The organism is Salipiger sp. 1_MG-2023 (genome assembly GCF_030547555.1).
Classification (GTDB): Bacteria; Pseudomonadota; Alphaproteobacteria; order Rhodobacterales; family Rhodobacteraceae; genus Salipiger.
This window is the reverse complement of the sequence record NZ_JAUOQN010000021.1, coordinates 1-56320: the sequence shown is the minus strand read 5'-3', so window position 1 is coordinate 56320 and position 56320 is coordinate 1. Positions and strand designations below refer to the sequence as shown.

The 56320-nt window shown below is 62.8% G+C and carries 50 protein-coding genes, 5 tRNA genes, 3 rRNA genes and 2 pseudogenes (1 of these 60 cut by a window edge); 38 read left to right on the top strand and 22 right to left on the bottom strand.

All coding sequences use genetic code 11. The annotated features are described in order from the left end of the window. From gyrB to Q4543_RS12020, 6 genes are all read left to right on the top strand, one after another. Positions 1-1083, top strand: the final stretch of a protein-coding gene (gyrB, locus tag Q4543_RS12045) for a DNA topoisomerase (ATP-hydrolyzing) subunit B (protein WP_303438590.1). 1335 nt of this gene lie to the left of the window's left edge; only the last 1083 of its 2418 coding nucleotides appear in the window; its start codon lies off the left edge, out of view; it ends in the stop codon at positions 1081-1083. Between the two features lie 317 nt (positions 1084-1400). After that, positions 1401-1742, top strand: coding sequence for a YqjD family protein (locus Q4543_RS12040; RefSeq protein ID WP_303438588.1), 342 nt, complete (start codon positions 1401-1403; stop codon positions 1740-1742). 8 nt (positions 1743-1750) lie between these two features. Next, on the top strand, positions 1751-2077 hold the full coding sequence (locus tag Q4543_RS12035) for a hypothetical protein (protein ID WP_303438587.1): 327 nt from the start codon (positions 1751-1753) through the stop codon (positions 2075-2077). A gap of 124 nt (positions 2078-2201) precedes the next feature. Beyond that, positions 2202-2852 carry a protein-L-isoaspartate O-methyltransferase gene (locus tag Q4543_RS12030; protein WP_216002116.1) on the top strand — a complete coding sequence of 217 codons (651 nt, stop codon included), beginning with the start codon at positions 2202-2204 and terminating at the stop codon, positions 2850-2852. A gap of 82 nt (positions 2853-2934) precedes the next feature. Continuing rightward, on the top strand, positions 2935-4347 hold the full coding sequence (locus tag Q4543_RS12025; protein ID WP_303438585.1) for a TolC family outer membrane protein: 1413 nt from the start codon (positions 2935-2937) through the stop codon (positions 4345-4347). A 70-nt stretch (positions 4348-4417) separates the two neighbouring features. After that, on the top strand, positions 4418-5326 hold the full coding sequence (locus Q4543_RS12020) for a hypothetical protein (protein ID WP_303438583.1): 909 nt from the start codon (positions 4418-4420) through the stop codon (positions 5324-5326). An 84-nt stretch (positions 5327-5410) separates the two neighbouring features. On the opposite strand, the gene Q4543_RS12015 is transcribed toward Q4543_RS12020, so the two are convergent. Continuing rightward, on the bottom strand, positions 5411-5740 hold the full coding sequence (locus Q4543_RS12015; RefSeq protein WP_216002119.1) for a DUF6280 family protein: 330 nt from the start codon (positions 5738-5740) through the stop codon (positions 5411-5413). A gap of 215 nt (positions 5741-5955) precedes the next feature. Between Q4543_RS12015 and efp the strand changes: the two genes are divergently transcribed. Beyond that, positions 5956-6519, top strand: coding sequence for an elongation factor P (efp, locus tag Q4543_RS12010; RefSeq protein WP_216002120.1), 564 nt, complete (start codon positions 5956-5958; stop codon positions 6517-6519). Positions 6520-6613: 94 nt separating this feature from the next. Then, complete coding sequence (locus Q4543_RS12005) at positions 6614-7108, top strand: GNAT family N-acetyltransferase (RefSeq protein WP_303438580.1); 495 nt, start codon at positions 6614-6616, stop codon at positions 7106-7108. Here Q4543_RS12005 and Q4543_RS12000 read toward each other — a convergent pair. From Q4543_RS12000 to Q4543_RS11985, 4 genes are all read right to left on the bottom strand, one after another. Beyond that, the gene (locus Q4543_RS12000; protein WP_303438579.1) at positions 7079-7876 is read right to left on the bottom strand and encodes a fructosamine kinase family protein; all 798 of its coding nucleotides are present in this window, start codon (positions 7874-7876) and stop codon (positions 7079-7081) included. The genes Q4543_RS12005 and Q4543_RS12000 overlap by 30 nt on opposite strands. Then, entirely contained in the window at positions 7873-8604 is a 732-nt protein-coding gene (locus tag Q4543_RS11995) for a folate-binding protein YgfZ (protein ID WP_303438577.1), read from the bottom strand. Before Q4543_RS11995 ends, Q4543_RS12000 begins: the two co-directional genes overlap by 4 nt. A gap of 66 nt (positions 8605-8670) precedes the next feature. Further along, positions 8671-10431, bottom strand: coding sequence for an ABC transporter ATP-binding protein (locus tag Q4543_RS11990; protein WP_303438575.1), 1761 nt, complete (start codon positions 10429-10431; stop codon positions 8671-8673). After that, positions 10428-11135 carry a tyrosine-protein phosphatase gene (locus Q4543_RS11985; RefSeq protein ID WP_216002125.1) on the bottom strand — a complete coding sequence of 236 codons (708 nt, stop codon included), beginning with the start codon at positions 11133-11135 and terminating at the stop codon, positions 10428-10430. The genes Q4543_RS11990 and Q4543_RS11985 overlap by 4 nt, the downstream gene beginning before the upstream one ends. 157 nt (positions 11136-11292) lie before the next feature. Here Q4543_RS11985 and Q4543_RS11980 point away from each other — a divergent pair, with 157 nt between their 5' ends. Further along, positions 11293-12489: an alanine--glyoxylate aminotransferase family protein gene (locus tag Q4543_RS11980; RefSeq protein ID WP_303438573.1), complete on the top strand. Its 1197-nt coding sequence runs from the start codon at positions 11293-11295 to the stop codon at positions 12487-12489. A 26-nt stretch (positions 12490-12515) separates the two neighbouring features. Here Q4543_RS11980 and Q4543_RS11975 read toward each other — a convergent pair whose 3' ends face one another. Both Q4543_RS11975 and Q4543_RS11970 read right to left on the bottom strand, forming a co-directional pair. Next, on the bottom strand, positions 12516-12707 hold the full coding sequence (locus Q4543_RS11975) for a histidinol phosphate aminotransferase (protein WP_303438572.1): 192 nt from the start codon (positions 12705-12707) through the stop codon (positions 12516-12518). A 115-nt stretch (positions 12708-12822) separates the two neighbouring features. After that, a complete protein-coding gene (locus tag Q4543_RS11970; protein ID WP_303438571.1) occupies positions 12823-13944 on the bottom strand; it encodes a pyridoxal phosphate-dependent aminotransferase in 1122 nt (373 codons plus the stop codon). A 276-nt stretch (positions 13945-14220) separates the two neighbouring features. On the opposite strand from Q4543_RS11970, the gene Q4543_RS11965 reads away from it, so the two are divergent. After that, positions 14221-15627, top strand: coding sequence for an ABC transporter permease (locus tag Q4543_RS11965; RefSeq protein WP_303438569.1), 1407 nt, complete (start codon positions 14221-14223; stop codon positions 15625-15627). Then, complete coding sequence (locus Q4543_RS11960) at positions 15620-16303, top strand: ABC transporter ATP-binding protein (protein WP_303438567.1); 684 nt, start codon at positions 15620-15622, stop codon at positions 16301-16303. The genes Q4543_RS11965 and Q4543_RS11960 overlap by 8 nt, the downstream gene beginning before the upstream one ends. Here Q4543_RS11960 and Q4543_RS11955 read toward each other — a convergent pair. After that, the gene (locus tag Q4543_RS11955; RefSeq protein ID WP_303438565.1) at positions 16300-16731 is read right to left on the bottom strand and encodes a DMT family transporter; all 432 of its coding nucleotides are present in this window, start codon (positions 16729-16731) and stop codon (positions 16300-16302) included. The genes Q4543_RS11960 and Q4543_RS11955 overlap by 4 nt on opposite strands. Positions 16732-16810: 79 nt before the next feature. Between Q4543_RS11955 and Q4543_RS11950 the strand changes: the two genes are divergently transcribed. Next, complete coding sequence (locus tag Q4543_RS11950) at positions 16811-17227, top strand: cytochrome c (protein WP_303438563.1); 417 nt, start codon at positions 16811-16813, stop codon at positions 17225-17227. A 2-nt stretch (positions 17228-17229) separates the two neighbouring features. On the opposite strand, the gene Q4543_RS11945 is transcribed toward Q4543_RS11950, so the two are convergent. Next, positions 17230-17820, bottom strand: a complete 591-nt coding sequence (locus Q4543_RS11945; protein ID WP_303438561.1) for a TetR/AcrR family transcriptional regulator — start codon at positions 17818-17820, stop codon at positions 17230-17232. Between the two features lie 100 nt (positions 17821-17920). Here Q4543_RS11945 and Q4543_RS11940 point away from each other — a divergent pair, with 100 nt between their 5' ends. The 6 genes from Q4543_RS11940 (at position 17921) to Q4543_RS11915 (ending at position 22884) form a co-directional block, all read left to right on the top strand. Further along, positions 17921-18211: a hypothetical protein gene (locus Q4543_RS11940; protein WP_303438559.1), complete on the top strand. Its 291-nt coding sequence runs from the start codon at positions 17921-17923 to the stop codon at positions 18209-18211. Positions 18212-18312: 101 nt separating this feature from the next. Beyond that, entirely contained in the window at positions 18313-19611 is a 1299-nt protein-coding gene (locus tag Q4543_RS11935; protein WP_303438558.1) for a homoserine dehydrogenase, read from the top strand. Positions 19612-19755: 144 nt separating this feature from the next. Next, complete coding sequence (gene glpX / locus Q4543_RS11930; RefSeq protein WP_216002136.1) at positions 19756-20721, top strand: class II fructose-bisphosphatase; 966 nt, start codon at positions 19756-19758, stop codon at positions 20719-20721. Positions 20722-20818: 97 nt separating this feature from the next. Continuing rightward, positions 20819-22558 (top strand): single-stranded-DNA-specific exonuclease RecJ, encoded by a 1740-nt coding sequence (recJ, locus tag Q4543_RS11925; protein ID WP_303438556.1) that lies wholly within the window; start codon positions 20819-20821, stop codon positions 22556-22558. Positions 22559-22698: 140 nt separating this feature from the next. Then, a tRNA-Glu gene (locus Q4543_RS11920) sits at positions 22699-22773 on the top strand. 36 nt (positions 22774-22809) lie between these two features. Further along, positions 22810-22884 (top strand) — tRNA-Glu (locus Q4543_RS11915). A 269-nt stretch (positions 22885-23153) separates the two neighbouring features. Here Q4543_RS11915 and Q4543_RS11910 read toward each other — a convergent pair. The 7 genes and pseudogenes from Q4543_RS11910 to Q4543_RS11880 all read right to left on the bottom strand — a co-directional run bounded on the left by Q4543_RS11910 (position 23154) and on the right by Q4543_RS11880 (position 30647). After that, positions 23154-23288 (bottom strand): hypothetical protein, encoded by a 135-nt coding sequence (locus Q4543_RS11910; protein ID WP_303438554.1) that lies wholly within the window; start codon positions 23286-23288, stop codon positions 23154-23156. 125 nt (positions 23289-23413) lie between these two features. Next, positions 23414-24160, bottom strand: a pseudogene (locus Q4543_RS11905) (IS3 family transposase). Positions 24161-25060: 900 nt separating this feature from the next. Further along, positions 25061-26380, bottom strand: coding sequence for an FAD-binding oxidoreductase (locus Q4543_RS11900; RefSeq protein ID WP_303438552.1), 1320 nt, complete (start codon positions 26378-26380; stop codon positions 25061-25063). Next, on the bottom strand, positions 26377-27195 hold the full coding sequence (locus Q4543_RS11895) for an ABC transporter permease (protein WP_303438550.1): 819 nt from the start codon (positions 27193-27195) through the stop codon (positions 26377-26379). Before Q4543_RS11895 ends, Q4543_RS11900 begins: the two co-directional genes overlap by 4 nt. Continuing rightward, the gene (locus Q4543_RS11890) at positions 27192-28082 is read right to left on the bottom strand and encodes an ABC transporter permease subunit (RefSeq protein WP_216002141.1); all 891 of its coding nucleotides are present in this window, start codon (positions 28080-28082) and stop codon (positions 27192-27194) included. The genes Q4543_RS11895 and Q4543_RS11890 overlap by 4 nt, the downstream gene beginning before the upstream one ends. 3 nt (positions 28083-28085) lie before the next feature. After that, the gene (locus Q4543_RS11885) at positions 28086-29498 is read right to left on the bottom strand and encodes an ABC transporter ATP-binding protein (protein WP_303438547.1); all 1413 of its coding nucleotides are present in this window, start codon (positions 29496-29498) and stop codon (positions 28086-28088) included. Between the two features lie 63 nt (positions 29499-29561). Further along, positions 29562-30647, bottom strand: a complete 1086-nt coding sequence (locus Q4543_RS11880) for a polyamine ABC transporter substrate-binding protein (protein WP_303438546.1) — start codon at positions 30645-30647, stop codon at positions 29562-29564. A gap of 171 nt (positions 30648-30818) precedes the next feature. Here Q4543_RS11880 and Q4543_RS11875 point away from each other — a divergent pair, with 171 nt between their 5' ends. Together Q4543_RS11875 and Q4543_RS11870 are read left to right on the top strand one after the other, a co-directional pair. Next, the gene (locus Q4543_RS11875) at positions 30819-31472 is read left to right on the top strand and encodes a GntR family transcriptional regulator (RefSeq protein WP_303438544.1); all 654 of its coding nucleotides are present in this window, start codon (positions 30819-30821) and stop codon (positions 31470-31472) included. 81 nt (positions 31473-31553) lie between these two features. Beyond that, positions 31554-32954, top strand: coding sequence for an aspartate aminotransferase family protein (locus Q4543_RS11870; protein ID WP_303438542.1), 1401 nt, complete (start codon positions 31554-31556; stop codon positions 32952-32954). Between the two features lie 77 nt (positions 32955-33031). On the opposite strand, the gene Q4543_RS11865 is transcribed toward Q4543_RS11870, so the two are convergent. Beyond that, on the bottom strand, positions 33032-33406 hold the full coding sequence (locus Q4543_RS11865) for a rhodanese-like domain-containing protein (RefSeq protein ID WP_216002146.1): 375 nt from the start codon (positions 33404-33406) through the stop codon (positions 33032-33034). Positions 33407-33640: 234 nt separating this feature from the next. On the opposite strand from Q4543_RS11865, the gene Q4543_RS11860 reads away from it, so the two are divergent. The 4 genes from Q4543_RS11860 to Q4543_RS11845 all read left to right on the top strand — a co-directional run bounded on the left by Q4543_RS11860 (position 33641) and on the right by Q4543_RS11845 (position 38584). Next, positions 33641-34864 carry a urate hydroxylase PuuD gene (locus tag Q4543_RS11860; protein ID WP_303438539.1) on the top strand — a complete coding sequence of 408 codons (1224 nt, stop codon included), beginning with the start codon at positions 33641-33643 and terminating at the stop codon, positions 34862-34864. 279 nt (positions 34865-35143) lie between these two features. Next, positions 35144-36979, top strand: coding sequence for a DNA mismatch repair endonuclease MutL (gene mutL, locus Q4543_RS11855; protein WP_303438537.1), 1836 nt, complete (start codon positions 35144-35146; stop codon positions 36977-36979). Next, positions 36979-38097: a DNA recombination protein RmuC gene (locus tag Q4543_RS11850; RefSeq protein ID WP_303438535.1), complete on the top strand. Its 1119-nt coding sequence runs from the start codon at positions 36979-36981 to the stop codon at positions 38095-38097. The genes mutL and Q4543_RS11850 overlap by 1 nt, the downstream gene beginning before the upstream one ends. A gap of 157 nt (positions 38098-38254) precedes the next feature. Further along, complete coding sequence (locus Q4543_RS11845) at positions 38255-38584, top strand: DUF3775 domain-containing protein (protein ID WP_216002149.1); 330 nt, start codon at positions 38255-38257, stop codon at positions 38582-38584. A 36-nt stretch (positions 38585-38620) separates the two neighbouring features. Here Q4543_RS11845 and Q4543_RS11840 read toward each other — a convergent pair whose 3' ends face one another. Then, the gene (locus Q4543_RS11840; protein WP_303438532.1) at positions 38621-39874 is read right to left on the bottom strand and encodes a DNA polymerase IV; all 1254 of its coding nucleotides are present in this window, start codon (positions 39872-39874) and stop codon (positions 38621-38623) included. 67 nt (positions 39875-39941) lie between these two features. On the opposite strand from Q4543_RS11840, the gene Q4543_RS11835 reads away from it, so the two are divergent. Next, positions 39942-40331 carry an NUDIX hydrolase gene (locus tag Q4543_RS11835; protein ID WP_216002151.1) on the top strand — a complete coding sequence of 130 codons (390 nt, stop codon included), beginning with the start codon at positions 39942-39944 and terminating at the stop codon, positions 40329-40331. Here the strand turns inward: Q4543_RS11835 and Q4543_RS11830 are convergent. Next, a complete protein-coding gene (locus Q4543_RS11830) occupies positions 40328-40639 on the bottom strand; it encodes a hypothetical protein (protein WP_303438529.1) in 312 nt (103 codons plus the stop codon). The genes Q4543_RS11835 and Q4543_RS11830 overlap by 4 nt on opposite strands. A 120-nt stretch (positions 40640-40759) precedes the next feature. Between Q4543_RS11830 and Q4543_RS11825 the strand changes: the two genes are divergently transcribed. Further along, positions 40760-41656, top strand: coding sequence for an SPFH domain-containing protein (locus Q4543_RS11825; RefSeq protein WP_216002153.1), 897 nt, complete (start codon positions 40760-40762; stop codon positions 41654-41656). Then, the gene (locus Q4543_RS11820) at positions 41653-41916 is read left to right on the top strand and encodes an NfeD family protein (protein ID WP_303438526.1); all 264 of its coding nucleotides are present in this window, start codon (positions 41653-41655) and stop codon (positions 41914-41916) included. Before Q4543_RS11825 ends, Q4543_RS11820 begins: the two co-directional genes overlap by 4 nt. Here the strand turns inward: Q4543_RS11820 and pyrF are convergent, their stop codons facing one another. Continuing rightward, positions 41917-42645, bottom strand: coding sequence for an orotidine-5'-phosphate decarboxylase (gene pyrF, locus Q4543_RS11815; protein WP_303438524.1), 729 nt, complete (start codon positions 42643-42645; stop codon positions 41917-41919). It abuts the gene before it with no gap. A 112-nt stretch (positions 42646-42757) separates the two neighbouring features. Beyond that, complete coding sequence (locus tag Q4543_RS11810) at positions 42758-43027, bottom strand: hypothetical protein (RefSeq protein WP_216002156.1); 270 nt, start codon at positions 43025-43027, stop codon at positions 42758-42760. A gap of 206 nt (positions 43028-43233) precedes the next feature. Between Q4543_RS11810 and clpB the strand changes: the two genes are divergently transcribed. The 11 genes from clpB to Q4543_RS11755 all read left to right on the top strand — a co-directional run bounded on the left by clpB (position 43234) and on the right by Q4543_RS11755 (position 55974). After that, positions 43234-45846, top strand: a complete 2613-nt coding sequence (gene clpB / locus Q4543_RS11805) for an ATP-dependent chaperone ClpB (RefSeq protein ID WP_303438520.1) — start codon at positions 43234-43236, stop codon at positions 45844-45846. Between the two features lie 262 nt (positions 45847-46108). Beyond that, a complete protein-coding gene (locus tag Q4543_RS11800) occupies positions 46109-47611 on the top strand; it encodes an FMN-binding glutamate synthase family protein (RefSeq protein WP_303438518.1) in 1503 nt (500 codons plus the stop codon). 81 nt (positions 47612-47692) lie between these two features. Continuing rightward, positions 47693-48592, top strand: a complete 900-nt coding sequence (gene msrP / locus Q4543_RS11795) for a protein-methionine-sulfoxide reductase catalytic subunit MsrP (protein WP_216002159.1) — start codon at positions 47693-47695, stop codon at positions 48590-48592. Continuing rightward, positions 48592-49206, top strand: a complete 615-nt coding sequence (gene msrQ, locus Q4543_RS11790) for a protein-methionine-sulfoxide reductase heme-binding subunit MsrQ (RefSeq protein WP_303438515.1) — start codon at positions 48592-48594, stop codon at positions 49204-49206. The genes msrP and msrQ overlap by 1 nt, the downstream gene beginning before the upstream one ends. Before the next feature lie 8 nt (positions 49207-49214). Continuing rightward, a complete protein-coding gene (locus Q4543_RS11785) occupies positions 49215-49655 on the top strand; it encodes a DUF302 domain-containing protein (protein ID WP_303438513.1) in 441 nt (146 codons plus the stop codon). Positions 49656-50373: 718 nt separating this feature from the next. After that, a 16S ribosomal RNA gene (locus tag Q4543_RS11780) occupies positions 50374-51835 on the top strand. A gap of 137 nt (positions 51836-51972) precedes the next feature. Beyond that, positions 51973-52049: transfer RNA gene (locus tag Q4543_RS11775), tRNA-Ile, on the top strand. Between the two features lie 134 nt (positions 52050-52183). Further along, positions 52184-52259, top strand: a tRNA-Ala gene (locus Q4543_RS11770). A 404-nt stretch (positions 52260-52663) separates the two neighbouring features. Next, positions 52664-55515, top strand: a 23S ribosomal RNA gene (locus Q4543_RS11765). Between the two features lie 192 nt (positions 55516-55707). Then, positions 55708-55822, top strand: a 5S ribosomal RNA gene (gene rrf / locus Q4543_RS11760). The 16S, 23S and 5S rRNA genes sit together here with 3 tRNA genes alongside, the layout of an rRNA operon. A 75-nt stretch (positions 55823-55897) precedes the next feature. Then, positions 55898-55974 (top strand) — tRNA-Met (locus tag Q4543_RS11755). Positions 55975-56132: 158 nt separating this feature from the next. Here the strand turns inward: Q4543_RS11755 and Q4543_RS11750 are convergent. Further along, positions 56133-56320: pseudogene (locus Q4543_RS11750) on the bottom strand (IS3 family transposase); the annotation flags it as partial.

Here is a 56320-nt window from a genome sequence, read left to right as displayed (position 1 = left end):
CGCGGGACGCAGGCGATCTTGCCGCTCAAGGGCAAGATCCTCAACGTCGAACGCGCGCGGTTCGACCGGATGCTTGGCAGTCAGGAAATCGGCAACCTCGTGATGGCGCTTGGTACCGGGATCGGTCGCGATGAATTCAACATCGACAAGCTGCGCTATCACAAGATCATCCTGATGACCGACGCCGACGTCGACGGCGCGCATATCCGGACCCTGCTGCTGACCTTCTTCTACCGGCAGATGCCGCAGCTGATCGAGGGCGGCTATCTTTATATTGCCCAGCCGCCGCTGTTCAAAGTGGCGCGCGGCAAGTCCGAGGTCTACGTCAAGGATCAGGCGGCGCTCGACGATTACCTTGTGAATCAGGGCATTGACGGGGCGCAGCTGCGTCTTGGCACCGGCGAGGCGATCGCGTCGCAGGATCTCAAGCGTGTGATTGACGAGGCGCGGCAGCTCAAGCGCGTGCTTGATGCCTTCCCGACCCACTATCCGCGCCATATTCTGGAACAGGCGGCGATTGCCGGGGCCTTCACGCCGGGCGCGGTCGATGCCGATCTGCAAGGCGTGGCCGACAAGGTTGCGGCGCGGCTCGACATGGTGGCGCTGGAATATGAAAAGGGCTGGAATGGCCGCATCACTCAGGATCGCGGCATCCGTCTTGCGCGGATTCTGCGCGGCGTCGAAGAGGTGCGTACGCTCGATGGTTCGATGCTGCGTTCGGGCGAGGCGCGCAAAACCGGCAGCTTCACCCAAGCGCTTCAGGCGGTGTACAACACCCCCGCCAGTTTCGAGCGCAAGGACCGGCGCGAGGCGGTCTACGGCCCGCTCGGCCTGCTCAAGACCATTCTGGACGAGGGCGAAAAGGGCCTGTCGCTGCAGCGCTACAAGGGTCTGGGCGAGATGAATCCGGGGCAGCTCTGGGAAACCACGCTCGATCCGGACGCGCGCACGCTGCTTCAGGTTCGCATTGACGACATGGCCGAGGCGGACAACATCTTTACCAAGCTGATGGGGGATGTCGTCGAGCCGCGTCGTGAGTTCATCCAGCAAAACGCGCTGAGCGTTGAAAACCTCGACTTCTGATTGTTTTCAAAGAAGCCAAAATTCTTTCGCGGCGCGCAGGATCCTATGCGCCGCGAGGCTGCAAGAATCGAGATTTTTGTATATTTGATAGATGGCTAGATTAAGCTGTGCGGTTGTCCGTCATGATACCTGAAGCCATCATATCTATGCCGATGCCTTCACGCTCAACTCTTGGCGCGGAGGCGCAGCCCTTTATTTCGAACCAAGCCACCCGTGGCGCGCATTCTTCGCATTGGTAAAATGCAGCGCTGGCGGGAACTGTCCTGCCATTCGGGGCGTTGGACACACGACAACCGAATTTTCCGGAGGACTTCGAAATGGCGAATGCACAAACCACCCCGGTGACCGAGACCGCTCCCGGCAAGCAAAGCGACATTGATGCGCTCAAGGATCAGATCTCGACCTTGCGCGGAGATCTCAAGGCGCTGACCGAACTGATGGGCGATGTTGGCAAGTCGCGCGGCAACGATGCCAAGCTGAAAGCCGAAGCGAAAGTGCACGAACTGCGCGGTCGCGGCGAAGACGCGCTGCATGAAGCAGGTCGCAAGCTCAGCGAGCTTGAGGCCGACACCGCCGGTCACATCCGCACCTCGCCGTTTCAGGCTGTCGGTATCGCGGCGGCGGTCGGCTTCCTGATCGGCTACATCGGCCGGAAGTAACAGGCGCAATGATCTACGCGATACAGGCGCGCCTGAATTATACCGTCCGGCGCGTCATAGGCAGCGTTCTGGGCGGGTTTCTTATGGCCATCGGCGCAGGTTTCCTGACTGTTGCCGGTTGGATTTATCTCGTCGATGCCTATGGGGCATTGACCGCCGCTCTGGGTATTGGCGGCGGCTTCATCCTTCTTGGTCTGATCGTCATGCTGTATTTCCGCCGCAGGCGCGCCTATGTGCCACTTCCAACCGCTGGCCTTGGTGCGCTTATCGAGGCGTTTCTTGCCGGTCGGGCTGCTGGCGCGTCGATGCGCCCGCGCAGCGGCGAGGACGATTGAGGCGGAAATTTTTCCGTAACCGGAATGCATCGCCGCCGGGCGCATTCCAACCAACGCGATTGCGAGGCCGCGTCATCTGTGGCACAACCGTCTTCAGCGAATACTGAACGGAAGAGTTTAGCGGATGACCGACTTCGCAACGCGCCGCCGAGTGATGGTGGATACGCAGGTCCGACCCTCGGACGTTACCAAGTTCCCGATCATTGATGCGATGTTGCGCATCCCGCGCGAGGCGTTCGTGCCCGCGTCAGAGGCCGAGGCAGCCTATGCCGGCCGCAATCTTCACCTGTCAAAGGATCGTGTCGTGCTGGAAGCGCGCACTCTGGCCAAGATGCTGGATGCGCTGAACCTCGACGATGATGATCTGGTGCTCGATATCGGCACGGGCTTTGGTTATTCCTCCGCGGTCATCGCGCGCATCGCCGAAGCGGTGGTTGCGGTCGAGGATGACGAGAGCTTTGCCGCCGAGGCGCAGGCCCTGCTGGGCGAACATGCCGACAATGTCCTGCTGCACACCGGCCCTCTGGCCGAAGGCGCGGCGGCGCATGGCCCCTATGATGCCATTATTGTTCAAGGCGGTGTCGCCGTTCTTCCTGATACATTGCTGGCGCAGCTCAAGGATGGCGGGCGGATCGCCTGCATCTTTATGGATGGCGCGCTTGGCACGGTTCGGATCGGCTGGAAAATAGACGGAGCGATCAGCTGGCGCTTTGCGTTCAACGCTGCGGCGCCGGTGCTGAAAGGTTTTGAAAAGAAGGCGGAATTCGCGCTTTGACTCATGCGGGCCGCCGATACTGACTGATTAGTCGCGGCAACAGCGGCAAAAGGCAAGCAATACAGGGGCAAGGGATCGGACCATGGCACGCAAGATCATCGGAATCATGGCGGGGGTCTGCCTTGCGGCGCTGGTGCCCGTGCAGGCCGGCGCCGAGACGCTCGCGAGCGCCCTGTCCAGCGCCTATATCACCAGCGGATTGCTCGACCAGAATCGCGCCGTTCTGCGCGCGGCTGACGAAGATGTGGCGCAGGCCTTGGCGGCGCTGCGTCCAGTGTTAAGCTGGCAGGGCGAATTCGAGCGCAGCTATGGCGACACCAACAGCCAAAGCTCCACCACTGGCAAGTATGTCTGGAGTGACCTCGCATCGACCAGCGCCAGCCTGAACCTTGTGGCGACGCAGGTGCTTTATCAGGGCGGCGCGCTGAATCTGCGGCGGGCTGCGGCCAGGGAATCGGTGCTGGCGACACGGGCCGGGCTGATCAGCGTTGAGCAGCAGGTCCTGCTGAACGGCGTTTCCGCGTTCATGGAAGTCCGACGTGCGGAGGAAACGGTCGAACTCAGCCGCAACAACGTTCGGGTGCTGGGCGAAGAGGTGCGCGCTGCCAATGACCGGTTCGAGGTTGGCGAGGTGACACGTACCGATGTCGCCGCCGCCGAGGCACAGCTGGCCGCGGCGCGCAGCAACCTGACCGCTGCCGAGGGGCAGCTGGCCGTGAACCGCGAGGTCTACAAGTCCGTGGTCGGTCATTATCCGGAACGGTTGGAGCAGCCCAAGGGGCTGCCGCGCCTTCCCAGTTCGGTCGACACCGCCAAGACGATGGCGCTGCGCAACCATCCCGATATCGTTCAACTGCGCCACACCGTGGCGACCAGCGATCTGTCCGTGCAAATCGCCGAGGCATCCAAATCGCCCAAGTTCACGCTTCAGGGCAGCTACGGGCGGACCGAGACTTGGGAAAGTCCCGCAGCGACCTATGGCGGCTCGGTGACGCTTGGTATGTCCGGCCCGATCTACCAAGGGGGGGCAATCGCGTCGCAGGTCCGTCAGGCCATGGCGAATCGCGATGCATCGCGTGCGCAGCTCTACACTGCCGGGCGCAATGTCGAGCAAAGCGTCGGCAGCGCTTATGCGCAATTGCGCATCGCGCAGGCGTCGCAGATTTCTGCCCGTGAACAGGTGCGCGCCGCTCAGGTCGCCTTTGATGGCATCCGCGAAGAGGCGACGCTGGGCGCCCGTACCACGCTCGACGTGCTCGACGCCGAGCAGACCTTGCTCGATGCGCGGGCGTCGCTGATCTCGTCTCAGGTGGATGAAACCATCGCCGCCTATGCTGTGCTCTCGTCGATCGGGCAGCTGACATCGGATACGTTGGGGCTGGCTGTGCCGAAATATGACCCCGAAGCCTATTACAAGGCGGTCAAATCGGCTCCGATCAGCTCGAAGCAGGGCAGTGACCTTGATCGCGTCCTGCGTGCACTGGGAAAAAACTAGCTTTCTCTGCATCTGTTGTCTGATCCCCCGGCTCGGGGTACGCTGTTCGTGTGGCAAATGTGGTACTTGAATGTCAGACCCCGTGACGAATCTGGAAATCGAGGATGTCCTGTCCTCCATCCGCCGCCTCGTGTCCGAGGATGCTCGGCCACGAAGCGAGCCGCCGGCCGAGGCGCCTGAGCGGCCTGATCGTCTTGTTCTGACCCCGGCGCAGCGCGTGATCGACGTTGAAAAGGGTGGGCAAGATCCCGAAATGCCTGTCGCTGATGCCGCCACGCCTCAAGCCAGCGAAGACACCCGGGATGCCAAGTTTTTCACACCAGAGCCAGAGCTGACCACAGCTGCCGTCGACGAGCGATCGGGCTTCATTACGCGTCTGGTGTCCGACGAGGTCGAGCGGATGCTTGCAGCGCAGGAAGATTCGGTGCCCGAGTCTGGGCCGGATGTTGCGCCGGACCCCGCCGAAGATAGCCTGTCCGCCAAGATCGCAAGGCTTGAAGCGCTGATTGCGCGGGGCGCGGCCCCCGAAGCTCAAGCGGTACAGGGCGAAAACTCGGCCTCGGCAACCTTTGTGCACCGCGCCAGAGAATCGCTCGACTGGGAAGATCACGTCGCGCACGAGGACGCCGATACCTTTGTGATCGGAAGTCCGGATGCAGATAAAGCCGACCCTGCAACCGATGTCGCAGACTCGACGCAGGAGCGTGTAGAAACTGTCACGCCGCCGGCGCTGGTTCTTGGCGGGCCGCCGTGGCGGGGCTCTCAGGTTGAGGACGACGCCAAGGATCTGCCTGTCGACGCGCGCAAGGAGCCCGGCACCGCCGTCGCCACCCTCGACGAAGAGATGCTGCGCGAGATGGTCGGCAGCATCGTCCGCCAGGAGCTGCAAGGCGCGCTTGGCGAGCGCATCACCCGCAACGTCCGCAAGCTGGTCCGCCGCGAGATCCATCGCATGCTGGTCAGCCACGAACTGGACTGAGCCTGGCGCGAAAACTGAGACTGCAAAAGGAAAGGGGTGCCCCATCGGGACACCCCTTTCTTCACTTCAGACGCTGCGTCCCGATCAGGCGGCTTCAGCCTGCTCGGCAGCAGCGGCAGCATGGCGACGCTCGCTCTCTTCGCGCGACAGCGCAACAGAGGTCCGCACGCCCTTGCCGACAAATTCCATCAGGCCGGCGACAACCCGCTCGTTTGGGTCGATACCGGCACAGCTCAGAACCTCACGGCCGTCGCGTGAGCGCGCCCAGCGGGCGATCTGCTCGGGACCGTTGCCGTACTTCTTGTCATCGGCGATCGCGTCGTCGAGCGCAGCCAGTACCACGGCGGCAAAAAGCTTGCGCGCGCGGTTGCCCTGTTCGGCGTTGTAGGCTGTGCTATCCACGAAATCTTTCATGATTCGACCTTTGATTATTGCTCTTGTCTTTTGCGGCGTGTGTGGCGTTATGGACCATTCCGATTGATTCGGATACACCGCGATTGCATGTCTGCCATGCGACGGTTGCATATCTCTAATCGCTGTCGCTCAAGATCTCGTTGTCTTGCACGATGGCAACAGGCCAGATATAGGAGCTGCCAGAGACTCATCAACCTTTTGCCAAAGTTTTGCCCATGCCCAAGATCAACGGAAACGAGATCCGCCCCGGTAACGTGCTGGAGCATAACGGAGGCCTGTGGGCTGCCGTCAAGGTCGACCATGTGAAGCCCGGCAAGGGCGGGGCCTTCGCACAGGTGGAAATGAAGAACCTGCGCAACGGCTCCAAGCTGAACGAGCGGTTCCGCTCGGCGGACAAGGTCGAGCGTGTGCGTCTGGAACAGAAGGACATGCAGTTCCTCTACGAAGATGCCGGCCAGCTGATCTTCATGGATACGGAAACCTACGATCAGGTGCAGATCGATGCCGAGCTGCTGGGCGAGCGTCGCCCCTTTCTTCAGGACGGCATGACCATTCTGGTGGAATTCCACGAGTCCGAGGCGCTCAATGCCAGCCTGCCGCAAAAGGTGACCTGCAAGATCGTCGAGACCGAGCCGGTGGTCAAAGGTCAGACCGCCGCCAACAGCTTCAAGCCCGCCGTGCTCGACAATGGCGTGCGGGTTCTCGTGCCGCCCTTCGTCGGGCAGGACGAAGACATCATCGTGAACACCGAAACCATGGAGTATTCGGAACGCGCATAACCCGCGCGCCGACTGCTTTGTCCCCGTGCGATCCGGGGGCGCATATCAGATCCAAAAGGGCCTCCGGCGCATAGCCACCGGAGGCCCTTTTTCAATGATTGATCCCCTTTCCAAACACGACCTGCCGCAGGTTGCGCCGCTGCTGCGGGGGCTCAACGCGCTGCACGTGTCGCGTGTGCCGCATCGCTTTCACGGCGCATCGGATGATGCGGCGCTTGGCGGGTTTCTGGCGCAACAGCTTGATGATGGCGCGTTCGGGCTGGTGTACCGCGCCGAGGGTGTCGTGCGCGGCTACCTGCTCTGGCGTGTGCGCGACATCCCTGCCAGCGCGGTCGAGCAGGGCAGGCGGGTGGCGCTGCTCGATCACATCGCGGTTGCGCCATCGTGGCGGCGGCGCGGGATCGCACGGCGGCTGGCACGGCGGTTCGAATCCGAGGCGCGCGCCACAGGCTGCGACGGCTGGGTGGTTTCTGTGCACAGCTTCAACGCGGCGTCGTGGGCATTGATGCGCGGGCTTGGCGCGCGGGATGCGGTGCAGATCCTTGAAAAACCGCTGGTCTCAGACCCCGGCTGCACCGATCAGGCGTGAGACCAACCCTTGATAGGCGGCACCGAACAGCCGGTAATGCACCAGCGCCGGAAACAGCTGATAGATCGGGCGGCGCGCGGCGCGGCCCGGCGTTTCCGGCCCGTAGCCTGCGTGGAAATCCGGCGCGGGCGCGCCGAACAGGTCGAGCATGGCAAGGTCGACCTCGGCGTGGCCATAATAGCAGGCCGGGTCGATCAGATAGGCACCGTGGGCGCTGAACAGCGCGTTGCCTGTCCACAGATCACCATGCAGCAGCGCGGGCGGGGGCGACGCAGGCAGCCGTTCGGGCAAGGCACGGGCAACGGATTCCAGCCGCCGTGCCATCGCCGGGGGCAGGGCGCTCAGAAACGGCAGCAGGCGGCGTTCCGCCCAGAAACGCGGCCAATCCGCGGCTGGCGCGTTGTCGATGACAACCTTGCCAAAGGCGTAATCCTCGGGCCAGCCATACCCTGACCCGCGCGCCGCGTGCAGCTTTGCCAACCCGCTACCCAGTGCGCGCCAGCCAGAGGCGGACGCGGTCGTCTCCTCTAGCCATTCGAGGCATAGAAGGTCGCCTTGCAGGTGCAGCACCCTTGGCACGGGTGCACTGGTGGCGGCCATGGCGCGCAGCATGGCCGCCTCTGTCGCCACCCTTGGCCCGCGCTTGACTGCGACGGCGGTGCCATCCGACAGATCCATCCGTACCACTTCAGACAGATCACCCCCGTGCAACGCGTGCGTCGCAACCACATCCTTCCCAAAGATCCGCGACAGTCCCTGCACGGTCATGGCTCGTACCGCAGCCGCGCGTCTGCGGCGGTAAGCGTGCCGACGGCGCGATCGAACCGCAGATAGGCGATGCCGCGCCCGCCCGACTGGGTGTACAGCACGCCCGCAGGCTTTTCGCCCGACAGGATTTCGGTGCCGACCGGGGCCGTGCCATCGACGACAACCGGCGCGAGGCCTTTGCGCAGCTCGGCCTTGTGCTTCATCCGGGCGGTCACTTCTTGCCCGACATAGCAACCCTTGCGGAAATCCACCCCATGCAGGCGTTCGAAGCCGGCCTCGAGGATAAAGGTGTCCGGCGTCAGCTCGATGCCGCTTTCCGGCACCAGCGCCTCGACCCGCAGCGCATCCCAGTCGGCGGTTTCCGAGGGCCGCCCATCATAGGCGCGCCAGCCAAGACGCGGGTCACGCGGATCGGCGAAGGCCCCATCGGGGGCCGCACCGGGGCCGCGCGCAACCGCAAGGTCGGTCGGTTCGACCGTCACCTTGGCCCGCAGCTTGTACATGCTCAGCGCGCGCAGCAGGTCGGCGGCCAGCGGTTCAGCCACATCGACAAGGATGTCGTCGCCATACGGCACAAGGAAAAAATCGGCCCGGTACTTGCCTTGCGGCGTCAGCAGCGCGGCGTAAACGATGCCGTCCTTCAACCGCGTCACATCGTTTGTGACCAGCCCCTGAAGGAAATGTTCAGCCTCCGGGCCGCTGATCCGCAGAATTTTGCGTTCGCTCATGGTCGCCCCCTTCTGATTTGGGGGGCACTCTACCGCCGCGTCGCAGCGCTGGCGAGGGCAGGGCGATCAGCTTTCCGCGAATTGCAGTGCATGAAGCCGCGCATAGGCGCCTTGTTGCGCAAGTAGGTCATCATGCGTGCCTTGTTCGACGACCTTGCCCTGATCCATCACCACGATCTTGTCGGCGTGACGCACCGTCGATAGCCGATGCGCGATGACCAGAGTCGTGCGCCCCTGCGCCAGCTTGTCGAGCGCTGCCTGCACCACGGCCTCGGATTGCACATCAAGCGCGCTTGTCGCCTCGTCCAGCAGCAAGATCGGCGTGTCGCGCAGCAGTGCGCGCGCGATAGAGACACGCTGGCGCTGGCCACCTGACAACGACGAGCCGCGCGGCCCGACGCGTGCGTCAAGCCCGCCTTCGATCCGGGGTAGGAAATCGGCGACATGCGCGGCCTCCAGCACCTTGTTCATCTGCTCGTCAGACACGCCCTTGCGCCCGAGCAGGATATTGTCGCGCAGGGATTCATCGAACAGCAGCGATTCCTGGCTGACGACGGAAAACAGGCCGCGCAGATCCGCCAGCGTCATATCAGACACCGCTACGCCGCCGATCTCGATCAGCCCGCTTTCGGGGTCGACCAGCCGCGTCAACAGGTTGAACACCGTCGACTTTCCCGCGCCCGAAGCACCGACCAGCGCCGTGGTCTGCCCGGCCTCGGCGACAAAGCTCGCCCCGCGCAGCACCGGCGAGTCGCCGTAAGACAGCCGCACGTCGCGCAGTTCGATTCGCGGTGTGCCGGTCGGGGGGGGCAGCGGATGCTCCGGGTCGCGCAGCTCGGGGATCATATCGAGCAGCTCTTTCAGACGCTCGATCGAGGCCGCCGCGATCTGCCAGCTGCCGCTGACCGATCCCAGCCGTCGCAGCGGTTCGAAGGCCAGTGCAATGGCGGTGAAGAACGCCATGAAATCGCCGACAGTCTTGGTGCCGGACAGGATCTCCCCGCCACCGTAGAACAGCACACCGACAAAGCCGATGCCGGCCATCAAATCGATCATCCCCGGAATCGCCGCCTGCCCCATCGAGGCGCGGGTCTCGGTGCGGATGCGCTGATCGGTCAGGTCGCGGTATCGCTTGGCCTGATAGCTCTCGAGCCGGTTGAGCTTGACCGGGACGATGCCGTGAAACACCTCGTTCAGGCGCATCGACAGCGATGCGCCGACATCGCGTGCCTGCCGCGCGAATTTGCGCACATAGCGCTGAAGGCCAATCGACGGCAGCACCAGCAGCGGCGCGCCGACCAGCGCCACCAGCGTCCAGCGCCAGTCGATGGTCATCGCCACCCCGAACAGCGAGAACAGCGCGATCACGTCGCGCCCCGCACCGGTGATGATGATCCGCCAGACCTTGCTGATGCCTCCGACGTCGCCTTCGATGCGCTGCATGACATAGCCGGGGCCAAAGTTCTGGTGAAAGGCGCTGTCGAGCGTCATCAGGTGGCGCATCAGATCGTTGCGGATGTCACCGACCGAGCGTTCCGAAACCTGCGTCATCACCACCTTCTGCACGACGCTGGCCAGCGCCCTCAGCAGGAAAGAGCCAAAGATCATCGCGCCGACCCAGACCAGCGCCGAGCCGTCCCCGCCGATGAACACCGTATCGAACATCGGCTTCATCATGTAGCTGAGCAGCCCGAACATCGAGCCTTCGATGAACATGAACAGCATGGCGACGACCAGAAGCACCCGGTAGCGCCACAGATAGGTCCACCAAAGCCAGAGAAAGAGGTTTTTCCGTTCGCGCGGTGCAGGCGGGGTGCCGTCGCTCATTCCAGCTCTTTCGCGATATCGGCGGGCGGGCGGCGGGCGTCGAACCCGGCCTGCGCGGCCTTCTCGTCATATTCTGTGGCGACCCAGTCTTCGAAGCTGATCGGCGAGCGGGCGTTGCGGGCTGCGTACATGTCCAGAACATAACCCTGAATGCCGGTGCGTGTGAATTCCAGATGGATGTATTTCAGGCCAAGCTGCTTGCGGGCGATCTCGACCGGGGTGTTCTCGAACACCATCAGGTAGACCGCCGAGGCAAACCCGGCCCGGTCCGCCCCTGATTTGCAGTGGAACATGAACGGCCTTTGGGCCTGCCGCATGGTCGCCAGCAGATGCTGGATGCGCACCCGGCTTGGCGCAGTGCGCGCCCAGAGCTTGGCGTGCAGCAGCGTCAGGCCAAGCGCCTCGCAGCTTTCCTTTTCAAACAGGTAATGCGAATATTTCTCTTCGCCCCGCAGGGTGATGACGGTCTTGATACCCATCGCGGCGTATTTCTCGAACCGCCGGTGGGTCGGATGGTTCGACCGCCACACGCCGGGCGCGATCTGCCAGAAATTGGTCCAGACCGAGCGCAGCCATGCATGGTCGAACAGGTTGTAATGCAGCTGCGACAAGGCACGCGAACCGGGGCTCGAAATGTCCTTGCCGAAGGATCTGCGAACCCTGCGTTCGGTGGTTTCGATCTTTTCCCAGAGGGTCTTGAGCATCGTTACGGTCCCGGTCCCTTTGCGGGCGGTTTAAGGGGGCGGGCCCTGCGTGGCAAGCATGAGGGCATGCGCAACGGGCGATTGACGCGACCGTCTCGACGGATAGGTTGGCGCTGGCCCCGCAATTTCAAGGGGCAGTTCTGCGGAGTCTCCCCCTATGTCCCTAGCCTACGGCCGCCCTTACCTGGCCATTCCCGGCCCGTCCGTCATGCCCGATGCCGTGTTGCGCGCGATGCACCGCGCCTCTCCGAACATCTACGAGGGCGAGCTGATCGACATGGTGCGCGGCATCATCCCCGATCTGCGCCATGTCGCGCAGACCGACGGCAACGCCTGCATCTATATCTCCAACGGTCACGGCGCATGGGAGGCGGCGCTGTCGAACGTGGTTGCCGAGGGTGAAACGGTGCTGGTGGCCGCGACCGGGCGCTTTGGCTTTGGCTGGGCCGACATGGCCACCGGGCTTGGGATCGAGACGCAGATCATCGACTTTGGCCGGCAGACGCCGGTCGACCCGGCCCGCGTTTTCGAGGAGCTGAAGGCCGATTCCGGCCATGCCATCCGCGCGGTTCTGATGAGCCATGTCGACACCGCAAGCGCCATTCGCAACGATGTCGCCGCGGTGCGCCGCGCCATCGACGAGGCCGGGCATCCGGCGCTGTTGATGGTGGATTGCATCGCCTCGCTGGCCTGCGATGTGTTCCGCATGGATGAGTGGGGCGCGGATATCATGGTGGCGGGCTCGCAAAAGGGGCTGATGGTGCCGCCGGGCATGTCCTTCGTGTTCTTCAACGACAAGGCCGCTGCGCAGCGCGAGTCGATGAAGCGGGTCAGTCGCTATTGGGACTGGAAGCCGCGCGCCGATCCGGAATTCTTCTACCAGTATTTCGGCGGCACTGCCCCGGCGCATCATCTTTACGGGCTGCGCGTGGCGCTGGACATGATCAAGGACGAAGGGCTCGACGCGGTCTGGGCTCGCCACGCGACACTGGCGCGGGCGGTCTGGGCGGCGGTCGAGGCGTGGGGCAAGGACGGGCCGCTGGCGCTGAATATCGCTGATCCCGCGCATCGCAGTCACGCGGTTTCGGCGCTGCGAATCGGTGCCCCCTACGGCGCGCAGCTGCGCGAATGGACGGACAAGAAGGCCGGCGTGACGCTGGGCATTGGCCTTGGCATGTCGGAACCCGGCGATCCCCAGGGCACCGGCTTCTTTCGCATCGGTCATATGGGGCACGTCAACGCCCATATGGTGCTGGGCGCGCTTGGCGTGATCGAAGCGGGGATGCAGGCGCTTGGCGTGCCGCATGGTCGGGGCGGAATCGCCGCCGCCGCCGAGGTCATCGGCAAGGCCTGACGGCCAAAGGATCTGTGGGAAGGGCGTCAGCCCTTCTCGCCGTTGATACGGTTGTCGAGCAGCGTGATCAGGTGGTTGACGATCACCCCGGCAATGGCCACGGCCTCAAGCCCCCAGTTCACCCAGAACACACCAAAGATCCACAGCATGTTGATGAAGATGAAAAACAGGGCAGAGGTCGTGTATTCGGGGGTCGTCTGTCGTGTGCGCTCGTCCATGACATGAATCCTCGCTCAGAGCTGATCATGAGTCCTTCCGGTCTGCGCCGACATCCGGCGACGCAACCGATCATGCAGGATCAACCCTTGCGAAATCCTTATGGTTCCGCGCCGATCAGCCCACAGGCACGGTTTCGCGGGCCTGCGCCAGTGCCACCGGCAGTTCCGCCGCCAGAATATCCAGATCTTCGGGGGTTCCGGCACTGATCCGGATACAACGATCCTGCGGCGCCACGAAGGGCATCCGCACGAACACGCCCCGCGCCGCAAGCGCCTGCAGCACGGCTTTCGCCAATCGCCCGTCGCCGCCGCAATCCACCGCGACGAAATTGGTCGCCGAGGGCAGCACGCTCAGCGCGTTTTGTTGCGCGATCTCAGCGATCCGAAGGCGCGCCTTGGCAACCTTGTCGCGCACTTGCCCCAGCCAGTCGTCGTCGCACAGCGCCGCCAGCGCGCCAGCCTGCGCGGCTCGGTTCATCGCGAAATGATTGCGAATCTTGTCGAAAGCACGGATCAGCGGCTCGGCCCCAAAGGCATATCCGACCCGCGCCCCCGCCATGCCATAGGCCTTGGAAAAGGTCCGGAACCGGATCACCCGGGGATCGTCGATCGCGATGCGCGGCGCCGTCCCCTCGGGCGCGAATTCGATATAGGCCTCGTCCAGCGCCAGCACACAGCCCGCTGGCAACTGCGCAAGCGCAGCCTCGATCTCGGCGCCGCTGTGCCAGCTGCCCATCGGATTGTCGGGGTTGGCAAGATAGACGATCTTGGCATCGACCTCTGCTGCCCGGGCGAACAGTGCCGCCATATCTTCGGAATCGCCCGCATAGGGCACCTTGTGCAGCGCCCCGCCATAGGCGTTCACGTGAAAGTTGAACGTGGGATATGCCCCGTCCGAGGTCACCACCGCATCGCCCGGCGCCACCAGCAGCCGCACCAGATAGCCCAGTAGCCCGTCGATGCCTTCGCCAAAGACAATGTTGTCGGGGCCGCATCCCAGCCGCGCCGACAGCTCGGCCTTCAGGTCGCAATGGCTAGGGTCGGCGTATTTCCAGATTTCGCAATCCGCCGCGCGCAGCGCCGCGATGGCCTTCGGCGAGGGGCCGAACACATTTTCATTCGCGCCAAGCCGGGCACGAAACTCATGCCCCTGCGCGCGCTCAAGCTGTTCGGGGCCGACAAACGGCACCGTGGCTGGAAGGTCGGCGATGAGGCGGGGAAATCTGGGTCCGGTCATGGCGCGGGACTATGCCTGCCCGGCGCGCGCGGTCAAGAAAAATGCCATGCCGGGCGAAATTCCGGCCCCAGTCTTCATCTTGCCAGATAAACTCCGGGGGGCCCGAAGGGCGGGGGCAGCGCCCCCTCCACGCCGGAATACCCCGCGCAACGCCATGGTCTTGCGCATAGCGAAACAAGCCAATCTCCGGCATTGTACGGCGCTGTGCCTTGACCGCAGAAGGCGGGCAGGCCAGTTGTTGCCCCAACAGCCGTATCTAGGAAAGGCCGCGCCTGAATGGCCAGCACACCGCCCCCCTTTGCCCCGTTCGAATGGATGATCGCATGGCGCTACCTGCGTGCCCGCCGTGCCGAAGGCGGGGTCAGCGTGATGACCTGGATCAGTCTCGTCGGCATTACCCTTGCGGTGTTCGCGCTGATCGCGACGCTGGCGGTGCGCTCGGGCTTCCGGGCGGAATTCGTCGACACCATCCTTGGGGCCAACGCACATGTCACCGTCTACGCTCAACAGCGGCAAGACGAAGACGGTCGCATCCTGCGCACCTTTCCCGACTATACCGAGCGCGCCGAGCGGGTGGCCGAGGTGCCCGGCGTCACGCGGGTTGCCCCGCTGGTCAAGGGGCAGGTCATGGCCACCGCCAACAGCCGCAACGCCGGTGTCGAGGTGTTCGGCATCGCCGCCGATGATCTCAGGGCCATCCCGCGCATCGCCGATCCCGAAACCGGGCGCGGCACGCTGGACGATTTCGGCGTTACGCCCGAAGCGCCGCCACTTTCGATGCCCGAGATCATCGAAGGCGATGACGTGATCGAAGACGACATCGACAGCAGCGAAGAGGCAGAAACCATTCCCTTCACCGTGCCCCCAGCGACCGGTATCGCCATCGGCTCGGGCGTCGCCCGCGAACTGGGCGTCGGCATTGGCGACGAGATCAAGCTGATCTCGCCCGACGGGGTGCGCACCGCCTTTGGCGTCAGCCCGCGCGTCAAGACCTATCCGGTCAGCTATATCTTCACCGCCGGTCGCTATGACATCGACCGCACCCGCGTCTATATGCCCTTCGACGAGGCGCAGCTGTATTTCAACCGCGAAGGCGTCGCCGACGAGCTTGAGGTGATGACATCCGACCCCGAAAGGGTCGAGGATCTCGCGCTCGATATCCAGCAGGCCGCCGGGACGGGGGCGATCATATGGACATGGCAGGATGCCTCCGGCGCCTTCCTGCGGGCGCTTGAGGTCGAGGATAACGTGATGTTCGTCATCCTGTCGGTGCTGGTGCTGATCGCCACGATGAACATCGTTTCAGGGCTGATCATGCTGGTGAAGAACAAGGGCCGCGACATCGGCATTTTGCGCACCATGGGCCTGACCGAAGGCTCGGTGCTTCGGGTGTTCTTCATCTGCGGGGCCTTCACCGGCGTGATCGGCACGGTGATGGGCGTGGCGCTGGGGTGCCTGTTCGCCATCTACATAGACCCGATCTTTTCCTTCGTGAACTATGTCTCGGGGGGCGGGGTCTGGGACCCGGCGGTGCGTGGGATCTATTCGCTCCCCGCCAAGCTTCAGCTGCAGGACGTGGCAAGCGCCATGGCGCTGTCGCTCGGCCTGTCCTTCGTCGTCACGATCTTTCCCGCCCGCCGCGCGGCGCGGATGAACCCGGTAGAGGCGCTGCGCTATGAATGATCCCGTGCTGCGCCTGTCGGGCATCACCAAGACCTACAACACCGGCCAGCCCAACGAGATCGCCGTGCTGCGCGGCGCCTCGCTGGATCTGGCCCGGGGCGAGGTGGTCGGGCTTGTCGCGCCCTCGGGGGCGGGCAAATCGACGCTGCTGCATATCGCCGGGCTGCTCGACACCGCCGATGCGGGCGAGGTGTCGATCGCGGGCGAGGCGCTTGGCGGTAAATCAGATCGTCGCCGCACCATCCTGCGGCGGCAGGAGATCGGGTTCGTCTACCAGTTCCACCACCTGCTGCCGGAATTCACTGCGCTGGAGAATATCTCGCTGCCGATGCTTGCCAACGGCACCCCGAAGGATGCCGCCGAAACGCGCGCCTTGCAGCTGCTTGCCAGCGTCGGGGTCGAAAGCCGCGCTCATCACCGCCCCGCCGCCCTGTCAGGGGGCGAGCAGCAGCGCGTCGCCTTCTGCCGCGCCATGGCCAACGGGCCAAAGCTGCTGCTGGCCGACGAGCCGACGGGCAACCTCGATCCCGGCACATCCGACACGGTGTTCGGCGCGTTGATGACGCTGGTGCGCGAAACCGGCCTGTCGGCGCTGATCGCGACCCACAACCTTGAACTGGCCGCGCGCATGGATCGCCGGGTGCGGCTTGACGGCGGCGCGCTGGTCCCGCTCTAGCGCATCGCCATCCAGACTCCTGCGGCCATCAGCCCGATCCCGGCCGCCCGCGACAGCGTCAGCGGCGCCGGGATCGCGCCCATCAGGCCGAAGTGATCAATGATCGCGGCGCTGATCAGCTGGCCGATCAGCACGAAAAACACCGAGCGACCAATGCCGAAATGCGGCGCCACGAAGGTGATGCTGAGCACATAGAACGCCACGAACAGCCCGGCTAGAAACAGGTGCTTCGGCGCGCCCCACGCCCGCACGATCGGCCTTGGGTCCAATGCGAACAGCACCAGAGTCGTCGCCGACAGCGCCACGCAGAACAGGATCACCGCCGCCGCCGGGGGCGAGCCGATGTATGCGCCCAGCCGGGCATTCAGCGCGGCAAGGATCGGAATGCCGATCCCGGCGGCAAGCATGGTCAGGGCATAGGCAGGCATGTAAGGTCCTTATGATGAAGGCTTGATCCGGCTCGCCCCGCGGGCGAAACAGAAGGCCGGGATACGAGGGAGCGAAGTCATGAAATACGTGATGGTGGGCGCATGGCTCATTGCTGGGGCCGGGCTTGTGGCCTGCGTTCCCAAAGAAATGCCGCAGGCGCGTGACGGACGGGCGCTTTACATGGATTACTGTTCGGTCTGCCACGGCGAGACGGCCAAGGGCGACGGCGAGATGGCCCGCGCCATGAGCAAGCCGCCCAAGGATCTGACGCTGATCTCGCTGCGCCACGGCGATACCTTTCCGCGCGCCAAGGTGCTGTCGTATATCGACGGTTACGCCCGCTCGGACCTTGACGGCCCGCAAATGCCGGAATTCGGCGAGCTTCTCGAAGGCGATTTGATCCCGCTCGACACCGGCGACGGCAAGATGACCCCGACGCCGCGCAAGCTGGTGGCGCTGCTCGAGTATCTCGAATCGGTTCAGGTCACGCGCTGAGCTCATGGCGCGCTGACCGAGCGGCGCACCATCTGCCAGTAGATGCTGCAGATCTCGTCGATGCTTAGCCGTCCCTGCGCGCGGTACCACGTGTTGACCCCGGTCAGCATGGCGATCAGCGCGCGGGTGGCGATGGCCGGATCGGCGACGGTAAAGGTGCCAGCCGCCTCGCCGTCGCGCAGAATGCCTTCAAGCACCGCCTCGTAGCGTTTGCGCAACCCCTCGATGACGGTGAAATTCTCCGGCTCGAGGTTGCGTAGCTCCATGTAGGAAATAAAGATCGCTTCGGGCCGCTGAAGGTTGAACCGGATGTGGAAACGCACGAAACATTCGAGCCGCGCCATCGGGTCATCGCCCTGCGGTTCGCCCTTCCACGCGTCCAGCAATTCGTCCATATGGCCCTGTAGCAGCGAAAACAGCAGCGCCTGCTTGTCGGGGGTGTAATTGTACAGCGCCCCGGCCTGCACGCCGACCTCGGCCGCGATCTGGCGCATCGACACGGCGGCATAGCCGTGCTTGGCAAAAAGCCTGAGCGCCGCCTCGCGGATGCGGGGGCCGGTGAGTGCGGAATGGGAACCTTGGGTACGCGCCATGCCACATGAATGAACTGAACATTCGTTCAGATCAAGCGGCGCGCTTGCTCCGAAGCCCAGCCTGCGGCAAGAGGGGGACGGACCCGATGGAAAAACGCCCATGCGCCTGCTGCCCTTGCTGATCCCTGTCGCCCTTGCGGGCTGCACCGCCTTTCCCGACCTTGATCGGGCGCGCACGGCTGAAACGCGTTGGGCCCCTTATCCCGATCTTTTGCCACTGGAGCAGCTGACCGACGGGCCGAGCCCAATGGTTGATGCGCAGATGCGCGTCGGGCTCGACAGCCGCGCCGAGGCGCTGCGTGCCCGCGCCGCCGGGCTTTCGGGCCCGGTTGTGCCCGCTCCGGTGCGCTCGCGCATGGCGCAAGGGGTGACCTGGCCTTACCCTGAATAGCCCTTGCAGCGTTGCACCTTCCCGCTTGGGCGGCTAATCCCTGCGCCACTCAACACGTATTCGCGCGGCTTTGCCGCGCCCAAGGCACGAAGGAACGCCCGATGTCCGGCACCACCTCTGAACCGCTTCGCATCGGGATTGCCGGCCTTGGCACCGTTGGCTCGGGCGTCGTCAAGATCATTCGCCAGAAGGCGGCACTTCTGGCCGACCGCTCTGGCCGCCGGATCGAAATCGCCGGCATCTCGGCGCGCAACCGCGACAAGGATCGTGGTGTGTCGTTGACCTCGTACGACTGGGAAGACGATCCGGTCACGCTGGCGACCCGCCCTGATGTCGATGTCTTCGTCGAACTGGTCGGCGGCTCTGACGGCCCGGCCAAGGCCGCCGTCGAGGCGGCGCTGAAGGCGGGCAAGGATGTGGTGACCGCGAACAAGGCGCTGCTGGCCCATCACGGTCAGGCGCTGGCCGAGCTGGCCGAGGCCAATGGCTGCGTGCTGCGCTTCGAAGCGGCGGTGGCGGGTGGTATTCCCGTCATCAAGGCGCTGACCGAAAGCCTTGCGGGCAATGACATCACCCGCGTCATGGGGGTGATGAACGGCACCTGCAACTATATCCTGACGCGGATGGAATCGGGCGGGCTAACCTATGCCGCCGCCTTTGCCGAGGCCGATGCGCTGGGGTATCTCGAAGCCGATCCGCAGCTTGACGTCGGCGGCATCGACGCCGGGCACAAGCTGGCGCTGCTGGCGTCGATCGCGTTCGGCACGCAGGTGGCGTTCAGCTCTGTCGAACTCGAAGGCATCGGTCGCGTCAGCATCGACGACATTCGGCAGGCCTCGGATATGGGCTACAAGATCAAGCTGCTGGGCGTGTGTCGCCTGACCGGGCGCGGGCTCGAACAGTCGATGTCACCCTGCCTTGTGCCCGCGACCTCGCCGCTGGGACAGCTGGATGGCGGCACCAATATGGTGGTGATCGATGGCGATCAGGTGGGCCAGATCGTCATGCGCGGCGCGGGCGCGGGCGAAGGCCCCACCGCCAGCGCGGTGATGGGCGACATCATGGACATCGCGCGCGGCACACGGGTGACGACCTTTGGCGTGCCCGCCTCGACGCTGATCGCGGCGACGCCCGCGCAGGCGGCGACCCCGGCCCCGTATTATCTGCGCATGGATCTGGCCGACAAGCCGGGCGCTCTGGCCAAGGTGGCGGCGGCGCTCGGCGATGCGGGCGTGTCGATCCATCGGATGCGCCAGTATGACCATATCGACAACGCCGCCCCGGTGCTGATCGTCACCCACAAGACCACCCGCGCCGCGCTCGATCAGGCGCTCGAGGCGATTCCGGCGACCGGCGTGGTGCGCGACGCCCCGGTGGCACTGCGCATCGAGGCGGTCTGAACCGGCACCCTGCCGCGGTTTTTACCCCGATGCTTCTCAAGGCGCATGTCGCCGTTCCGGGGCCGGTCGTTAGCGCGACCGGCCTTGTGCTTTCGCGCGGCCACGCGCTACACCCCTTGCGACAGTGTTTCAGAGGAAGACCCCATGTCGATCCCCAAGGATTTCAATGACCGTATGCTTTCACTCGGCCTTGCGCGGGTGGCCGAACAGGCCGCCATCGCCTCGGCCAAACTGATCGGCCACGGCGACGAGAAGGCCGCCGATCAGGCGGCCGTGAACGCCATGCGCGAGCAGCTCAACAAGCTGGACATCAAAGGCGTGGTGGTGATCGGCGAGGGTGAGCGCGACGAAGCCCCGATGCTGTACATCGGCGAAGAGGTTGGCACCGGCACTGGCCCGGGCGTGGATATCGCGCTGGACCCGCTCGAAGGCACGACGCTGACCGCCAAGGACATGCCCAACGCGCTGACCGTGATCGCCATGGGGCCGCGCGGCTCGATGCTGCACGCGCCGGATGTGTATATGGACAAGCTCGCCGTCGGGCCGGGCCTGCCGACCGACGTCGTCACGCTTGACATGAGCCCGTCCGAGCGAGTCGCGGCGCTGGCCAAGGCCAAGGGCGTCAAGAACACCGATATCACCGTGTGCATCCTTGAGCGCGAGCGTCACGACGAGATGATCGCCGAAGTGCGCAGCACCGGCGCCGCGATCCGTCTGATCACCGATGGCGATGTTGCCGGCGTGATGCATTGCGCCGAGGCCGAGATCACCGGTATCGACATGTACATGGGATCGGGCGGTGCGCCCGAGGGTGTGCTTGCGGCCGCCGCCCTGAAATGCATGGGCGGGCAGATGTACGGCAAGCTGCTGTTCCGCAACGATGACGAGCGTGGCCGTGCCGCCAAGGCCGGGATCACCGATCTCGACAAGATCTATACCCGTGACGAGCTGGTCACCGCGGATGTGATCTTTGCCGCGACCGGCGTGACCGACGGCTCGATCCTGTCGGGGATCAAGCGCACCCCGGGCTGGATCACCACCGAAACCATCCTGATGCGGTCCAAGACCGGCTCGGTGCGCCGGGTGATCTACCGCAACCCGTTCGAATAAGCGGGCCGGGATCGCGACAAGATCAAAGGCGGGGGGCGGCGTTCCGTTCCCCGCCTTTTTGCGTTATCGCGCAGGCTCTGACTGGTAGGAGACGGATATGGCGTATCTCGGGGTTGATTGCTCGCTGACCGGGCGGCGCTGGGTTGGGCCGGGCGTCGAACACGAACGCCTCGCCGAGGCGATGGTGCAGCAGACCGGCCAGCCGCGCGCGCTGTGCGGGGTACTGGCGCGGCTGGGCGTGCCACTCGAAGAGGTGGCGGGTTATCTCGATCCGAAACTGCGGGACCTGCTGCCCGATCCGCGCACGCTGCGCGACATGGAGGCCGCCTCGAGCCGGCTGGTGGCGGCGGTGACGCGGCGCGAGCGGGTGGCGATCTTTGCCGATTACGATGTCGATGGCGGCACCTCGGCGGCGCTGCTGATCGACTGGTTCGGCCAGATGGGGCTGGAGCCGACGCTCTATGTCCCAGACCGCATCGACGAAGGCTACGGCCCGAACGAACCCGCCATGGCGCAACTGGCAGCGGCGCATGATCTGATCGTTTGCGTCGATTGCGGTACGCTGTCACATGGGCCGATCGCAGCGGCGGCTGCGGCGGATGTCATCGTGCTGGATCACCACCTTGCGGGCGAAACCCTGCCCGAGTGCGTCGCCGTGGTGAACCCCAACCGGCAGGACGAAGACGGGGCGCTGGCGCATCTGTGCGCTGCTGCCGTGGTGTTTCTGGCGCTGGTCGACGCAGGCCGCCAGCTGCGTGCGGCGGGCAAGGGAGGGCCGGACCTGATGGCGATGCTCGACCTTGTGGCGCTGGCGACGGTGGCGGATGTTGCGCCGCTCAGGGGCGTGAACCGGGCGCTGGTGCGACAAGGGCTGAATGTCATGGCCGGGCGTTCGCGCCCCGGCCTTGTGGCGCTGTCCGATGTGGCGCGGGTCGATACTGCGCCGACCTCCTATCATCTTGGCTTTGTGCTGGGGCCGCGCATCAACGCCGGTGGGCGCATCGGGCGCGCCGATCTTGGCGCGCGGCTGCTGGCCTGCCGCGATCCGCACGAGGCGAAATCTCTGGCCGACAAGCTTGACCAGCTCAACGGCGAGCGACGCGAGGTCGAAGAGGCGGTGCGCGCTGCCGCGCTGGCGCAGGCCGAAGAGCGCGGCTTTGACGCGCCGCTGGTCTGGGCGGCGGGCGAAGGCTGGCACCCGGGCGTGGTCGGCATCGTGGCATCGCGGCTCAAAGAGCGCACCAACCGGCCCGCCATCGTCATCGGCATGGATGGTGACGAGGGCAAGGGTTCGGGGCGCTCTGTGTCTGGCGTCGATCTTGGCGCCTCGATCCAGAAGCTGGCCGCCGAGGGGCTGCTGATCAAGGGGGGCGGCCACAAGATGGCGGCGGGCCTGACCGTGGCGCGGGACAAGCTGGAGGCGGCGATGGAGCGGCTGACAGAGTTGCTTGCAAAGCAGGGCGCGGGGCTTGGCGGCGCGGCGGATCTGTCGCTTGACGGTACGTTGATGCCCGGCGCGGCCAGCGTCGATCTGTGCGAGGGCATCGAAAAGGCCGGCCCCTTTGGTGCAGGCGCGCCCGCGCCGCGCTTTGCCTTTCCCGAAATGCGGGTCGGTTTTGCAAAGCAGGTCGGCGCGGGGCATCTCAAGGTCAGCTTTGATGACGGGCTTGGGGCGCGGATCGACGCCATCGCCTTTGGCGCCTTCGACGGCCCGCTGGGCGCGGCGCTGAGCGATCACAAGGGCAAGCGATTCCACGTTGCGGGCCGGATCGAGATCAATGAATGGAACGGTCGGCGCAGCGTGCAGTTGCGGCTTGAGGACGCCGCCGAGGCGTGAGTTCACAACGCCCTGTTTTCCATGAAACAATCGCGCCCGTCTGTCGTGCTTTGGAAAAGGCAACAAGGCGCAAGCTTTGTTGATTTAGGGCTTGCAAGCAAGGGAGGCTTTGCTTAGAAGCCCTTTCACCAAGAAGGTACGGCCCGTTCGTCTATCGGTTAGGACGCCAGGTTTTCAACCTGGAAAGAGGGGTTCGATTCCCCTACGGGCTGCCATTCCTTCTTTGTACCGGGCCTTCGGGCCTATGTGATGGCCCGTTCGTCTATCGGTTAGGACGCCAGGTTTTCAACCTGGAAAGAGGGGTTCGATTCCCCTACGGGCTGCCACACGTTTCTCCTTTCTGATCAGATGCCATGCGCAGGCTGCGCCGCAGCGTGGACCAGCATGGCCATTTCACCGCATCAGATCCTGTAACCGCGCCTTGTCCGATTCGGGCGAAGCCTCGGTTCTTGCCGCGCCTCGGCACGGGGGGCTGCTGCACCCATCGCCGAGCCCAACAGCGCCTGTCGTGCCCGGCTGGGCGTGGGTCTGACCCGGCTGGCGGGCTGAAGCCGGTCAGCGTCAGCCGCCCGTCTGCGGTGTGCTTTGCCGCCGGCTAGGGAATCGCCACCGCTTCCGAGAAATCGGCCTCGGCCTCGGCGTCGGTGATCCGCTCCCGCATCTGCCGTTCTGGCTGGCCGATGCGGACGTCAGGCTCTTCTCCGACGGCCATCACGTCAACCGCAAGCATCGGCATGTCGGCCGGCGCGGGGCCGTCGCCCCTGAATTTCGGGGTAGAAAAGACCTGCCATCGCAGCGACTGAGGTAGCACCATTTCCCGGACAGGTTTGCGGCGCCGCTAAGCTTTCCTGGTGATCATGCTGCCGCCTTGAGGCCGAGGCCCTGATGGGCCTCGATCGGTGGTCTGCCTCCAATTGCCGAATGCGGGCGCTTGGTGTTGTAAAAGACCCCCCCCTCGCCGATGCCTGCCCGGGCCGCAGGCCCGGTTTCGAACGCGTGGAGGTAGACGAACGGCTATTCCAGCGACCGCCATAGCCGTTCGATCATGACGTTGCTCCGCTGCCCGGAAGGGTCATGCGCAGCATGATCCCCAGAGGAGGACCCGGTTCGGGCGGTCGATGACCAGATCCCTGATGAGATACGGATTTTTGCGGTACTCCGGATGGGGCGCGGTCGTGCGCGGCCGCTGGTGGATAGCGCGCAGGCCCATCCTCGCCATCAGCCGCCGGATGCGCTTACGCCAGACGCAATAGCCTTGGTTGCGCAGGTGCCTCGCCATTTGGCGGCTCGCGTAGAGCGGCGTCTCTATGAACGGCGCATCGATCAGCTTTATCAGCGCCAGGTTCGGCGGGATCTCGGACTTGCCCGGGCCATACCATGCTGACCGGCTGACCCCAAGTAGCGCGCATTGCCGGGTGATCGACAGCACCGGGTGCCTGGGCTCGATCATCTCTCGCCTCTGGGACAGGCTCACCGTCCCGAGGCTTGGACTGAAAAATCCCGCTCTACCACCAGTTGGCCGATCTTGGCGTTCAGCTTCTCGATCTCGCCCTCCTTCTCGGCCGCCTTCGCCTCGACCTTGCCGGAGAAGTGTCCAGACATGCCCCTGAGCGCCACCTTCGCCTTGAACTCGCCGCCCTAATTCTTTCGTGTACCAGCCACGCCGTTCTTCCTCGTCATCCTTGGCGGCCAGCTTAGCGGGAGGGCCGGTTTTCATGGAAAACCTCAGCGACGGTTCGGCCCGCTCTTCGGGGAATCTGGGTTGCGGGGGCTTGTGGGCGTTCGGTGCTTCTCAGGGCCGTCGAGTGGCGGGGCGAGGACAGATCCTTGCACCGGTTGAGATGGCGCTTGCCGAACAAAGGAGCAAGCAGCGGCAGGATTTGTACGTAAACTGCCGTTTGTGTGTGCGGCGCGATGAAACTATGGGCGACATGCGGTGACCACAGGTCGGCTTTGCGCCACAATGTATTGCTCCGGCCGAGAAGCCTGTCTAAATGGTTTTAACGACGCGGACATCGCGTCAGACAGTTTCCTGGGGTTCTCTCCTCCTCCCTGAACCCCGGAAATCAGCGGCGATCCTCTCTCCTCCTCCCTGAGGGTCGCCGCGACCCTTCCTTCTATATGTCTGAATTGCCCATCAGGTCTGATGTTCGTCAGAACTTTGACTTGGGCGAATCTGGGTGACCGTCCGCCTGTTTGAAAGACATCGCCCGCGCCGGGCAGCCGATCTGTCGAATGGGCCGGATGAGCGATTTCAGGCTGTATCGGGCATGGCCAGATGCAAGCATCACAAGCGATGCCCCGGTCGCCTCGCCTCCTCAAACGAGGCGACCGGATCGCGACAGAATGACCTCCTCCCCAGGTGTCATCCGTCTCAGGTCGACGCGTTGCGGGTAGCTATCGTACCCCGTGTGGCGGACCATTCGTGATCTTGTAAGCCAGAGATCACACCGGCTGCGTCAAAATGTCCAGAACATTTTTCGCTGCACTGCAGCGTTGATGTCACAGGTCGAGCAGGCTGGCTGCCAGATACGCTGGCATCAACAGGCTTCGACGGTATTTCCCAAGCGGAAACTTTCCGGGAATCAATGACATGGCAGACGGAAGCTGCGCCCGTGGGCGATGGCCCAGCACCATGTCGGCCAGCAAGAGCCCGGTATGGCTGCCCATCGCGACCCCGTTCCCGTGAAAGCCAATCCCGGCATACAGGCCGGGATGATCGGGAATCTCTCCGACAAAGGGGGTGAGATTCGCCATGAGGCAGACCAGCCCCGACCATTCATGGCTGATCGCGACATCGCGCCATTGCGGGAACATCGCGACGAAATCGCTTCGGATACGTTGAGAGATGCGCCCCGATGCGCGCGGCGTTGCGGTCAACCCGCCCCGCATGCCGAACAGGAATCGCCCATCCGGCATCAGGCGGAAGTAATGCAGCAGCACACGGCTGTCATAGGACATTTGCGCCGAGGTCCAGCCCTGCGCCGCTTGCAGCCTGTCGGAAATCGGTTCGGTGACGATGACGCTTGATTGCACCGGAAGGTAGCGGGCGCGCAGCCAGTCCGGCAGATCTTCGGAGGAATAGCCGTTGGTGGCAAGGATCACCCGGTCGGCGGTTAGCGTGCCCTGCGGTGTGGTCAGCTGCCATTTGCCGTTTCGGCGCAGCGCCGTAACCGGGCTATGCCCATGCAACGTCGCGCCGGCGGCCTGCGCGGCGCGGGCCAGCCCGGCGTGATATTTGCGCGGGTTCAGCGCAAAGCCCAGCGGCGTGTGCAGGGCACCGAAGAACGGCCCGCCCATTCCTTCGGAGGCCATGTCCTCCATCTCGATCAGGCGGGGGCGTACGCCGTAATCCTGCTCGATCCGGGGAGCTTCGGCGCGCAGCTTGGCAAAGGCGCGCGGGCTATGGGCGATCAGGGTTTCGCCTTGGGAATGGCGGTCTACGTCGATGTCGTTTTCCGCAATAAGCCGGGCGGCGGTGTCGATGGCGGCCTTTTCCGTCTGCCGCCAGTCACGCAGCCCCTCGGCGCCGACTTGCCCGCGCAATTGCCGCGCCGATGCCTTGGCGCCGCCGAGGCAGCAAAAGCCGCCGTTGCGCCCCGACGCGCCATAGCCGGGGTGTTCGGCCTCGAGCAGGGTGACCTCGGCGCCATCCTGCGCAAGGTGCAGCGCCGCCGACAGCCCGGTAAAGCCGCCGCCGATGATGGCGACGCCTGTCGAGGCATCGCCTTGCAGCGCGGACCAGTCCATCGGCGGTACGGTGTCGGCCCACCAGCACGCGCCTTGCGGCCCATAGGCGGGGGCCTCGTAGATGCGTTTCATGCCGTGCGGGCGGCTTGTTGTTCGTCGCGGGCCTGCGCCACGGCGGCGCGCTTGGTGACGATCGACGCGGTGATGACGCCAATGGCGACGATGCCGATCAACAGGGTCGACAGCGCATTGATCTGCGGGCTGACGCCAAGGCGCACCGCCGAGAAGATCTTGATCGGCAAGGTGGTGGCCGACGGCCCCGTGGTAAAGCTGGCGATGACCAGATCGTCGAGCGACAGGGTGAAGGCCAGCAGCCAGCCCGAGATCACTGCCGGCGCGATGATCGGCAGGGTGACAAGGCGGAACGCCGAAAACGCCGAGCATCCAAGGTCGAGCGCCGCTTCTTCAAGCGCGCGGTCGAAAGTGGCGAGGCGCGACGACACCACCACGCTGACGTAGCACATGCTGAAAGTGGTATGCGCCAGCACGATGGTGAACACGCCCCGGTCCAGCCCGATGCCGATGAACAGCAGCAGCAGCGACAGGCCGGTGATGACTTCGGGCATCACCAGCGGCGCATAGATCATGCCCGAAAACAACGTGCGCCCGTGAAAGCGCCCGGCGCGCACCAGCACATAGGCCGCCATGGTGCCCAGCACCGTTGCCAGCGTCGACGAGAACACCCCGACTTTAAGCGTCACCCATGCCGCATCAAGGAATTCCTGATCGCGGAACAGCTCGGCATACCATTTGGTCGAGAACCCCGCCCAGACGGTCACGAGGCGGCTTTCGTTGAAACTGTAGATGACCAGCAGGATCATCGGCAGGTACAGAAACGCAAAGCCAAGGCTGAGCGATGTGGCGTTGAACCAGCTGAAGCGTCTCATCCTTCGGCCTCCCGTGCCTTTTGTTCGTTGCGCTGGAACAGCACGATGGGGATGATCAGGATCAGCAGCAGGATCACCGCCACCGCCGAGGCCACCGGCCAGTCGCGGTTGTTGAAGAATTCCTCCCACAACACCTTGCCGATCATCAGCGTGTCCGAGCCGCCAAGCAGCGACGGGATGACGAATTCGCCAAGCGCCGGGATGAAGACAAGGAAACAGCCCGCGATGATACCGCTGCGCGACAGTGGCCATGTCACCAGCCAGAATGCGGACAGTTGCGAGCAGCCAAGGTCTTCGGCGGCCTCGAGCAGCGAGTCATCCAGCTTTTCCAGCGCCGAATAGATCGGCAGCACCATGAAGGGCAGGTAGGTGTAGACAATGCCGATATAGACCGCCGTCGGCGTGTTCATGATCTGAAGCGGCGTGTCGATGACGCCAAGCCACAGCAGCACGGTGTTCAGCGTGCCTTCGTTCGACAGGATGCCCATCCACGAATAGACCCGGATCAGGAACGACGTCCAGAACGGCAGGATCACCAGCATCAGCAGCGTCGGGCGCCATGCCTGATCGGCGCGCGCCATGGCATAGGCGATCGGATAGCCCACGCCCAAGGTGATCAGCGTCGACAGCCCGGCGATCTGCAGCGAGCTGAGATAGCTTTTCCAGTACAGATCATCGGTGGCAAGAAAGGCGAAATTCTCGAAATCGAGCTCCGAGAGGAAGGTCAGGAACCCCTGCCACCCCGCCGCGGGATCGAACTGCGGCATATACGGCGGGCGGGCCAGCGCGATATCCGACAGCGAGATCTTGAGCACGATCAGGAACGGCACAAGAAACAGCGCGGTGAGCCACAGGTAGGGAAGCGCGATCAGGACGGCCTTGCGCATCTCTCAGCCCTTCAGCACGACGCCGGCGGTCTCGGTGAACCCGATCCAGACCTCGTCGTTCCAGGTGATATGGCGGTTGGCAAGGCGGCGGGCGTTGACCATCTGGGCCTTGACCATGGTGCCGTTCGCCAGTTCGACATGGAAGGTCGAGATGTTGCCAAGATAGGCGATGTCGATGACCTTGCCCTTGTAGATGTTGGGGCGGTCCGGTTTTTCGGCGTCGATGGTGACCTTTTCGGGCCGGATCGAAAAGGTGACGCCGTTGCCGGCCATCGCGGTGTCGCCATTGGCGGCGATGATCGGCGGCTGGCCTTCGGCCCAGTCGATCAGGATGCCGCCGGGCCTGATTGGCTCGGCCACGGGGGCGGGCGCCGGCGCAGGGGTGACGGGCGCGCGGGCGGCGGCGATTTCGGCGGGGCTGGGCGGGGGCAGGCGGCGCGGGGCGGTCTCGCGGTAGCCCATGAAACGGCGGAAGATTTTTTCGTACAGCCACTCGCCCTTGCGATCCGGCGCGGGCAGGCGGCGCTGCGTGGCGGTGTTGGCCTCGGCGGAATCATGCAGGGCAGCGTCGGCGATGGGCGCGGATTCCTCGGCCTCAGGCGCGACGGTGGGGGCGGGGGGCGGCGCCACAGGGCGCTCTGTCGCCGTGCCGGGAAACAGGTTCACGTCACCGATGAAATCCGCGACATAGACCGAATTGGGCGCCTCGTAGATCTGATCGGGGGTGTCGACCTGCACAAGGCGGCCCTCGTCCATCACGGCGATGCGCGAGGCGACGGTCATCGCCTCTTCCTGATCGTGGGTCACGATCACGAAGGTGGTGCCGGTCTTTTCCTGAATATCCATCAATTCGAACTGCGTCTCTTCGCGCAGCTTGCGGTCAAGCGCGCCGAGCGGTTCGTCGAGCAGCAGCAGCTTGGGCGCCTTGGCGAGCGAGCGCGCCAGCGCCACCCGTTGGCGCTGTCCGCCGGAAATCTGGTGAGGTTTGCGCTTGGCAAAGCGTTCCAGCCGGGTGAGGCGCAGCATCTCGTCGACCCGTGCGTCGATGAACGCCTTGTCGCGGCCCTCGCGTTTCAGGCCAAAGGCGATGTTCTCCCAGATCGACAGGTGGGGAAACAGCGCATAGCTCTGGAACATCATGTTCACGGGGCGCTTGTTGGGCGGCACGGCGCTGATGTCGTGCCCGCCCAGCAGGATGCTGCCCTCGGTCACCGAATCGAACCCGCCAAGCATCCGCATCATCGTGGTCTTGCCGCAGCCAGACGGCCCGAGAAGCGCGAAGAATTCCTTTTCGTAGATCTTCAGCGACAAATCATGGATCGCGGTGAAGTCTCCAAAGCGTTTGGTCACGTTGCAGAATTCGATCAGCGGCTTCTGCGCTGGATCCGCCCAAGGGGCGAAGACGGTCTCGGCCATGCGTGGGGTCTTCCTGTCAGTCAGGGAAAGGCCCGCGCCGGTCGGGCGCGGGCCATATGGGTCTCAGGTGCCGGACTTGATCTTGGTCCACAGCCGGGTGACGGTGCGCTGCACCTTGGGCTCGTAGGGCGTGGTGGTGTAGGTGTTGTCCATCGCCTCGGGCGTCGGGTAGATCGCCGGATCGCCGATCACATCCTCGGACAGGAATTCCTGGCTCGCGAGGTTGCCGTTTGCGTAATAGACGTAGTTCGACGCCGCCGCCATGTTCTGCGCATCCATGATGAAGTTCAGGAACACATGCGCCGCATCCGGGTTCGGCGCATCGACCGGAATCGCCATTTCATCGAACCACATCTGCGCACCCTCGTCGGGGGCGTAATAGGCGATCTCGACGCCATTGTCGGCCTCGGCGGCACGGTCGCGGGCCTGAAGGATGTCGCCCGACCAGCCCACCGCAACGCAGATTTCGCCGTTCGCCAGCGCGTTGATGTATTCCGAGCTGTTGAATTTCTGGATGTAGGGGCGGATCGGCATGAACACGTCTTCGGCCTTGGCGATCACGTCGGGATCGTGGCTGTCGGGGTCTTCGCCGATATAGTTCAGCGCGGCCGGGATCATTTCCGACGGCGCATCAAGGAACATCACGCCGCAGGCCGCCAGCTTTTCCATGTTCTCGGGCTTGAACACCAGATCCCACGAGGTGACAGGTGCGTCATCGCCAAGGATCTCCTTGACCTTGGGGATGTTCACGCCCAGCCCGGTGGTGCCCCACATGTAGTTGATGGCGTATTCGTTGCCGGGGTCGTATTTCGACGTCCGCTCGGCAATCACGTCCCACATGTTGTCGATGTTCGGCAGCTTGCTCTTGTCGAGCTTCTGGAACGATCCCGCCGTGATCTGGCGCTGAAGGAAGGTGCCGGTCGGGACCACCACGTCATAGCCGGACCCGCCTGCAAGCATCTTTGTCTCGAGCACCTCGTTGCTGTCGAACACGTCGTAGATCAGCTCGATGCCGGTTTCTTCGGTGAACTTGGCCAGCAGCGATTCGTCGATATAATCGGACCAGTTGTACACGCGCACCTCGTCGGCCTGCGCCATACCGGCGATCAGGGCGAGGCTTGCGGTGAAACTCAGAAGGGGGTTCGTCATGATGTGCTCCCGTTGGACGTAGCGTCCGTGTCAGACTTTGGGGTCTTGGCGCCCCGCGCCCGTTGGATTTGATCAAATGTTGCGCCCTGTGGCAACATGAGAGATGTTTCCACGGTGCGGAATGACGCGCAAGATGGCGCGATGGGCAATTGGTTAATCAGGAGGCAGGAGATGAATTTGCAGGCAGATACATCCGGGCTTCCAGCGCATGAACTGGTCTATCGGCGATTGCGCGACATGATCCTGTTCGGAGAGCTGGAGCCGGGGCAGCCGGTGACCATTCAGGGGCTGGTCGAACATATGCAGGTCGGCATGACCCCGGTGCGCGAGGCCTTGCGGCGGCTGACGGCGGCGGGCGCGCTGGAATTTCAGGGCAACCGGCGGATCATCGTTCCGGTGCTTGATGCCAGCGCCATCGAAGAGCTGACCCTTGCAAGGATCGCGCTGGAACCGCAACTTGCCCGTCGTGCGGCGCAGCGTTGCGATGCCGACGGGGTGGCGCGGCTGAGCGCGACCGATGCCCGGCTTGATGCTGCGATCGCACGCGGCGACGTGCGTGGCTACCTTGTCGAGAATCATCAGTTCCACGCCGAGATGAACGCCATCGCCAGCGCCCCCATCCTGACCGATCTTGTCGAAGGGCTGTGGCTGCGCTTTGGCCCATCGCTGCGCGTGGTCTGCGGCCAGTTCGGCACGCGCAATCTGCCCGATCAGCACAAGGCCATCCTTGCGGCGCTTGATGCGCGCGATCCCGAGGCGGCGGCGCAGGCAATGCGCGCGGATGTTCAGCAGGGTATGACCCAGATCACCGAAGGGCTGGCCTGATTCGACGCGCGCCGGATTGACAGTGCTGAATTTGATCATATTCTTGGTGCCAACTCCCCGACATCCACAGGAGACGCGGCCATGAGCCTGATTTCGACCAATACCCCCACCGCCGAGCTTCAGGCGCTGGACGCGGCCCACCACATGCACCCGTTCACCACTGGCGCCGACCTTGCGAAAAAGGGCGCGCGGGTGATCACCCGTGCCTCGGGCGCATGGCTGACCGACAGCGAGGGCGAGCGCGTTCTGGATGCCATGGCCGGGCTGTGGTGCGTGAACATCGGCTACGGGCGCAAGGAACTGGCCGACGCCGCCGCGCGCCAGATGCAGGAACTGCCGTATTACAACACCTTCTTCCAGACCACCCACGTGCCCGCCATCCAACTGAGCGCGCGGCTGGCCGAACTGGCGCCGGGCGATCTGAACCATGTGTTCTATGCCTCGTCCGGGTCCGAGGCCAATGACACCAATATCCGCCTCGTGCGCACCTACTGGGCCGAAAAGGGCCAGCCGGAACGCCAGACCATCATCTCGCGCTGGAACGGCTATCATGGGTCTTCGCTGGGCTCGATGTCGCTGGGCGGCATGAAGGGGATGCACGCGCAGGGCGGTGTCGTGCCCGGCATCCATCACATCGACCAGCCCAACTGGTGGGCCGAGGGCGGCGACATGTCCCCCGAAGAGTTTGGTCTGGAGCGCGCCCGCCAGCTTGAGAAAGCCATCGAGGACATCGGCCCCGACAAGGTTGCCGCCTTCATCGCCGAGCCGATTCAGGGTGCTGGCGGCGTGATCATCCCGCCCGAGACCTACTGGCCGGAAATCCAGCGCATCGTGAAGAAATACGGCATCCTGCTGATCGCCGATGAGGTCATCTGCGGCTTTGGCCGCACCGGGGCATGGTTCGGCTCGCAAACCATGGGCATCACGCCCGACATCATGACCATCGCCAAGGGCCTGTCGTCGGGCTATCAGCCCATTGGCGGCTCGCTGCTGTCGGATGAGGTGGCCGAGGTGATCTCGAACACCGAATTCAACCATGGCTACACCTATTCCGGTCACCCCGTGGCCTGCGCCGTGGCGCTGGACAACCTGCGCATCCTTGACGAGGAAGGCATCGTCGAGCGGGTCGCGACCGAGACCGGCCCCTATCTCAAGCAGAAATGGGAGGCGCTGGCCGATCACCCGCTGGTGGGCGAGGCGAAGATCGAGGGCTTCATGGGATCCATCGCGCTGACACCCGATGCTGCTGCTCGCGCGGCTTTTGCCTCTGAGGCCGGAACCGTCGGTTACATCTGCCGCGAACGCTGCTTTGCCAACAATCTGGTGATGCGCCACGTGGGCGATCGCATGATCATCTCGCCGCCGCTGATTCTGTCGAAAGACGAGATCGACACGCTGATCGAACGCGCATGGACATCGCTGGATGAATGCCATGCGCGGCTGAAGGCCGAAGGCCTGATGGTCGCCGCGCCGCGCAACTGAAACAACACGGGGCGCCCGGTCGGGGCGCCCCGTGTCTGATGCGTCAAGGCCGGTCTGACAGGCGGCGCAAGCCGCGATCAGCTGACCGGCTGAGGCGCGCCGGTCGCCATATTGGTGCCGATATAGGGCTTCTTTGCGCCTTTCCATGCGCCGAAACCGCCCTCCATATGCGACACTCGGGCAATCCCCGCATCGATGCAGGCCCGCGCGACCTTTTCCGAGCGCGCGCCAGAGCCGCAGTGAAACACGATGCGCTTTTCCGACTGGCCCGGCAGTTTCTCCGCGTTGAAGAATGCCAGCGGCATCAGCAGCGCGCCCTCGATATGCTCGAACATGTATTCCTGCGGGGTGCGCACATCGATCAGCACGATTTCATTCTTCGAGAATGCCTCGGCCACCTCATCCACGGTCCAGGTCTCAAGGATGCTCTGGCCAATCTCTTCGGTCTTCATCTCGCGTCTCCTCGCTGCAATGCTGTTGTCCGAGATGTGAGTTGTCTTCGCGCCCGGTCAAGACCTGACCTCCAACTCATGGTTGCATTGAGGCGATGGTTATCCCGGCGGCGATTGCCCGGAAAATTGGCGTCTTCAGGCTACCCGGGCGCAGTTTGAGGATGCAGCCGCCGACAACTTCGGCTTTGGTATCCACAAGAGCCCGGTACGGGCCAGCAAAGCGGAGTCGGGACATTGATCAATTTCATCGCCATGGAAGCATGGGTCGAATTTGCGGTCAGGTGGGTGCATGTCATCACCGGGATCGCGTGGATCGGTTCGTCGTTCTATTTCATCGCGCTCGATCTGGGGCTGCACCGCGACCGCAACCTTGCCTCGGGGGCTGATGGCGAGGAATGGCAGGTCCATGGCGGCGGCTTCTATCATATCCAGAAATACCTGATCGCACCGTCGCAAATGCCGGGCGATCTGGTCTGGTTCAAATGGGAAAGCTACGCCACATGGTTGTCGGGCTTCGCGATGCTGGTGCTGGTCTATTACCTTGGGGCCGAGTTCTATCTCGTTGATCCAGAGGTGCTGGATATCCCGATCTGGGGCGCGATCCTGATCTCCTTGCTGTCGCTCAGCATTGGCTGGCTCAGCTATGACTGGCTCTGCAAGTCGAAGTTCGGCGAAGACAACACCCGCCTGATGCTGTTCCTGTTCGGGGTGCTTGTGGTCATGGCATGGGGCTATACGCAGGTGTTCAGCGGACGGGCGGCGCTGCTGCATCTTGGTGCCTTCACCGCCAGCATCATGACCGCCAACGTATTTTTCATCATCATGCCGAACCAGCGCATCGTGGTGGCCGATCTCAAGGCAGGGCGCATCCCGGATGCCAAATACGGCAAGATCGCCAAGCAGCGCAGCACCCACAACAACTACCTGACGCTGCCGGTGCTGTTCCTGATGCTGTCGAACCATTACCCGCTGGCCTTTGCCAGCGAGTATAACTGGCTCATCGCCAGCCTCGTCTTCCTGATGGGGGTCAGCATTCGCCACTATTTCAACAGCGTTCACGCCCGCAAAGGCTCGCCGCACTGGACATGGCTGGTGACCGCGCTGCTGTTCCTTGCAATCATGTGGCTGTCGACCGCGAACCTGCCGGGCGAGGCCGACATGGACGCCGAGGCCACCGGCCCAAGCGCGAAATACGCTCAGGCCGAGGGGTTCGCCGAAGTTCAGGACATTGTGCTGGGCCGCTGTTCGATGTGTCACAGCGCCGAGCCGGGCTATGAGGGGCTCCACTGGGCCCCCAAGGGCGTGCATCTCGATTCTGCCAGAGGCATCGCGCAGAATGCCAAGGCGATCTACCTTCAGGCCGGGCTAAGCCGCGCCATGCCGCCCGCCAATCTGTCGTTCATGGAAGACGGCGAGCGCGAAGCGATCCGCCGCTGGTTCGAAGCGGCGGGCAGTTGATCAGGCCTTGAACACAGCCGATACCGGGCGGAACCAGAGCTTGGCAAAGGCTTCGCCATAAAGCGAGACGATGGTTTCATAGGCGATACGGGTGACGGGCATTTGATGGTCCTCCATGCGCCACGATGCGGCGCGAAACGATGTTGCTGACGATGCGTCTTAGCTTTGCGATTGTTTTCATAACGTCGCAATCTAGACTTTGGTTCCACGTGGAACAGTTCGACAAACCTTGTTCGCGCCCCGTTCCAGAATCGCCGATAGCCTGCTAGGTGTTGTGGGATGAACACCCATGCCCCCAATATCCGGCCAACCATCCGACAGCTTGACGAGGCCGCGATCAACCGTATCGCGGCTGGCGAGGTGGTTGAACGGCCTGCGTCTGCGGTCAAGGAGCTGGTCGAAAACGCCGTCGACGCCGGGGCACGGCGCGTTGCGATTGAGATCGCCGATGGCGGCAAGACCCTGATCCGCGTCACCGATGACGGCTGCGGCATGACCGCTGACGACCTGCCGCTGGCCCTGTCGCGCCACGCCACGTCGAAGATCGACGGCAGCGACCTGCTCGACATTCACAGCTTTGGTTTCCGGGGCGAGGCGCTGCCCTCGCTGGGCGCTGTCGGGCGGTTGACCATCCAGAGCCGCGCCCAAGGCTCCGAGGGGGCCGAGATCGCCATCGCCGGCGGCAAGCCGGGGGGCATCCGGCCCTGCGCGCTGAATGGTGGCACCGTGGTGACGCTGCGCGATCTGTTCTACGCCACCCCGGCGCGGCTGAAGTTCCTGCGCAGCGACCGGGCCGAGATGCAGGCGATTTCCGAGGTCATCCGCCGGCTTGCCATGGCCGAACCGTCGGTTGGCTTCACCCTGCGCGATGTGTCCGAGGGCAAGGACCGGGTGACGTTCCGCGCCGACCCCTGCTCGGGCGATCTGTTCGACGCGTTGCGCGCCCGGATGACGCAGGTCATGGGGGCCGAATTCACCGACAATGCGCTGAGCATCGACGCCGAGCGCGACGGCTTTCACCTGACCGGCCTTGCGGCGCTGCCGACCTATTCGCGCGGCTCTTCGGTGGCGCAGCATCTGTTCGTCAATGGTCGGCCCGTGCAGGACAAGCTGCTCTACGGTGCGTTGCGCGGGGCTTATGCGGATTTTCTCAGCCGTGAGCGGCATCCGGCGGTGGCGCTGTTTGTTGATTGCGACCCGCATCTGGTCGACGTCAACGTCCACCCCGCCAAATCCGAGGTGCGCTTTCGCGAGCCGGGCGTGGTGCGCGGGCTGATCGTTTCGGGCCTGCGCCATGCGCTGGCCGAGGCCGGGCACCGCGCCTCGACCACCGTCGCGGGCGCAACGCTGGGCGCGATGCGGCCCGAACCACAAGCGCCGCGCGTCTATCAGATGGACCGCCCTTCGCAGGGCGCGCTGAGCAGCGCCTACCGCGCGCAGGCGCCGATGCCGGATGCGGGCTTTGCCGAATTCTCGCATGATTACTCGGGCCGCGTCGAAGAAACCCAGCCACAGCCGGATCAGACCCCCGAGGCGTTGCCGCTTGGCGCCGCCCGCGGGCAGGTACATGAGAATTACATCATCGCACAGACTGAAGACGGTATCGTCATCGTCGATCAGCACGCCGCGCATGAACGTCTGGTCTACGAGAAACTGAAAACTCAGATGGCCGAACGCGGTGTTCCGGCGCAGGCGCTGCTGATTCCCGATATCGTCGAATTTTCCGCCGACGATCTGGATCGCCTGATGGCGGTGGCCGAGGATCTGGCGCGTATGGGTCTGAGCATCGAGCCCTTTGGCGGCACCGCGATCTGCGTGCGCGAAACCCCGGCGATCCTTGGCGAGGTCAATTCCAAGGCGTTGCTGGGCGATATCCTCGACGAGCTGTCCGACTATGGCACCTCGCAGCTGGTTCAGGAAAAGATCGAGGCGATCCTGTCGCGGGTGGCCTGCCATGGCTCGATCCGCTCGGGCCGCCGGATGCGCGGCGAGGAAATGAACGCCCTGCTGCGCGAGATGGAGGCAACGCCCCATTCCGGCCAGTGCAATCACGGGCGGCCGACTTATGTCGAACTCAAGCTTTCCGATATCGAGCGGTTGTTCGGGCGCACATGATGGGCGATGCATCCACCTTGCTAAACGATCCGCGCCTGTTGGTGGGCGCGGTGCTGGCGGTGATCCTGCTGGCGATGGTGCTGTCGATCCGCGCCGCCAACCGCGCCGCGCGGCTGTCTGGCCCGCTGATGCAGCTGGCCCGCCGGGTCGAGGCGCTTGGCGAGGGGCAGGAGCGCCTTGCCGGTGGGCTTCATCACGTCACCGAGGCGCAGTTGCAGTCGCAGGGCGCGATGATGGAGCTGATGGAAAAGCGGCTGGCCGAGGTGCAGGGCCGCATGTCCGAAAGCCTGCATGGCAGTGCCCGGCGTACCGCACATTCGCTGGGCGAATTGCAGGAACGGCTCAAGATCATCGACAAGGCGCAGGACAAGATCTCGCGGCTGTCGGGCGACGTTCTATCCCTTCAGGACATCCTGTCGAACAAGCAGACGCGCGGCGCCTTCGGGGAAATCCAGCTTAACGATATCGTTGGCAAGGCGCTGCCGCCCGATGCCTTCACGCTTCAGGCGACGCTGGGCAACGGGCGGCGGGCCGATTGCCTGATCCATATGCCGCAGCCTCCGGGGCCGATCGTTATCGACGCGAAATTCCCGCTCGAGGCCTATGAGGCGCTGATGCGCGCCGATATGGGGGAGCAAAAGACCCGCGCCGCGCAGGCGTTCCGCCTGTCGGTGCGCAAGCATCTGCGCGACATCGCGTCCCGCTACATCGTCGAAGGCGAAACTGCCGATAGCGCCCTGATGTTCCTGCCCTCCGAAGCGGTCTACGCCGAATTGCACGCCAACCACCCCGAGGTGGTGCGCGAAGGCTTTGCCCTGCGGGTCTGGATCGTTTCGCCGACGACCTGCATGGCGGTGCTCAACACCCTGCGCGGGGTGCTCAAGGATGCCCGGATGCGCGAACAGGCCGGTGCGATTCGCCGCGAACTGGCGCTGCTGGCCAGCGACGTCGACCGGCTTGGCACGCGGGTCGGCAACCTTGACCGGCATTTCGGGCAGGCGGCGCGGGATGTGGCGGAAATTCGAATATCTGCGGAAAAGGCGGGGAACCGGGCGCGGCGGCTCGATGCGTTCGATTTTTCCGAAGGCGAAGAGGCAACGCGCGTCTTGCACCGCTGATCGCGATCACAGGCCTGTTCCCGTCACGGGATCTTTCACACCCGGCGATCAAGTTGTTTTGCCAGATGCGCTGCCGTGTCGTAACCTTGCGCAGGATCAAGGACGCTGGGCGCAACATCGGCTCAACCTGCTTGACCGGACTAAGGAGACGGGCACCATGGAACAGATCAGCGTCAGGAAGGTCGCCCATGTGATCCTGCTCGCCCGCGAGTTGGAGCGCGGCGAAGGAGAACTGCGCGGCGTCATCGAGAACATGACCGAAGAAGAGCAGGCCGCTCTGGTCGCCATCATGTGGATCGGGCGTGACGCCTTCGATGCCGCAGAATGGGACGAAGCCTACGAGACCGCCGTGTCCGAAGCCTCGACCCCGACAGCCAACTACCTGATCGGCACGCCGCACATGGCCGATCACCTAGAAGCAGGGCTAGAGGCGCTCGGCTACGATGCGCAGGACGAAGAAGACGAATTGCTGCGCAGAGGCGCCTGAGCCTGACGGTGACAGGCTGATACCGTTCATGCCGGGCTATCTCAACGCGCGTCCCTTGATGATGGCGTCCTCGCCAAAGCGGGCGCGAATGGCATCCGTCGCGCGCTCTGCTTCGGCGCGGCGCGCCGCGTTCGGGTCAAGCAGATCGCCGACCCGATCCGATTGATCCGCCGGAACCAGCTCGGAGATCCCGGCGCCGATCAGCCGGTAAGGGCCGCGTGGGCCGACCTGATCCAGCATGGCGCGCGCGGTGCGATAGATCCTGTCCGCCATCTGCGTGGCGTCGCCCAGCCCATGCCGCCGCGAGATCAGTTTGAAATCCGCCCGCTTCACCTTCAGCGTCACCACCCGGCCAGCCAGACCCTTGGCCTTGGCGCGGTCAGAGACCTTTTCGCACATGCGCCAAAGATGGCCATCAAGGATATCCGCATCGGCGGTATCTTCGTGAAAGGTGGTTTCGTTCGAGATCGACTTGATCGCCGCGTCTCGGGTCACGCGCCGCCGGTCGTCGCCGCGTGCAAGGTGCCAGAGCCGGTCGCCCATGCTGCCAAAGCGCACCGACAGATCCTGCCTGTCCCAGCGCAGCAGGTCTTCGAAACTGCGGATACCGGCGCGGTCGAGCGCCTCTTGCGTGGCCTGCCCGACGCCCCAGATCATCCGCACCGGCCTTGGCCGCAAAAACGCTTGCGTCTCGGCCTTGCCGATCACCGAGAACCCGTGCGGCTTGTCGAGATCCGAAGCGATCTTGGCGAGGAACTTGTTATGCGACAGCCCGATGGAGCCGGTGATGCCCAGTTCGGCCTTCATCCGCCGCACCAGCCTTGCCAGCACCACCGCGGGCGGCGCGCCATGCAGCCGGGCGGTGCCGCTCAGGTCAAGAAACGCCTCGTCCAGCGACAGCGGCTCGATGGCGGGGGTCAACTCTTCCATGAAGGCGCGGATCTGGCGCGAGACCTCGGCGTATAGCTGCATCCGCGGCTTCACGATCACCGCGTCGGGGCAAAGTTGCAGCGCTTTGAACATCGGCATCGCCGAGCGCACGCCCCGGATCCGCGCCACGTAGCAGGCGGTCGAAACCACGCCGCGCCGCCCGCCGCCGATGATCACCGGCTTGTCGGCCAGATCCGGGTTGTCGCGTTTTTCGATGCTGGCGTAAAACGCGTCGCAATCCATATGCGCAATCGACAGATCCCACAGCTCGTCATGGCTCACGAGTCGCGGGCGCCCGCAGGCGGGGCAGCGGGTGCCGTGATCGAAACAGGTCAGGCAGTCTCTGCAGAGCGTTGGCATGGGTGGAAATTCCGGATGGAATGCTTACCTTCCGAATATAGCGGATCAACGGAGGTTTCGCCACGACATGAGCTATGCCGGTGCCAAACTGATGCTGTTTCTTGGCGATGATCTGCTGGTGATCCGCCGCGACGACAAGGCGGGGATTCCCTGGCCGAACTGTCTCGATTTTCCCGGTGGCGGGCGTGAAGGCGCAGAGCGCCCCGAGGAATGCGCCCTGCGCGAAACCTTCGAGGAAACTGGCCTGACCCTGCCGGAAAGCGCGCTGGCATGGCGCCAGCAGCATGGTCCAAGCTGGTTTTTCGCGGCGCATCTGCCCCGTGATGCCGCGAGTCGTGTCGTGTTCGGCAATGAGGGGCGGGGCTGGGAGCTTATGGCCCCCGCGACCTACCTGTCGCGACAAGACGCCATACCGCATTTCCGCCAGATGCTGGAAAGCTATCTGGCGTCGCGTTAGGCGGCGTTCAGTCTGCGCAGCCACTCGATTGCGCCTGCCAGTGGAGTCCGGCCACGACTGTTGCGCAACGATGGTTCGGGCGCGCGGGGCATCACGCGCGAGCGCACCCGGCCTGGATCGGACCGCCCGATAAGCGCGTCAGATATGAGCTGCTTGCGCACATGCTCGGGCGATGCGTCGAGCGGGGCATCGCTGCTTGACGGAATGCGAATGCGGCCTTCGTCGGTGTGAAAGGTCACCAAGGCCTCGAACCGGGCTTCTGCCGCATTGTAAACCAGATTGCCGATGTGAGGATGACTGCTTGCCATCGTCCTGTCTCCTGCCTGTTACGTGACCAAAACACCGCGCCGGTGGAAAGGTTCCTGCGCGGCCTGTCCGGGGCCTTGACATCCGGGCATACTGTGATCGGTCCGTGAAGGAAGGTGATCATGAACACGAACGATATTCTGCTGGAGCTTTTGTCAGGTGGCACCATCGTGACGTTGCTGCTGGCCGGGCTGCTGATCCTGTGCGTCTTCCTTGGGGTTCGCATCGTTTCCCAGTCGGAAAAACATGTGGTCGAACGGTTTGGACGGCTGCGTGCGGTGCTGGGGCCGGGCATCAATTTCATCGTGCCGTTTCTCGACCGGGTGGCGCATAAGGTGTCGATCCTTGAACGGCAGCTGCCCACTGCAAGCCAGGATGCGATCACCGCGGATAACGTGCTTGTGCAGGTCGAGACCTCGGTCTTTTACCGCATTCTCGAGCCGGAAAAGACGGTTTATCGGATCCGCGATGTCGACGCGGCCATCGCCACAACGGTTGCGGGGATCGTTCGCGCCGAGATCGGCAAGATGGAGCTGGACGAGGTGCAATCGAACCGCGCCGCGCTGATTTCGACCATCAAGACCAGTGTCGAAGATCAGGTCGATGACTGGGGCATCGAAGTTACCCGGGCCGAGATTCTTGACGTAAACCTCGATCAGGCGACGCGGGACGCGATGTTGCAGCAGCTCAACGCCGAGCGTGCCCGCCGGGCGCAGGTGACCGAGGCCGAGGGCCAGAAACGCGCTGTAGAACTGTCGGCCGATGCAGAGCTATACGCCGCCGAACAGGTCGCCAAGGCGCGGCGCATTTCGGCGGAGGCCGAAGCCTATGCAACGCAGGTCGTGGCCGAGGCGATCTCGCGCAACGGGCTGGAAGCGGCGCAATATCAGGTTGCGCTCAAACAGGTCGAGGCGCTGGCGACGCTGGCCAAGGGCGAGGGGCGGCAGACCATCCTTGTGCCTGCGGATGCGCTAGAGGCGTTTCGCAACGCCTTCACCATGCTGAAGGGTCGCCCATGACGCTGTGGTGGGTCTGGATGGCCGCAGGGGCGGTGTTGCTGCTGCTTGAAATGGTGGTGCCGGGGTTCATCTTTCTCGGCTTTGCCATCGGAGCGGCGGCGGTCGGGCTGTGGTTGTTGATCGGCTACGCGGTGGGCTGGCCTTGGCTGGTGCTGTTCTTCGCGGTGGTCTCGCTGCTCGCTTGGGTGGCCCTGCGCCAGTTGGTGGGCGTGCGCAAGGGCCAGGTCAAGCTGTGGGATCACGACATCAACGAGGACTGATCAGCCCCGGTTCGGGCGCTGTGCCTGCGGCGATTGCAGCTCTGCCTGAATCGCCAGCGCGGCGTCGCGGGGCGAGGACGCGCGCCAGACCGGGCGGCCGACGACGATATGATCCGCCCCGGCGGCAATCGCGCTGGCCGGGGTCGCGATCCGCTTCTGGTCATCGCCGGCACTGCCTGCGGGGCGCACGCCGGGGGTGACGATCAGGCGACCTTCGGCTTGCGGCAGCGCGCGGATCAGCGCGGCTTCGTTCGGAGAGGCGATGACCCCGTCAGCCCCGGCCTCGAACGCCTTGGCGGCGCGTTCGACCACCAGATCTTTCACATCGCCCGCGCAGATCAGGCTGTCGTCAAGATCGGCGCGGTCGAGCGAGGTCAGGATGGTCACGGCGAGGATCTTCAGATCCTTGCCGGCGGCGCCTTCCTTGGCGGCGCGCACCACATGCGGATCGCCATGCACGGTCAGGAAATCGAGATCGAACTGGGCAAGCCCACGCACAGCGTTTTCGACGGTCTGCGCGATGTCGAACAGCTTCATGTCCAGAAAGATGCGCTTGCCGTGTTCCTGCTTGAGCTCGTTCGCAACCGCCAGGCCGCCGCCGGTCAGCATCCCGAGGCCGATCTTGTAAAACGACACGGCGTCGCCAATGCCGTCGGCCAGTTGCATCGCCTCAAGCGCGTTCGCGACGTCAAGCGCAACGATCAGGCGGTCTTCGGGGGCATTGGTCATCGGGCGCTCCTGTCTGGGATGGGATGCGCTTCCTTTGCGGCGATGACCCTTGGAGGTCAAGCGTTGTGCGGGGAATGCCGGAAGTTCGTGGCATGGAAAATCCGCCGTTGGCTCAAGGTTCGGACCGGATGGTCGACAAAAGCCCATCGTCGAAAGACAGCTCTTCGTCTCCGGCGCGGTATTCCGGCATGCGCATCACCTTTTCGATCGCCTGCGCGAGGATGCGGCGGCGCAGCGCGACCTTCCACGGCGAGATGCGGGGCGGGGCAAGCAGAGCAATCTCGATCCGGCCATTTGCAGAGATCAGCGAGACGGTGCCCGGCTTCATCCCTTCAGGCTCTGGCCCGTCAAAGCCGTCGAACGCGATTTCACGTATATGCATGGCGTCACTCTCCGCATCAGGCGCAGGCTCAGTCTGATCGTGAAATGGTAAATATCGCCCTACCATTCCCGTCAAATTTTGTGATCACGGATCTTGAACCGCGCAGGTGCTTCGCCCATCTTTCTTAGCGAGGCCCGATCCTGCCGTGTGCCGCCTTGCCGGGCGCGGCGACCCTGAAACGGGCGCTTGAACGAAGGAGAGACACGATGAACTTGGACAAGTTCACGGAGCGGTCGCGTGGGTTCATACAGGCTGCACAAACCATCGCCATGCGGGAAGGCCATCAGCGTCTTGCCCCCGAACATATCCTCAAGGCCCTGCTGGACGACGATCAGGGGCTTGCTGCCAACCTGATCACCCGGTCGGGCGGTGACGCGGCGCGCGTTGCGCAGGTGCTCGAAACCAGGCTGGCGAAATTTCCCAAAGTGTCGGGCGACGCCGGGCAGACTTATCTTGATTCCGCCACCGCCAAGGTGCTTGGCGAGGCCGAGAAGATTGCCCAGAAGGCGGGCGACAGTTTCGTGCCGGTGGAGCGCATCCTGACCGCGCTCGCCATCGAGAAATCCGGTGCAAAGGACGCGCTGGAGGCCGGGAAGGTCACCCCTCAGAAACTGAACGAGGCGATCAACGACCTGCGCAAGGGCCGCACCGCCGACAGTGCCAGCGCCGAAGATGGCTATGAAGCGCTGAAGAAATACGCCCGCGATCTGACCGAAGCCGCCGAACAGGGCAAGATCGACCCGATTATCGGGCGCGACGACGAGATCCGCCGCTCGATGCAGGTGCTCAGCCGGCGGACCAAGAACAACCCGGTCCTGATCGGCGAGCCCGGCGTGGGTAAAACCGCCATCGCCGAGGGGCTCGCGTTGCGCATCGTCAGCGGTGATGTGCCTGAATCGCTGCGCAACAAGCGTTTGCTGGCGCTTGATATGGGGTCGCTGATCGCGGGGGCGAAATATCGCGGCGAGTTCGAGGAGCGTCTGAAATCCATCCTCAAGGAAATCGAGGCCGCCTCCGGAGAGGTCATTCTGTTCATCGACGAGATGCACACGCTGGTTGGCGCGGGCAAGGCGGACGGGGCAATGGATGCCTCCAACCTGCTGAAACCGGCGCTGGCACGGGGCGAGCTGCATTGTGTCGGCGCGACCACGCTTGATGAATACCGCAAGCACGTTGAAAAAGACCCGGCGCTTGCCCGGCGGTTCCAGCCCATTGTGGTGCAGGAGCCGACGGTCGAAGACACCATCTCGATCCTGCGCGGCATCAAGGACAAATACGAGCTGCACCATGGTGTGCGGATTTCCGACAGCGCGCTGGTGGCGGCGGCGACCCTGTCGCACCGTTACATCACCGACCGGTTCCTGCCGGACAAGGCCATCGACCTGATGGACGAGGCCGCCTCGCGTCTGCGCATGGAGGTCGATAGTAAGCCCGAAGAGCTTGACCAGATCGACCGCCAAATCCTGCAGATGCAGATCGAGGTCGAGGCGCTGAAGCTCGAAGACGATCAGGCGTCGAAGGATCGTCTGGAAACGCTTGAACGCGAGCTGGCCGAGGTCGAGGAGCGCTCTGCCGAGATGACCGCGAAATGGCAGGCCGAGCGCGACAAGCTGGCCTCGTCCCGCGATCTGAAGGAACAGCTCGACAAGATGCGGGCCGAGCTTGAGATCGCCAAGCGCGAAGGCAACTTCGCGCGGGCGGGCGAGCTGCAATACAGCAAGATCCCCGAGACCGAGCGCAAGCTGGCCGAGGCGGAAACCGAAGGGGATGTTCTGGTCGAAGAAGCCGTGCGCCCCGAGCAGATCGCCGAGGTGGTCGAGCGCTGGACGGGCATTCCGACCAGCAAGATGCTGGAAGGCGACCGCGAGAAGCTGTTGCGCATGGAAGCCGCCCTGCACAAGCGGGTGGTCGGCCAGTCGCTGGCGGTGCGGGCAGTGGCCAATGCCGTGCGCCGGGCACGCGCCGGGCTCAACGACGAGAACCGCCCCTTGGGCAGCTTCCTGTTCCTCGGGCCGACCGGGGTCGGCAAGACCGAGCTGACCAAGGCGGTGGCCGAGTTCCTGTTCGACGATGACAACGCCATGGTGCGCATCGACATGTCGGAGTTCATGGAAAAGCACGCCGTGTCGCGGCTGATCGGCGCGCCTCCGGGCTATGTTGGTTATGACGAGGGCGGTGTGCTGACCGAAGCCGTGCGGCGCAGACCCTATCAGGTGGTACTGTTCGACGAGGTCGAAAAGGCCCATCCGGACGTCTTCAACGTCTTGCTTCAGGTGCTCGATGATGGCGTGCTGACCGATGGTCAGGGCCGCACCGTGGATTTCAAGCAGACGCTGATCATCCTGACGTCGAACCTTGGATCGCAGGCACTGAGCCAGCTTCCCGAAGAGGCCGACAGTTCGGTTGCAAAGCACGATGTGATGGATGCGGTGCGGGCGCATTTCCGGCCCGAATTCCTCAACCGGCTCGACGAGACGATCATCTTCGACCGTCTCAAGCGGCAGGATATGGGCGGTATCGTCGACATTCAGCTGGCCCGCCTGCTGAAACGTCTGGCGGCGCGCAAGGTCACGCTGTCCCTCGACGAGGGCGCCAAGGCATGGCTTGCCGGCGAGGGCTATGATCCGGTGTTCGGGGCGCGCCCGCTCAAGCGGGTGATCCAGCGGGCGCTTCAGGACCCGCTGGCCGAGATGCTGCTGGGCGGCGACATCCGCGATGGTGACACCATACCGGTAACCGCCGGGACCGAGGGCTTGATCATCGGCGAAAAGCTTGGTGCCAGCAATCGGCCCAGACCGGATGACGCGGTCGTTCACTGATCGCCACTGCAAGACGCTGAGCGCCCGGCCCTCTCACAGGGGGCCGGGCGTTTCGCATGTTCTCCCGGCTTGCCTCGAGGCCACCAGCGCCGCCGCTGCGCCCATCACAGGCAGGCAAACGGCCCGAAGGTCATTCTCTCTTCCTGCCCGCTTCTGCGAAGCTTGCCGTTCGCGGCAAGGGCGGTCACTGTCACACCCATCCCTTACGGTGGGCGACGTGCCCGGTCCGAAGGATGTGAATGAAAATTTGAGGAGGTGACCCATGGGCGCTGCGATGTATGCTTTGAATGTGCTGGCCCTGCTGTTCGTGGCATTGATCGGACTCGCGGTGCTTGTCGCCGTGGTGTTTTACATCGTCGACACGCTTCAGTCGGGGGATGCAATCCGGCGCAACTATCCGGTGATCGGGCGCTTTCGCGGTCTCTTCACCAAGATGGGCGAGTTCTTCCGGCAGTATTTCTTTGCGATGGACCGCGAAGAGATGCCGTTCAACCGGGCGCAGCGCGACTGGGTCTATCACGCCACCAAGGGCAAGGATAACACCGTTGCCTTCGGCTCGACCCGCAACCTGAACATCCCCGGCACGCCGATCTTTGCCAACGCGGTGTTTCCGCCGATCGACGATCAGTTTGCCATGACCGAACCGATGATCATCGGCCCGCACGCGCGCGAACCCTATCTGGCGAAGTCGATCTTCAACATCTCGGGGATGAGCTATGGTGCGATCTCGAAACCTGCGGTTCAGGCGCTGAGCCGGGGCGCGTATGAAGCGGGCATCTGGCTCAACACCGGCGAGGGTGGCCTTGCGCCCTACCATGAGACCGCAGCTTGCGATCTGGTGTTCCAGATCGGCACCGCGAAATTCGGCCTGCGCGATGAGCATGGCGCCATATCCGACGACAAGCTGCGCGAGGTGTCGAAGAACCCCAACATCAAGATGTTCGAGCTGAAGCTGGCGCAGGGGGCCAAGCCCGGCAAGGGCGGCATCCTTCCGGGCGAGAAGGTCAATGAAGAGGTGGCGCAGATTCGGGGCCTCAAGGTCGGGCAGGCGGGGATTTCCCCCAACCGTCACCCCGAGATCGACGATTTCGACGATCTGCTCGACATGATTCACCACATCCGCGAGGTTTCGGGCAAGCCGGTGGGCTTCAAGACGGTGATCGGCTCGTCCGATGCGTGGGAAGAGCTGTTCCGCAAGATCGTAGAACGTGGCCCCGAAAGCGCCCCCGATTTCATCGCCATCGACGGCGGCGAAGGCGGCACCGGCGCGGCCCCCATGCCGCTGATCGACCTTGTCGGCATGCCGATCCGGGAATCGCTGCCCCGCATTGTCGATCTGCGCGATCGCTACGGGCTCAAGGATCGCATCCGCATCATCGCCTCTGCGAAGCTGGTGAACCCGGCGGATGTGGCCTGGGCAATCTGCCTTGGCGCGGATTTCGTGACTTCGGCGCGGGGCTTCATGTTCTCGATGGGCTGCATTCAGGCGCTGAAATGCAACCGCAACACCTGTCCGACCGGCATCACCACCCATGACCCGCGCCTGCAAAAGGGACTGGTGGTCGAAGACAAGTACCTCAAGGTCGCCAATTACGCGCGCGCGGTGATCAAGGAGGTCGAGACCATCGCCCATTCGGTCGGCGTGTCCGAACCGCGCCAGATGCGGCGCCGTCATGTGCGGATTGTTCAGGCAGACGGCAGCTCGATCCCGTTCAACAAGATCCGCCCAAGCTATCAGCCTGCCCCCGAGAACACCGCTTTGTGAGCGCCCTGTGCTTTGCTTGGTGAAACAAAATAACCCACGCTCCCGTATATGACAGGGAATGGATAACGGACGGAAGACATCATGGCGCATCGCTGGACCAACACTCTGACACGGAATGACGTCACCGAAGAGCGGCTCTGGCTGAACCGGCGCCAGATCATGGCCGGGCTTGGCGGCATGGCCGTTGCAGGGCTTGCGGGCCGCGCAGGCGCCGCCGAGGGGCTGGAGCCGAACAGCTACGAAGAGATCACCAGCTACAACAATTACTATGAATTCGGCACCGGCAAGGATGACCCCGCGCGTTACGCCGGGGATCTGACGATCTCGCCATGGTCGGTGAAGATCGACGGCATGGTGGACAAGCCCGGCGAGTATGGCTTTGATGACATCCTGTCGAAGATGACTCTCGAAGAACGCATCTACCGTTTCCGCTGTGTCGAGGCATGGTCGATGGTGGTGCCGTGGACAGGGTTCGAACTGGCAGACCTGCTGACTATGGCGGGGGTGAAATCCGGTGCGAAATACGTCGCCTTCGAAACCGTGCTGCGCCCGGACGAGATGCCGGGGGTGCGTTATAACGTGCTCGACTGGCCCTATGTCGAAGGTCTGCGGCTGGACGAGGCGATGCACCCGCTGACCATCATGGCGACGGGCATCTATGGCCGCGACATTCCCCGCCAGAACGGCGCACCGCTGCGGCTCGTGGTGCCGTGGAAATATGGCTACAAGTCGATCAAGTCCATCGTGCGGATCACACTGACCGACACGCAGCCGCCGACCTCGTGGAACAAGGCCAACCCCAACGAGTACGGTTTTTACTCCAACGTCAATCCGCAGGTCGATCATCCGCGCTGGTCACAGGCCACCGAGCGCGGCATCGGCGGGGGCCTGTTTGCCAAGCGCAAGGACACACTGATGTTCAACGGCTATGACGAGGTTGCCTCGTTGTACGAAGGTATGGACCTGACGGTGAATCACTGATGATTGCCGACCGGATCAACGCGGCCACGCGACGCATTCCGGCGTGGCCGTTGTATGTGATTTCGGTGCTGCCGCCGGCGTGGTTCCTGTATCAGGGGCTGACCGGCGGTCTTGGGGTCGAACCCATCAGTGCGCTGGAACACGAGCTGGGGCAATTGGCGCTGAAGATGCTGATCGCTGGGTTGTGCATCACGCCGTTGCGCCGCTTTGCCGGGGTGAACCTGATGCGCTATCGTCGCGCCATCGGGCTGATCGCCTTCTTTTACGTCGTGCTGCATCTTTTGGTCTGGCTGGTGCTGGATGTCGGGATCGCGTCGCAAATCTGGGCCGATATCCTGAAACGCCCCTATATCACTGTGGGCATGGGCGCGTTTGCGCTGCTGTTTCCGCTGGCGGTCACGTCGAACAACCTGTCGATCCGCAAGTTGGGGGGCAAGAGGTGGCACAAGCTGCATCGCCTTGCCTATGGGGCGGCGCTTCTTGGGGCGCTGCACTTTGTCATGCTGGTGAAAGGCTTTCAGATCGAGCCTTTGATCTACATGGGGATCATCGTGGTGCTTTTGGGACTGCGACTGCCCCTTCAACGCGTGCCGTTCCTGCGCGCATCGGGATAGGAGACATCATGTTCAAGCAAGCTCTGGTCGCGCTGACCCTGCTTTCGACAGCCGCCACCGCAGAGGTCGTGTCGGTGCCGACTGAAAAATCGGTGCCCGAGGCAACCGAGGCCCTGGTCACCGCAATCGAAAACGCGGGCGCCACGGTGTTCGCGCGTGTCGATCACGGGGCAGGGGCCCAGAAGATAGGTGAAGATATCGGAGCGTCGCAGTTGGTGATCTTTGGCAACCCCAAGGTCGGAACGCCCGCGATGCTGGCGGATCGGACCCTTGGTCTGGCGCTGCCACTGCATGTTCTGGTCTACGAGGACAGCGAGGGCGCGGTCCACCTGTCTTATGAGGCACCGGCCGCGCGGCTGGCGGATCTGTCGGGCACGGCTTTGCCCGAGGCCGTGACGAATCCCATGGCAGGCGCCCTGAACAAACTGACCAGCGTCGCCGCGGAATAGGGCTGCCCCGATCCGGACGACCAGAAAAGGGCGATTGCCGATGGTCTCGCCCTTTTAGAGTCGGGCGTGTCTGTGGATAACCCTGTGCAGACCGCTGAGATGTGCCGGATCGGTCGGTTTGTTGAGCGGGGGGGCGCGGGTGAGTGCAGGTTTTTGAGCTAAAGTAATGAAATTATATCAATCAGATAGAGTCTGAATTCGGGAAAAGATGCCGAATTCCGAAATTTCTGCTTGCGGGTATGTTGGTGTAACCGTAAAAGCCCCTTCACCGGCGGCGCTGAGGCGCAGGTCGGGGCGCTGGACGAGGCGGACGGGACGAGGTGGCGGAGCTGCTGAGGTCTGGACGGTTTGGACGGCGGAACGGACTATCGAGAGGTATTGACGGGCGGCGCGCCTTGAGAAGGGCGCACGGTCTGGTTTTTGTCTCTCACGCTCTTTGACATTGATGGTATCTGAAGAGATATGCGGGCGACTTTGGTTCATTCGATGGATCAGTCTTCTGTATATCGCGCTCTTAGGAGAGTTTGGTCGGGCCCTTGTGGTCTGGTTGGGTGATCCGATGATGGAGTGTCAGCTTCACTGTTTGTACGGCTTTCGGTTTCTGATGAAACCTGAAGCACAGACAAACAGAAGAAATGTTCGACAGGAATTCCTTAGCCGGGTCCTGTTGAAGATGTGCAGAGGTTCGAACGTCAAGGATAAGTTCTTCGGAACTTTTCAACTTGAGAGTTTGATCCTGGCTCAGAACGAACGCTGGCGGCAGGCCTAACACATGCAAGTCGAGCGCACCTTCGGGTGAGCGGCGGACGGGTGAGTAACGCGTGGGAATATGCCCTTCTGTACGGAATAGCCTCGGGAAACTGAGAGTAATACCGTATACGCCCTTTGGGGGAAAGATTTATCGCAGAAGGATTAGCCCGCGTTGGATTAGGTAGTTGGTGGGGTAAAGGCCTACCAAGCCTACGATCCATAGCTGGTTTGAGAGGATGATCAGCCACACTGGGACTGAGACACGGCCCAGACTCCTACGGGAGGCAGCAGTGGGGAATCTTAGACAATGGGCGCAAGCCTGATCTAGCCATGCCGCGTGAGTGATGAAGGCCTTAGGGTCGTAAAGCTCTTTCGCTGGGGAAGATAATGACTGTACCCAGTAAAGAAACCCCGGCTAACTCCGTGCCAGCAGCCGCGGTAATACGGAGGGGGTTAGCGTTGTTCGGAATTACTGGGCGTAAAGCGCGCGTAGGCGGATTGGAAAGTTGGGGGTGAAATCCCGGGGCTCAACCTCGGAACTGCCTTCAAAACTCCCAGTCTTGAGTTCGAGAGAGGTGAGTGGAACTCCGAGTGTAGAGGTGAAATTCGTAGATATTCGGAAGAACACCAGTGGCGAAGGCGGCTCACTGGCTCGATACTGACGCTGAGGTGCGAAAGTGTGGGGAGCAAACAGGATTAGATACCCTGGTAGTCCACACCGTAAACGATGAATGCCAGACGTCAGCAAGCATGCTTGTTGGTGTCACACCTAACGGATTAAGCATTCCGCCTGGGGAGTACGGTCGCAAGATTAAAACTCAAAGGAATTGACGGGGGCCCGCACAAGCGGTGGAGCATGTGGTTTAATTCGAAGCAACGCGCAGAACCTTACCAACCCTTGACATCCTCGGACCGCTGGAGAGATCCAGCTTTCTCGTAAGAGACCGAGTGACAGGTGCTGCATGGCTGTCGTCAGCTCGTGTCGTGAGATGTTCGGTTAAGTCCGGCAACGAGCGCAACCCACATCCTTAGTTGCCAGCAGTTCGGCTGGGCACTCTAGGGAAACTGCCCGTGATAAGCGGGAGGAAGGTGTGGATGACGTCAAGTCCTCATGGCCCTTACGGGTTGGGCTACACACGTGCTACAATGGCATCAACAATGGGTTAATCCCTAAAAGATGTCTCAGTTCGGATTGGGGTCTGCAACTCGACCCCATGAAGTCGGAATCGCTAGTAATCGCGTAACAGCATGACGCGGTGAATACGTTCCCGGGCCTTGTACACACCGCCCGTCACACCATGGGAGTTGGGTTTACCCGAAGGCCGTGCGCCAACCAGCAATGGGGGCAGCGGACCACGGTGAGCTCAGCGACTGGGGTGAAGTCGTAACAAGGTAGCCGTAGGGGAACCTGCGGCTGGATCACCTCCTTTCTAAGGATGATTGTAGCTGGATGGCTTGCCATTCACGTCAATCACTTAGCATGGCAGCAATCAAAGCTGCCAAAAAACGAACCGGGGTCGTCCTCATATCTCTTCAGAACACGAAACGGGCTGCCGCTCGTTAACTTGGGTCGGTAGCTCAGGTGGTTAGAGCGCACGCCTGATAAGCGTGAGGTCGGAGGTTCAAGTCCTCCTCGACCCACCAACCCCCCTTTGGGGCGCTGGTGATCGCCTTCAGGCAGCCTGGATCAGACAGCACCCAGAATGGCAGCGGGTGACGCTCCCGGGACATTGCGGTTGCAATGCCCTGCCGCGCACTCCCATTTTGCGGAGCAAAATGGGGCCTTAGCTCAGCTGGGAGAGCGCCTGATTTGCATTCAGGAGGTCAGGAGTTCGATCCTCCTAGGCTCCACCACTTCATCGCCGCAAGGAGATGGCTGTCTTCGTGTACCGGACATGGCTTCGATTAGATCGATAAGCACTATCAAGTGTTTATCCGTCCAATCGGACGCATTGACATCGTATAGAGAGAAACAAATCAACATTGCTTGGTTCCCCGAAGTAGCGGGCGAACCTCTGCAGGTCTCCCATGTGGAGAGGTGGCGCTCCGGTCTAGCCGGCTGGAAAGTCATATCCCTGCTGAAACGAGCAATCGTTGTCCAAGTAAAGTACACTAACCGGTCATTCAGTTCGCACGGATTGAATGACAATGTCCGCGCTCAGGCGTGGACGGGAAAGTATGCTTTCGATCCAGTATAGGCGCCAGCGGTCGAACCAGACGCTGGCACGACAGGTTCGAACCTGTCTCTTACTGGATCGGATCAAGCGCGAGAAGGGCGTTTGGTGAATGCCTTGGCAGCAAGAGGCGATGAAGGACGTGATACTCTGCGATAAGTCCTGGGGAGCTGAGAATAAGCTTTGATCCAGGAATTTCCGAATGGGGCAACCCACCTGAAAACTCGTTGTAATTACCATCGTCGAACATCGTTCGACGGAGGTGGCTTACAGCGGGTTTAAACAGGTACTTCTTACCTGAATACATAGGGTTTGAAGAGCAAACCCGGGGAACTGAAACATCTAAGTACCCGGAGGAAAGGAAATCAATATGATACTCCCCTAGTAGCGGCGAGCGAACGGGGACCAGCCGAGCCTTGAGAGTGAATAGAATGGTCTGGAATGGCCAACCATAGTGGGTGACAGTCCCGTATATGAAGCTTGATAGGACGTATTAAGTAGGGCGGGACACGTGAAATCCTGTCTGAAGATCGGGGGACCACCCTCGAAGGCTAAGTACTCCTTGCTGACCGATAGTGAACCAGTACCGTGAGGGAAAGGTGAAAAGCACCCCGACGAGGGGAGTGAAACAGTACCTGAAACCGAACGCCTACAATCAGTCGGAGGATCTTTACGATCTGACGGCGTACCTTTTGTATAATGGGTCATCGACTTGGTCTATCTAGCAAGCTTAAGCCGTTAGGTGTAGGCGCAGCGAAAGCGAGTCTTAATAGGGCGTTGAGTTAGATGGATCAGACCCGAAACCGAGTGATCTAGGCATGACCAGGATGAAGGTAAGGTAACACTTACTGGAGGTCCGAACCCACACCTGTTGAAAAAGGTCGGGATGAGTTGTGCCTAGGGGTGAAAGGCCAATCAAACTCGGAGATAGCTGGTTCTCCGCGAAATCTATTTAGGTAGAGCGTCATCCGAATACCCCGGGGGGTAGAGCACTGGATGGGTAATGGGGCCCCACAGGCTTACTGATCCTAACCAAACTCCGAATACCCGGGAGTACTAGATGGCAGACACACGGCGGATGCTAACGTCCGTCGTGAAGAGGGAAACAACCCTGACCTACAGCTAAGGCCCCTAATTCATGGCTAAGTGGGAAAGCAGGTGGGACGACCAAAACAACCAGGAGGTTGGCTTAGAAGCAGCCATCCTTTAAAGATAGCGTAACAGCTCACTGGTCTAATTAAGTTGTCCTGCGGCGAAGATGTAACGGGGCTCAAGCCATGAGCCGAAGCTTAGGATGCCGTAAGGCATGGTAGCGGAGCGTAGTGTGACATAGACCTCATCCGTATTTGCATCTTTCGGGATGTAATGACGGATCGAGGTTTTTCTGTGAAGCCGGCCTGTGAGGGATCCGGTGGAGAGATCACTAGCGAGAATGATGACATGAGTAGCGACAAAGAGTGTGAGAGACACTCTCGCCGAAAGTCCAAGGGTTCCTGCTTAAAGCTAATCTGAGCAGGGTAAGCCGGCCCCTAAGGCGAGGCCGAAAGGCGTAGTCGATGGGAACCAGGTTAATATTCCTGGGCCATGTGGTGGTGACGGATCTGAAACGTTGTTCTTCCTTATCGGATTGGAAGGGCAGCCAACGGGTTCCTGGAAATAGCCCCACTTTAGGACCGTACCCTAAACCGACACAGGTGGACTGGTAGAGCATACCAAGGCGCTTGAGAGAACGATGTTGAAGGAACTCGGCAAAATACCTCCGTAAGTTCGCGAGAAGGAGGCCCGGTTCCTAGGCAACTAGGGGCTGGGGGCACAAACCAGGGGGTGGCGACTGTTTACTAAAAACACAGGGCTCTGCGAAGTCGCAAGACGACGTATAGGGTCTGACGCCTGCCCGGTGCCTGAAGGTTAAAAGGAGGGGTGAGAGCTCTGAATTGAAGCCCAGGTAAACGGCGGCCGTAACTATAACGGTCCTAAGGTAGCGAAATTCCTTGTCGGGTAAGTTCCGACCTGCACGAATGGCGTAACGACTTCCCCGCTGTCTCCAACATCGACTCAGCGAAATTGAATTGCCTGTCAAGATGCAGGCTTCCCGCGGTTAGACGGAAAGACCCCGTGCACCTTTACTACAGCTTCGCACTGGCATCAGGATTGTGATGTGCAGGATAGGTGGTAGGCTTTGAAGCAGGAACGCCAGTTCTTGTGGAGCCAACAGATGAGATACCACCCTTCGCACTCTTGATGTCTAACCGCGGTCCGTTATCCGGATCCGGGACCCTGCGTGGCGGGTAGTTTGACTGGGGCGGTCGCCTCCTAAAGCGTAACGGAGGCGCGCGAAGGTTGGCTCAGAGCGGTCGGAAATCGCTCGTTGAGTGCAATGGCAAAAGCCAGCCTGACTGCAAGACTGACAAGTCGAGCAGAGACGAAAGTCGGCCATAGTGATCCGGTGGTCCCAAGTGGGAGGGCCATCGCTCAACGGATAAAAGGTACGCCGGGGATAACAGGCTGATACTGCCCAAGAGTCCATATCGACGGCAGTGTTTGGCACCTCGATGTCGGCTCATCTCATCCTGGGGCTGGAGCAGGTCCCAAGGGTATGGCTGTTCGCCATTTAAAGAGGTACGTGAGCTGGGTTTAGAACGTCGTGAGACAGTTCGGTCCCTATCTGCCGTGGGTGTAGGATACTTGAGAGGAGTTGCCCCTAGTACGAGAGGACCGGGGTGAACGATCCACTGGTGGACCAGTTGTCATGCCAATGGCAGTGCTGGGTAGCTATGATCGGACAGGATAACCGCTGAAGGCATCTAAGCGGGAAGCCCCCCTCAAAACAAGGTATCCCTGAGGGCCGTGGTAGACCACCACGTCGATAGGCCGGAGATGTAAGTGCAGCAATGCATTCAGTTGACCGGTACTAATGGCCCGATAGGCTTGATCCGATCCAGTAAAAGACAGGTTCTTTTACTCGATCCGGAAGCATACACACCAAATAGAGTACTCTTCGGACAACAATGTTGATTTGCACATGACGCACCAGGATTGGATGGGTGTGGGGCCCGCGTTGTCGGCTATGCCGAAACGCTACACCCCACCTGCCGCGCCTGCGGCGCGTCATTGTGGTTCTTTCTCGGTTTGGTGGTCACAGCGCGAGCAAAACACCCGGTCCCATTCCGAACCCGGCCGTTAAGTGCCGTTGCGCCGATGGTACTGCGTCTCAAGACGTGGGAGAGTAGGTCACCGCCAAACCTAGTAAGAACCACACTTCTCTCTAAACGATCTCAGCGACAATACGCTGCATCAAAAATCATGTAGCATAAGCGTCGCGGGATGGAGCAGCCCGGTAGCTCGTCAGGCTCATAACCTGAAGGTCGTAGGTTCAAATCCTACTCCCGCAACCAACATTTCCAGAAAAAACCTGTGCAATACACGCGGGTTTTGTCGGTTGTGGAAAACTCATCGCCAAAATCCCCGCAAGTTCGCTAATCAGCTCAAGACGATGGCCTTGGTCCGCCTGGGCGTCTGGGCGCCTGGGATCAAGTGACCTGCCACTGACCTTTCATCCAGCCGCGATTTGAGCCCGGTTGGTGTTTACGCCAATCGGCGCGGGTTGAGCAATCGCCCGACGCGCGGAGCTTTCATCTCGCGCGGCGGGGTGGGCGATTGCGGTGGTGAGGTGTTCGGCGAATTCCTTTGGTGTCTCATAGCCAAGCGCCGAATGCGGGCGTGTTTCGTTGAAGTCGGCGG

Excerpts from the sequence above, each read along its gene's own strand:
- Q4543_RS11990 (WP_303438575.1), bottom strand. The coding sequence starts at position 10,431 with ATGAGCGACGGCACCCCGCCTGCACCGCGCGAACGGAAAAACCTCTTT.
- Q4543_RS11965 (WP_303438569.1), top strand. The coding sequence starts at position 14,221 with ATGGCCAGCACACCGCCCCCCTTTGCCCCGTTCGAATGGATGATCGCA.
- Q4543_RS11910 (WP_303438554.1), bottom strand. The coding sequence starts at position 23,288 with ATGCTTGCGGTTGACGTGATGGCCGTCGGAGAAGAGCCTGACGTCCGC.
- Q4543_RS11830 (WP_303438529.1), bottom strand. The coding sequence starts at position 40,639 with ATGGCAAGCAGTCATCCTCACATCGGCAATCTGGTTTACAATGCGGCA.
- Q4543_RS11900 (WP_303438552.1), bottom strand. The coding sequence starts at position 26,380 with ATGAAACGCATCTACGAGGCCCCCGCCTATGGGCCGCAAGGCGCGTGC.
- Q4543_RS11890 (WP_216002141.1), bottom strand. The coding sequence starts at position 28,082 with ATGCGCAAGGCCGTCCTGATCGCGCTTCCCTACCTGTGGCTCACCGCG.
- Q4543_RS11960 (WP_303438567.1), top strand. The coding sequence starts at position 15,620 with ATGAATGATCCCGTGCTGCGCCTGTCGGGCATCACCAAGACCTACAAC.
- Q4543_RS11970 (WP_303438571.1), bottom strand. The coding sequence starts at position 13,944 with ATGACCGGACCCAGATTTCCCCGCCTCATCGCCGACCTTCCAGCCACG.
- Q4543_RS11875 (WP_303438544.1), top strand. The coding sequence starts at position 30,819 with ATGAATTTGCAGGCAGATACATCCGGGCTTCCAGCGCATGAACTGGTC.
- Q4543_RS11785 (WP_303438513.1), top strand. The coding sequence starts at position 49,215 with ATGTTCAAGCAAGCTCTGGTCGCGCTGACCCTGCTTTCGACAGCCGCC.
- Q4543_RS12020 (WP_303438583.1), top strand. The coding sequence starts at position 4,418 with ATGTCAGACCCCGTGACGAATCTGGAAATCGAGGATGTCCTGTCCTCC.
- Q4543_RS11885 (WP_303438547.1), bottom strand. The coding sequence starts at position 29,498 with ATGGCCGAGACCGTCTTCGCCCCTTGGGCGGATCCAGCGCAGAAGCCG.
- msrQ (WP_303438515.1), top strand. The coding sequence starts at position 48,592 with ATGATTGCCGACCGGATCAACGCGGCCACGCGACGCATTCCGGCGTGG.
- Q4543_RS12030 (WP_216002116.1), top strand. The coding sequence starts at position 2,202 with ATGACCGACTTCGCAACGCGCCGCCGAGTGATGGTGGATACGCAGGTC.
- recJ (WP_303438556.1), top strand. The coding sequence starts at position 20,819 with ATGGCGTATCTCGGGGTTGATTGCTCGCTGACCGGGCGGCGCTGGGTT.
- Q4543_RS11975 (WP_303438572.1), bottom strand. The coding sequence starts at position 12,707 with ATGGACGAGCGCACACGACAGACGACCCCCGAATACACGACCTCTGCC.
- Q4543_RS11895 (WP_303438550.1), bottom strand. The coding sequence starts at position 27,195 with ATGAGACGCTTCAGCTGGTTCAACGCCACATCGCTCAGCCTTGGCTTT.
- Q4543_RS11870 (WP_303438542.1), top strand. The coding sequence starts at position 31,554 with ATGAGCCTGATTTCGACCAATACCCCCACCGCCGAGCTTCAGGCGCTG.
- Q4543_RS12015 (WP_216002119.1), bottom strand. The coding sequence starts at position 5,740 with ATGAAAGATTTCGTGGATAGCACAGCCTACAACGCCGAACAGGGCAAC.
- Q4543_RS11940 (WP_303438559.1), top strand. The coding sequence starts at position 17,921 with ATGCGCCTGCTGCCCTTGCTGATCCCTGTCGCCCTTGCGGGCTGCACC.
- Q4543_RS11935 (WP_303438558.1), top strand. The coding sequence starts at position 18,313 with ATGTCCGGCACCACCTCTGAACCGCTTCGCATCGGGATTGCCGGCCTT.
- Q4543_RS11950 (WP_303438563.1), top strand. The coding sequence starts at position 16,811 with ATGAAATACGTGATGGTGGGCGCATGGCTCATTGCTGGGGCCGGGCTT.
- Q4543_RS11880 (WP_303438546.1), bottom strand. The coding sequence starts at position 30,647 with ATGACGAACCCCCTTCTGAGTTTCACCGCAAGCCTCGCCCTGATCGCC.
- Q4543_RS12000 (WP_303438579.1), bottom strand. The coding sequence starts at position 7,876 with ATGACCGTGCAGGGACTGTCGCGGATCTTTGGGAAGGATGTGGTTGCG.
- msrP (WP_216002159.1), top strand. The coding sequence starts at position 47,693 with ATGGCGCATCGCTGGACCAACACTCTGACACGGAATGACGTCACCGAA.
- Q4543_RS11955 (WP_303438565.1), bottom strand. The coding sequence starts at position 16,731 with ATGCCTGCCTATGCCCTGACCATGCTTGCCGCCGGGATCGGCATTCCG.
- Q4543_RS11980 (WP_303438573.1), top strand. The coding sequence starts at position 11,293 with ATGTCCCTAGCCTACGGCCGCCCTTACCTGGCCATTCCCGGCCCGTCC.
- Q4543_RS12035 (WP_303438587.1), top strand. The coding sequence starts at position 1,751 with ATGATCTACGCGATACAGGCGCGCCTGAATTATACCGTCCGGCGCGTC.
- Q4543_RS11865 (WP_216002146.1), bottom strand. The coding sequence starts at position 33,406 with ATGAAGACCGAAGAGATTGGCCAGAGCATCCTTGAGACCTGGACCGTG.
- Q4543_RS12005 (WP_303438580.1), top strand. The coding sequence starts at position 6,614 with ATGATTGATCCCCTTTCCAAACACGACCTGCCGCAGGTTGCGCCGCTG.
- mutL (WP_303438537.1), top strand. The coding sequence starts at position 35,144 with ATGAACACCCATGCCCCCAATATCCGGCCAACCATCCGACAGCTTGAC.
- glpX (WP_216002136.1), top strand. The coding sequence starts at position 19,756 with ATGTCGATCCCCAAGGATTTCAATGACCGTATGCTTTCACTCGGCCTT.
- Q4543_RS11850 (WP_303438535.1), top strand. The coding sequence starts at position 36,979 with ATGGGCGATGCATCCACCTTGCTAAACGATCCGCGCCTGTTGGTGGGC.
- Q4543_RS11945 (WP_303438561.1), bottom strand. The coding sequence starts at position 17,820 with ATGGCGCGTACCCAAGGTTCCCATTCCGCACTCACCGGCCCCCGCATC.
- Q4543_RS11985 (WP_216002125.1), bottom strand. The coding sequence starts at position 11,135 with ATGCTCAAGACCCTCTGGGAAAAGATCGAAACCACCGAACGCAGGGTT.
- clpB (WP_303438520.1), top strand. The coding sequence starts at position 43,234 with ATGAACTTGGACAAGTTCACGGAGCGGTCGCGTGGGTTCATACAGGCT.
- efp (WP_216002120.1), top strand. The coding sequence starts at position 5,956 with ATGCCCAAGATCAACGGAAACGAGATCCGCCCCGGTAACGTGCTGGAG.
- Q4543_RS11800 (WP_303438518.1), top strand. The coding sequence starts at position 46,109 with ATGGGCGCTGCGATGTATGCTTTGAATGTGCTGGCCCTGCTGTTCGTG.
- Q4543_RS12025 (WP_303438585.1), top strand. The coding sequence starts at position 2,935 with ATGGCACGCAAGATCATCGGAATCATGGCGGGGGTCTGCCTTGCGGCG.
- Q4543_RS11845 (WP_216002149.1), top strand. The coding sequence starts at position 38,255 with ATGGAACAGATCAGCGTCAGGAAGGTCGCCCATGTGATCCTGCTCGCC.
- Q4543_RS11820 (WP_303438526.1), top strand. The coding sequence starts at position 41,653 with ATGACGCTGTGGTGGGTCTGGATGGCCGCAGGGGCGGTGTTGCTGCTG.
- Q4543_RS12040 (WP_303438588.1), top strand. The coding sequence starts at position 1,401 with ATGGCGAATGCACAAACCACCCCGGTGACCGAGACCGCTCCCGGCAAG.
- pyrF (WP_303438524.1), bottom strand. The coding sequence starts at position 42,645 with ATGACCAATGCCCCCGAAGACCGCCTGATCGTTGCGCTTGACGTCGCG.
- Q4543_RS11825 (WP_216002153.1), top strand. The coding sequence starts at position 40,760 with ATGAACACGAACGATATTCTGCTGGAGCTTTTGTCAGGTGGCACCATC.
- Q4543_RS11995 (WP_303438577.1), bottom strand. The coding sequence starts at position 8,604 with ATGAGCGAACGCAAAATTCTGCGGATCAGCGGCCCGGAGGCTGAACAT.
- Q4543_RS11840 (WP_303438532.1), bottom strand. The coding sequence starts at position 39,874 with ATGCCAACGCTCTGCAGAGACTGCCTGACCTGTTTCGATCACGGCACC.
- Q4543_RS11810 (WP_216002156.1), bottom strand. The coding sequence starts at position 43,027 with ATGCATATACGTGAAATCGCGTTCGACGGCTTTGACGGGCCAGAGCCT.
- Q4543_RS11835 (WP_216002151.1), top strand. The coding sequence starts at position 39,942 with ATGAGCTATGCCGGTGCCAAACTGATGCTGTTTCTTGGCGATGATCTG.